At 61.0% G+C, this 57,671-nt stretch carries 44 protein-coding genes and 1 other RNA gene (2 of these 45 only partly in view); 12 read left to right on the forward strand and 33 right to left on the reverse strand.

Features of this window, described 5'->3' with window-relative positions:
- The 3 genes in view from pheS to RLW55_RS02575 are tightly spaced (at most 32 nt apart) and all read left to right on the forward strand, a layout consistent with a single transcriptional unit that may run on beyond the window.
- On the forward strand, window positions 1-865 hold the 3' portion of the coding sequence (gene pheS, locus RLW55_RS02565; protein WP_423415472.1) for a phenylalanine--tRNA ligase subunit alpha. 212 nt of this gene lie to the left of the window's left edge; 865 of the gene's 1,077 nt are visible here — the last part of the coding sequence; its start codon lies off the left edge, out of view; it ends in the stop codon at window positions 863-865.
- A 10-nt stretch (window positions 866-875) separates the two neighbouring features.
- On the forward strand, window positions 876-3,308 hold the full coding sequence (gene pheT, locus RLW55_RS02570; RefSeq protein WP_423415473.1) for a phenylalanine--tRNA ligase subunit beta: 2,433 nt from the start codon (window positions 876-878) through the stop codon (window positions 3,306-3,308).
- 32 nt (window positions 3,309-3,340) lie between these two features.
- On the forward strand, window positions 3,341-4,708 hold the full coding sequence (locus RLW55_RS02575) for an NAD(P)/FAD-dependent oxidoreductase (RefSeq protein WP_414461590.1): 1,368 nt from the start codon (window positions 3,341-3,343) through the stop codon (window positions 4,706-4,708).
- Window positions 4,709-4,839: 131 nt separating this feature from the next.
- Here the strand turns inward: RLW55_RS02575 and RLW55_RS02580 are convergent, their stop codons facing one another.
- The 3 genes from RLW55_RS02580 to RLW55_RS02590 all read right to left on the reverse strand — a co-directional run bounded on the left by RLW55_RS02580 (window position 4,840) and on the right by RLW55_RS02590 (window position 7,850).
- Complete coding sequence (locus RLW55_RS02580; RefSeq protein WP_423415474.1) at window positions 4,840-6,078, reverse strand: lytic murein transglycosylase; 1,239 nt, start codon at window positions 6,076-6,078, stop codon at window positions 4,840-4,842.
- A 100-nt stretch (window positions 6,079-6,178) separates the two neighbouring features.
- Window positions 6,179-7,135, reverse strand: a complete 957-nt coding sequence (gene mbfA / locus RLW55_RS02585) for an iron exporter MbfA (RefSeq protein ID WP_013946000.1) — start codon at window positions 7,133-7,135, stop codon at window positions 6,179-6,181.
- Window positions 7,136-7,310: 175 nt separating this feature from the next.
- Complete coding sequence (locus tag RLW55_RS02590) at window positions 7,311-7,850, reverse strand: hypothetical protein (RefSeq protein WP_013945999.1); 540 nt, start codon at window positions 7,848-7,850, stop codon at window positions 7,311-7,313.
- A gap of 176 nt (window positions 7,851-8,026) precedes the next feature.
- On the opposite strand from RLW55_RS02590, the gene lepA reads away from it, so the two are divergent.
- Window positions 8,027-9,829, forward strand: a complete 1,803-nt coding sequence (lepA, locus tag RLW55_RS02595) for a translation elongation factor 4 (protein WP_013945998.1) — start codon at window positions 8,027-8,029, stop codon at window positions 9,827-9,829.
- A 59-nt stretch (window positions 9,830-9,888) separates the two neighbouring features.
- Here the strand turns inward: lepA and RLW55_RS02600 are convergent, their stop codons facing one another.
- Complete coding sequence (locus RLW55_RS02600) at window positions 9,889-13,875, reverse strand: AsmA family protein (RefSeq protein ID WP_423415475.1); 3,987 nt, start codon at window positions 13,873-13,875, stop codon at window positions 9,889-9,891.
- Window positions 13,876-14,119: 244 nt separating this feature from the next.
- On the opposite strand from RLW55_RS02600, the gene RLW55_RS02605 reads away from it, so the two are divergent.
- Together RLW55_RS02605 and RLW55_RS02610 are read left to right on the forward strand one after the other, a co-directional pair.
- Window positions 14,120-16,570 carry an ATP-dependent helicase gene (locus tag RLW55_RS02605; RefSeq protein ID WP_423415476.1) on the forward strand — a complete coding sequence of 817 codons (2,451 nt, stop codon included), beginning with the start codon at window positions 14,120-14,122 and terminating at the stop codon, window positions 16,568-16,570.
- A 273-nt stretch (window positions 16,571-16,843) separates the two neighbouring features.
- Entirely contained in the window at window positions 16,844-17,044 is a 201-nt protein-coding gene (locus RLW55_RS02610; protein WP_013945995.1) for a hypothetical protein, read from the forward strand.
- Between the two features lie 83 nt (window positions 17,045-17,127).
- On the opposite strand, the gene RLW55_RS02615 is transcribed toward RLW55_RS02610, so the two are convergent.
- Window positions 17,128-18,168 carry a J domain-containing protein gene (locus tag RLW55_RS02615; RefSeq protein ID WP_423415477.1) on the reverse strand — a complete coding sequence of 347 codons (1,041 nt, stop codon included), beginning with the start codon at window positions 18,166-18,168 and terminating at the stop codon, window positions 17,128-17,130.
- A 512-nt stretch (window positions 18,169-18,680) separates the two neighbouring features.
- Between RLW55_RS02615 and RLW55_RS02620 the strand changes: the two genes are divergently transcribed.
- Genes RLW55_RS02620 through RLW55_RS02630 form a run of 3 tightly spaced genes read left to right on the forward strand, consistent with a single transcriptional unit; the run spans window position 18,681 to window position 22,867 of the window.
- Window positions 18,681-20,141, forward strand: a complete 1,461-nt coding sequence (locus RLW55_RS02620; protein WP_423415478.1) for a TMEM143 family protein — start codon at window positions 18,681-18,683, stop codon at window positions 20,139-20,141.
- Between the two features lie 6 nt (window positions 20,142-20,147).
- Entirely contained in the window at window positions 20,148-21,023 is an 876-nt protein-coding gene (locus RLW55_RS02625; RefSeq protein ID WP_423415479.1) for a 50S ribosomal protein L11 methyltransferase, read from the forward strand.
- A 32-nt stretch (window positions 21,024-21,055) separates the two neighbouring features.
- Complete coding sequence (locus RLW55_RS02630; protein ID WP_423415480.1) at window positions 21,056-22,867, forward strand: aminopeptidase P family protein; 1,812 nt, start codon at window positions 21,056-21,058, stop codon at window positions 22,865-22,867.
- A gap of 9 nt (window positions 22,868-22,876) precedes the next feature.
- On the opposite strand, the gene ligA is transcribed toward RLW55_RS02630, so the two are convergent.
- From ligA to mraZ, 19 genes are all read right to left on the reverse strand, one after another.
- Window positions 22,877-25,018, reverse strand: coding sequence for an NAD-dependent DNA ligase LigA (gene ligA / locus RLW55_RS02635; protein WP_423415481.1), 2,142 nt, complete (start codon window positions 25,016-25,018; stop codon window positions 22,877-22,879).
- Window positions 25,019-25,137: 119 nt separating this feature from the next.
- Window positions 25,138-26,040 carry an outer membrane protein assembly factor BamD gene (locus RLW55_RS02640; protein ID WP_409561968.1) on the reverse strand — a complete coding sequence of 301 codons (903 nt, stop codon included), beginning with the start codon at window positions 26,038-26,040 and terminating at the stop codon, window positions 25,138-25,140.
- Window positions 26,041-26,261: 221 nt separating this feature from the next.
- On the reverse strand, window positions 26,262-27,203 hold the full coding sequence (gene lpxC, locus RLW55_RS02645) for a UDP-3-O-acyl-N-acetylglucosamine deacetylase (RefSeq protein ID WP_423415482.1): 942 nt from the start codon (window positions 27,201-27,203) through the stop codon (window positions 26,262-26,264).
- 372 nt (window positions 27,204-27,575) lie between these two features.
- Window positions 27,576-29,144 (reverse strand): cell division protein FtsZ, encoded by a 1,569-nt coding sequence (ftsZ, locus tag RLW55_RS02650; protein WP_414461583.1) that lies wholly within the window; start codon window positions 29,142-29,144, stop codon window positions 27,576-27,578.
- Between the two features lie 96 nt (window positions 29,145-29,240).
- Window positions 29,241-30,497: a cell division protein FtsA gene (gene ftsA, locus RLW55_RS02655; protein ID WP_414461582.1), complete on the reverse strand. Its 1,257-nt coding sequence runs from the start codon at window positions 30,495-30,497 to the stop codon at window positions 29,241-29,243.
- Between the two features lie 9 nt (window positions 30,498-30,506).
- A complete protein-coding gene (locus tag RLW55_RS02660; protein ID WP_423415483.1) occupies window positions 30,507-31,514 on the reverse strand; it encodes a cell division protein FtsQ/DivIB in 1,008 nt (335 codons plus the stop codon).
- The gene (locus RLW55_RS02665; protein WP_423415484.1) at window positions 31,502-32,455 is read right to left on the reverse strand and encodes a D-alanine--D-alanine ligase; all 954 of its coding nucleotides are present in this window, start codon (window positions 32,453-32,455) and stop codon (window positions 31,502-31,504) included. The genes RLW55_RS02660 and RLW55_RS02665 overlap by 13 nt, the downstream gene beginning before the upstream one ends.
- 39 nt (window positions 32,456-32,494) lie before the next feature.
- Entirely contained in the window at window positions 32,495-33,463 is a 969-nt protein-coding gene (gene murB / locus RLW55_RS02670; RefSeq protein ID WP_423415485.1) for a UDP-N-acetylmuramate dehydrogenase, read from the reverse strand.
- Window positions 33,463-34,899 carry a UDP-N-acetylmuramate--L-alanine ligase gene (gene murC / locus RLW55_RS02675; RefSeq protein ID WP_423415486.1) on the reverse strand — a complete coding sequence of 479 codons (1,437 nt, stop codon included), beginning with the start codon at window positions 34,897-34,899 and terminating at the stop codon, window positions 33,463-33,465. Before murC ends, murB begins: the two co-directional genes overlap by 1 nt.
- Before the next feature lie 56 nt (window positions 34,900-34,955).
- A complete protein-coding gene (gene murG, locus RLW55_RS02680) occupies window positions 34,956-36,083 on the reverse strand; it encodes an undecaprenyldiphospho-muramoylpentapeptide beta-N-acetylglucosaminyltransferase (RefSeq protein WP_409561961.1) in 1,128 nt (375 codons plus the stop codon).
- Between the two features lie 10 nt (window positions 36,084-36,093).
- Complete coding sequence (locus RLW55_RS02685; RefSeq protein ID WP_013945979.1) at window positions 36,094-37,275, reverse strand: FtsW/RodA/SpoVE family cell cycle protein; 1,182 nt, start codon at window positions 37,273-37,275, stop codon at window positions 36,094-36,096.
- Entirely contained in the window at window positions 37,272-38,687 is a 1,416-nt protein-coding gene (murD, locus tag RLW55_RS02690; protein WP_423415487.1) for a UDP-N-acetylmuramoyl-L-alanine--D-glutamate ligase, read from the reverse strand. Before murD ends, RLW55_RS02685 begins: the two co-directional genes overlap by 4 nt.
- Before the next feature lie 37 nt (window positions 38,688-38,724).
- Window positions 38,725-39,807, reverse strand: a complete 1,083-nt coding sequence (gene mraY, locus RLW55_RS02695) for a phospho-N-acetylmuramoyl-pentapeptide-transferase (RefSeq protein WP_013945977.1) — start codon at window positions 39,805-39,807, stop codon at window positions 38,725-38,727.
- A gap of 35 nt (window positions 39,808-39,842) precedes the next feature.
- Window positions 39,843-41,267 (reverse strand): UDP-N-acetylmuramoylalanyl-D-glutamyl-2,6-diaminopimelate--D-alanyl-D-alanine ligase, encoded by a 1,425-nt coding sequence (locus RLW55_RS02700; RefSeq protein ID WP_423415488.1) that lies wholly within the window; start codon window positions 41,265-41,267, stop codon window positions 39,843-39,845.
- Window positions 41,267-42,712, reverse strand: a complete 1,446-nt coding sequence (locus tag RLW55_RS02705) for a UDP-N-acetylmuramoyl-L-alanyl-D-glutamate--2,6-diaminopimelate ligase (protein ID WP_423416370.1) — start codon at window positions 42,710-42,712, stop codon at window positions 41,267-41,269. Before RLW55_RS02705 ends, RLW55_RS02700 begins: the two co-directional genes overlap by 1 nt.
- Window positions 42,713-42,806: 94 nt before the next feature.
- The gene (locus RLW55_RS02710) at window positions 42,807-44,435 is read right to left on the reverse strand and encodes a peptidoglycan D,D-transpeptidase FtsI family protein (RefSeq protein WP_414461576.1); all 1,629 of its coding nucleotides are present in this window, start codon (window positions 44,433-44,435) and stop codon (window positions 42,807-42,809) included.
- 38 nt (window positions 44,436-44,473) lie between these two features.
- A complete protein-coding gene (ftsL, locus tag RLW55_RS02715; RefSeq protein WP_013945973.1) occupies window positions 44,474-44,773 on the reverse strand; it encodes a cell division protein FtsL in 300 nt (99 codons plus the stop codon).
- Between the two features lie 40 nt (window positions 44,774-44,813).
- On the reverse strand, window positions 44,814-45,851 hold the full coding sequence (rsmH, locus tag RLW55_RS02720) for a 16S rRNA (cytosine(1402)-N(4))-methyltransferase RsmH (protein WP_414461574.1): 1,038 nt from the start codon (window positions 45,849-45,851) through the stop codon (window positions 44,814-44,816).
- Complete coding sequence (gene mraZ, locus RLW55_RS02725; protein WP_409561956.1) at window positions 45,848-46,339, reverse strand: division/cell wall cluster transcriptional repressor MraZ; 492 nt, start codon at window positions 46,337-46,339, stop codon at window positions 45,848-45,850. The genes rsmH and mraZ overlap by 4 nt, the downstream gene beginning before the upstream one ends.
- A 548-nt stretch (window positions 46,340-46,887) precedes the next feature.
- Here mraZ and RLW55_RS02730 point away from each other — a divergent pair.
- Entirely contained in the window at window positions 46,888-47,727 is an 840-nt protein-coding gene (locus tag RLW55_RS02730; RefSeq protein ID WP_423415489.1) for a DUF2189 domain-containing protein, read from the forward strand.
- Window positions 47,728-47,734: 7 nt separating this feature from the next.
- Here the strand turns inward: RLW55_RS02730 and RLW55_RS02735 are convergent, their stop codons facing one another.
- Both RLW55_RS02735 and RLW55_RS02740 read right to left on the reverse strand, forming a co-directional pair.
- On the reverse strand, window positions 47,735-48,652 hold the full coding sequence (locus tag RLW55_RS02735) for an alpha/beta hydrolase (protein ID WP_423415490.1): 918 nt from the start codon (window positions 48,650-48,652) through the stop codon (window positions 47,735-47,737).
- A gap of 16 nt (window positions 48,653-48,668) precedes the next feature.
- On the reverse strand, window positions 48,669-49,637 hold the full coding sequence (locus RLW55_RS02740; protein ID WP_423415491.1) for a helix-turn-helix domain-containing protein: 969 nt from the start codon (window positions 49,635-49,637) through the stop codon (window positions 48,669-48,671).
- Window positions 49,638-49,660: 23 nt separating this feature from the next.
- Between RLW55_RS02740 and RLW55_RS02745 the strand changes: the two genes are divergently transcribed.
- Window positions 49,661-50,176, forward strand: a complete 516-nt coding sequence (locus RLW55_RS02745) for a hypothetical protein (protein WP_423415492.1) — start codon at window positions 49,661-49,663, stop codon at window positions 50,174-50,176.
- Window positions 50,177-50,199: 23 nt separating this feature from the next.
- On the opposite strand, the gene rnpB is transcribed toward RLW55_RS02745, so the two are convergent.
- Window positions 50,200-50,637: RNase P RNA component class A (gene rnpB, locus RLW55_RS02750), an RNA gene on the reverse strand.
- 216 nt (window positions 50,638-50,853) lie between these two features.
- On the opposite strand from rnpB, the gene RLW55_RS02755 reads away from it, so the two are divergent.
- The gene (locus tag RLW55_RS02755) at window positions 50,854-51,018 is read left to right on the forward strand and encodes a hypothetical protein (RefSeq protein ID WP_423415493.1); all 165 of its coding nucleotides are present in this window, start codon (window positions 50,854-50,856) and stop codon (window positions 51,016-51,018) included.
- Window positions 51,019-51,106: 88 nt separating this feature from the next.
- On the opposite strand, the gene eutB is transcribed toward RLW55_RS02755, so the two are convergent.
- The 6 genes from eutB to RLW55_RS02785 form a co-directional block, all read right to left on the reverse strand.
- Window positions 51,107-53,326 (reverse strand): ethanolamine ammonia-lyase subunit EutB, encoded by a 2,220-nt coding sequence (gene eutB / locus RLW55_RS02760; RefSeq protein WP_423415494.1) that lies wholly within the window; start codon window positions 53,324-53,326, stop codon window positions 51,107-51,109.
- A 242-nt stretch (window positions 53,327-53,568) separates the two neighbouring features.
- Entirely contained in the window at window positions 53,569-53,868 is a 300-nt protein-coding gene (locus RLW55_RS02765) for a hypothetical protein (RefSeq protein WP_423415495.1), read from the reverse strand.
- 141 nt (window positions 53,869-54,009) lie between these two features.
- Window positions 54,010-54,840 carry a pentapeptide repeat-containing protein gene (locus RLW55_RS02770; RefSeq protein ID WP_409561948.1) on the reverse strand — a complete coding sequence of 277 codons (831 nt, stop codon included), beginning with the start codon at window positions 54,838-54,840 and terminating at the stop codon, window positions 54,010-54,012.
- Between the two features lie 127 nt (window positions 54,841-54,967).
- Window positions 54,968-56,617: a phosphoethanolamine transferase gene (locus RLW55_RS02775; protein ID WP_423415496.1), complete on the reverse strand. Its 1,650-nt coding sequence runs from the start codon at window positions 56,615-56,617 to the stop codon at window positions 54,968-54,970.
- A gap of 110 nt (window positions 56,618-56,727) precedes the next feature.
- A complete protein-coding gene (locus tag RLW55_RS02780) occupies window positions 56,728-57,498 on the reverse strand; it encodes an N-acetylmuramoyl-L-alanine amidase (protein WP_423415497.1) in 771 nt (256 codons plus the stop codon).
- On the reverse strand, window positions 57,495-57,671 hold the 3' end of the coding sequence (locus tag RLW55_RS02785; RefSeq protein WP_409561945.1) for a TerB family tellurite resistance protein. The gene runs 552 nt beyond the window's last position; 177 of the gene's 729 nt are visible here — the last part of the coding sequence; its start codon lies off the right edge, out of view; its stop codon occupies window positions 57,495-57,497. The genes RLW55_RS02780 and RLW55_RS02785 overlap by 4 nt, the downstream gene beginning before the upstream one ends.

The following is a 57,671-nucleotide window of genomic DNA, read 5'->3' on the forward strand; positions in this document are numbered from 1 at the left end:
TGCAGAGGCGCTCGATGCCCGCAAATCCGATCTCGAAGCCGCTGCCCTCGACGAACGCCTGAAGACCGAACGCGCCGACATTACGCTGCCGGTCCGCGTCGGCCCCGTTGCCTCCGGCCGCATCCATCCCGTCTCACAGGTGCTCGACGAAGTCGTCGAAATCTTCGCCGACATGGGCTTCTCGGTCGCCGAGGGCCCGGACGTCGAAACCGACGAGATGAATTTCGACAAGCTCAACATCCCGGCCGAGCACCCTGCGCGCCAGGATCACGACACGTTCTATTTCTCACCGAAGGCAGACGGTTCGCGCCTGCTGCTGCGCACGCACACGAGCCCGGTGCAGATCCGCACGATGGTCTCGCAGAAGCCGCCGATCCGCATCATCGCGCCGGGCCGCGTCTATCGTATGGACAGCGACCAGACCCACACGCCGATGTTCCATCAAGTCGAAGGCCTCGTCATCGACGAGACGACCCACATGGGCCATCTGAAGTGGGTGCTGCAGGAGTTCTGCAAAGCCTTCTTCGAAGTTGATGAAGTGAAGATGCGCTTCCGCGCGTCGCACTTCCCCTTCACGGAGCCGTCGATGGAAGTCGATATCGGCGCCGAGGCCATCGGCAAGCCGGGCCAATGGCTGGAAATTCTCGGTTGCGGCATGGTTCATCCGAACGTGCTGCGCAACTGCGGTCTCGATCCGGAAAAGTATCAGGGCTTCGCATTCGGCGTCGGCCTCGACCGGCTGACGATGCTGAAGTACGGCATCCCCGACTTGCGCTCGTTCTTCTCCGGCGACCTCAAGTGGCTCAGCCACTATGGATTCTCGATGCTCGACGTCCCGACCCTCGGCGGCGGGTTGTCGACATAAGGACGCAATAATGAAATTCACGCTCTCCTGGCTCAAAGATCATCTCGACACGGACAAGTCCGTCGATGAGCTGGCAACTGTCCTGTCTGCCATCGGCCTCGAGGTCGAAGGCGTCGAAGATCCGGGCAAGACGCTTGGAGCCTTCAAGGTCGCGCGCATCCTCGAAGCCAAAAAACATCCCAACGCCGACAAGCTGCAGATCGTGCAAGTCGAGATCGCCAAGGGTCAGCCGCTGATGGAAGTCGTCTGCGGCGCCCCGAATGCGCGCGCGGGCATGGTCGCGGTCTTTGCACCGCTCGGCACTTACATTCCCGGCTCAAAGATCACGCTCGAAAAGAAGCCGGTTCGCGGCGTCGTCTCGAACGGCATGATGTGCTCGGCCGCCGAGCTTGAGTTGTCCGAAGAAAGCGACGGCATTCTCGATCTCCCCGCCGAGTGGGCAGATAAGGTCGGCCAAGCCTATATCGACGTCGCCGGTCTCAACGATCCGATCATCGAAGTGAAGCTGACGCCGAACCGCCCCGATTGCACCGGTGTGCGCGGCATCGCCCGCGATCTCGCTGCGGCCGGCATGGGCACGCTGAAGCCCGAGCCGAAACTTGCGCCGCTCAACGAAGCTTTCGACTGCAAAATCCCGATCAAGCTCGAGTTCACAGCCGAGACGGCGAACGCCTGCCCGGTGTTTGCCGCGCGAACGATCCGCAACGTCACGAACGACGCATCTCCCGACTGGATGCAGAACCGGTTGAAGGCCGCTGGCCTGCGCCCCATCAACGCTCTCGTCGACGTTACGAATTACATCTCACTCGATCGCGGCCGCCCGCTGCACGTCTACGACGCGCACAAGATCAAGGGCGCGCTGCACGCTCGTCTCGGCAAGAACGGCGAAAAGTTCCTCGCGCTCGACGGCAAGGAATACACGGTCGACGACACGATGTGCGTCATCGCCGACGACACCGGACCGCTGGGCCTCGGTGGCGTGATGGGCGGCGAAAGCACCGGCTGCACGCCGGAGACCAAAGCCGTCCTGATCGAAAGCGCGTACTTCGATCCCCTGCGCACCGCCGCCACCGGCCGCAAGACCGGACTGGTTACGGACGCACGCTATCGCTTCGAGCGCGGCGTCGATCCGGCATCAGAACGCCCCGGTCTCGATCTCGCGACCGACATGATCCTGAAATTCTGCGGCGGCGAAGCCTCGAAAGCGAAAGTCGCCGGCAAGGAACCCATCGAGGAGCGGGTCATTGCGTTCGACTACGCACGCGTCGAGAAACTGTCCGGCGTGACGCTTTCCGAAGCCGAAATTACGAAAATCCTGAAAGCACTCGGCTTCACCATCACCGGCAATCCTAACGCAGCGAAGGTGACCGTTCCGACGTGGCGGCCGGACGTCCACGGCCCCGCTGACCTCGTCGAAGAAATCGTGCGCATCGCCGGGCTCGACCGCATCCCGGCAACGCCGCTTCCGCGCGCGGACGGCATCGCCCGCGCCGTTCTGACGGATAAGCAGAAGCGCGCCCGCCGCGCCCGCCGTCTTCTTGCGGCCCGCGGCTTCGTCGAAGCCGTGACTTGGAGCTTCATTCCGAAGGGCGAAGCTACGCATTTCGGCGGCGGCGCGGCCGAACTCGACCTCGCCAATCCGATTTCCGTTGAAATGTCCTCGATGCGTCCAGGGCTTTTGCCGGGGCTTCTCGCGTCCGTCACGCGCAATCGCAATCGTGGCGTCGCGGATGTTGCGTTGTTCGAGCTCGGTCAGGCCTATCGCGGTGAGAAGCCCGAAGACCAATACCTGAGTGCCGCTGGCGTCCGCGCCGGAACGGCGCATCTCTCAGGCTCCGGACGCAACTGGGACGGCAACGCCGCACCCGTCGGCGTATTCGACGTCAAAGCCGACGTCTTCGCCGCACTTGCAGCACTTGGAGTCGACCCGACCAAGGCCCAAATAACTCGTGATGCACCGCACTGGTATCACCCCGGCCGTTCCGGCGCACTCAAGCTCGGTCCCAAAACCGTTCTGGCATATTTCGGCGAGGTCCACCCGGCGACGCTGAAAGCCCTCGATGTCGAAGCGCCGGTCTCTGCATTCGAGATCTTTCTCGACGCTCTGCCGCCCGAGAAGAAGAAGTCGCGCGCCAAACCGCCGCTTACGACTTCCGACCTCTTGCCGGTCACGCGTGACCTCGCCTTCATCGTGCCCAAGGATGTACCGGCAGGCGACGTCATAAAGGCGGCCGCGAATTCCGATAAAGCCTTGATCAGGGCGGTGAATGTGTTCGACGTATTCGAAGGCGGCAGTCTCGCTGCCGAGGGCAAGAAGTCGGTTGCGATAGAGGTAACGATCCAACCTGCGACGGAAACCCTCACGGATCAGGCTATTGAAACGATCACGAAAAAAATAGTTACCGATGTTAAAAAGGCGACTGGCGGAGACTTACGCTCCTAAAGCCGCCGTCATGACATGCGCATGAGGCCAAGATGAATTCGCTCCCCCCCGCGACCACCGCTCAAGCCGAAAGCGTGACCGACGAAAAGCACCCCTACCGCATCGTCATCGTTGGAGGCGGCGCCGGCGGGCTTGAACTCGCAACGCAGCTTGGAAACAAGCTCGGAAAATCCGGTAAAGCGGAAGTCACCCTGGTCGACCGTGCTCGCACCCACATCTGGAAGCCGCTTCTCCACGAAATCGCGGCGGGCAGCATGGACACGGGCCGCCACGAGCTGCCTTACCAGGCGCAAGGTCACTGGCACGGTTTTCGTTACCGCTACGGCGAGATGATCGGTCTCGACCGCGCGGGCAAGCGCGTGCACCTCGGCGCGACGTACGACGAGGATGGTCGCGAGATCACGCCGGATCGCTGGTTCCCCTACGACACGCTGGTGATCGCTGTGGGCAGCATCTCGAACGACTTCCGAACGCCGGGCGTCAAAGAAAATGCAATCATGCTCGACACGCCTGAGCAGGCAGAGCGTTTCAACCGCCGCATTCTGAATGCGTGCGTGCGCGCCTATGCGCAGCCTGGCCCCATCAGAGACGGCCAATTGCACGTTGCCATCATCGGCGCCGGCGCGACCGGCACGGAACTGTCGGCGGAGTTGCATCACGCCGCGCGCGGCCTCGTGGAATTCGGTCTCGACAAAATCGATCCCGAGAAAGACTTCAAGATCACGTTGATCGAAGCCGCGCCACGCATTCTGCCCGCGCTGCCTGAGCGTCTCTCCAAAGCGACAACGAACATCTTGCACAGCATCGGCGTCGAAGTTCGCACCGGCAGCGCCGTGACGAACGTCAGCAAGGAAGGCGTGACGCTGGCGAATGGCGATTTCATCCCATCCGAGCTGGTAGTTTGGGCCGCGGGCGTCAAAGGCCCCGAAGTTCTATCGAACCTCGACGGCCTCGAAGTCAGCCGCATGAACACGCTCGTCGTGAAGCCGACGTTGCAGACGACCGTTGACGACAACATTTTCGTCATCGGCGACGCGGCCTATCTGGTGCCCGAAGGCGAGACGGCGCCTATTCCGCCGCGCGCTCAGGCGGCACACCAGGAATCGAGCCACCTCGTCACGCAGATTCAGCGCCGCATGAAAGGTGAGACGAAGCTCGCACCCTTCAAGTATCGCGATTTCGGTTCGCTTGTGTCGCTCGGCAAGTATTCGACCGTCGGCAACCTGATGGGCTTCATCGACGGCAAGTCGCTGCGCATCGAAGGCTGGTTCGCGAAGATCATGTACCGGTCGCTATACAAAATGCATGAGATCGCCTTGCACGGATACGTGAAGGTCTTCCTCGACACCCTGTCACGACTCCTGACGCGTCGCACGGAACCGCAGGTCAAGCTGCACTGATTGTTGGCGCCGCCGACACGCGTTTCGCGAGGCGGTCGGCGGCGCTACCGGCATAATCCACGGTTGTCAGCTTGGAGTCCGCGCGTGCGGCGGCCCCCGCCAAGCGGAGTCGCACGCGCCATCATAAAGCCTTAACTCCGCTCTCTCAGCGCCGTCAGCAGGTCCGCCGTCGGATAGCTGTCCGCCGGCAGCCCGAACTTCATCTGCATCGTTTTCACGGCTGCGCGCGTGTTGGCGCCGAGCTTGCCGTCAACCTCGCCGACGTCCAGGCCACGGCGCTTCAACAGGCTCTGAACCTCTTTGATCTGCTCGTAGCTGAGCGACGCGACGTTGCCGTCGGCCCGCGTCAGGTTCGGAGCACCAGCCATGCGAGCGGCAAGATGCGCCGCCGTCAGGGCATACGTCAGCGACTGGTTCCACTGCGTGTAAACGTCGAAATTCGGGTACGCCAGGAACGCGGGTCCGTGCCGTCCCATCGGCAAGACGAGCGACGCCGGGAGATTGTCGGCGGGCAGCGGCTTGCCGACGCCCTCGACGCCCCATGCCACCCATTGCGAGCGCGGCAGCTTGATCGCCAGATCCGCTTTGTCCCAAGGCAGATCCTTGGTGACGCGAACCTGTTCCAGCCACGGCTCACCACGCTTCCATCCCATCGACTTGAGGAAGTTTGCGGTCGAGCCGATTACGTCGGCGTTGTCGCGAATGAGATCGACGCGGCCATCGCCATCGAAATCGACGCCGTAGTTCAGATAGTGCTGCGGCAGAAATTGCGTCTGACCAAGCTCACCTGCCCACGATCCGATCATCTGATCCGGAGTGAGGTCGCCGCGCTCAACAATTTTCATCGCGGCAATCAACTCGCCCCGAAAGAAATCGCCGCGGCGGCAATCCCAGGCGAGCGTCATCAGCGAACGCAGAATGGACAGCTTGCCCATGCCGCCGCCGAAGTCGCTTTCGAGCGCCCAAAAGCCCGTGATGACCGGACCCGGAACGCCGTACTGCTGCTCCGCGCGATCAAAGATCGCCTTGTAGCGCTTGAGATACGTTTTACCCGTCTGCTCGCGGTTCTTGGTCGCAAGCTTGAAATAGAAGTCGATGAACGTCTGCGAAAAAAAGCCCTGCTTCCGGTCGCGAGCGATCGTACCCTGGTCCGGCGTCAGGCCCCCGATCGTTTCTTCGATCGTCTCCGGCCGAATGCCTTGAGCGATGGCGTCACGCTTGAAATCGGCGAGCCACTGGTTGAATGGCACGGTGTTCTGGCAATTGCGCTTGTTTGCCGGTGGCGTCGGCGTGTTCTCCGCATGGGCACTGGCGGAAAGCCCCGCAAGCATGAAAGAGGCGATCGCTGAAACGATAAAACCTGCGCGCATAGAGGAATGCCTTCGGCCGTTGACGTAGGGCCGGCACATTGCCGACAGTCTGGAGAGCGTCAAGAGACTATGGCCTCAGTGAGGCCTTTAGCGCATTCGTCTACGCACTACCGATCAGAATGCCAACAGCAAAGACGATCAGACCGCCGACAACCACCTCCAGCGCCGCTCGCCAGAACTTCGTTTCCATGTACCGCGAGCGGATTCCCGCAATAATCCAGAGTTCAATGAACACCACACCGATTGCGATCGTGGTAGCCGTCCGAAAATCGGAAATGAGATAGGGCATCGTATGCCCGAGGCCGCCGACCGTCGTCATCGCGCCCGTTACCGAACCGCGGAGCCAAGGGTTGCCGCGGCCCGAAATCTCGCCGTCATCGGACAAAGCTTCGGCAAACGCCATCGAAATGCCGGCGCCGATCGACGCCGCGATGCCGACGAGAAACGTCTGCCAGGTGTTATGGGTCGCAAATGCCGCCGCAAAGATTGGCGCCAGCGTCGAGATGGAGCCGTCAATCAGGCCGTTCAATCCCGGTTGCACGTACTGGAGAACGAAGGACCGTCGCGCGGTCTCGTCTTCGCTCAAACGCGCCTCATTCGTCAGCTCAACATCGGCGAGATGCTGCGCGATGCTTATATGCTGGCTTTCCGTCTCCAGGAGATCGCCGAGCAACTTGCGGATGTCGGCGTCCGTCGCCCGCTTCAACGCCGAGGCATAGAATTCGCGCGTTTCCTCCTCGATCTCCTGTGCCTGCCGGCGAACTTTCCCGATGCCGAGTGGCCGCACCATCCAGATCGGATCATGCCGCACGAGGCCCGAAACGTCGTGGCGGCGGATGAGCGGAATGTGATTGCCGAACTTGCGCTTGAAAATTTCGATCAGGCTGCGCCGGTGGGCGTTTTCCTCTTCGCCAAGCTCCGTGAAAATCTTTGCGCTGGCCGGATACTCGGCGCTGAGACCGGCGGCATAATCGGAATAGATCCGGCTGTGCTCCTCTTCCAGGGAGATCGCGAGGGCAAGAATCTCGCGCTGATCGAGATCGGTGAAACGACGCATGGCGGCCTGATTAAAATTTAGAATTATTCTAATTTAACATCCTGCCAGCCGGTCGTACAAGATCCCTCATGTCGCGGCGATGATGGCACAAGGGAAGTCGTGGCCGGATCAAACGAAAACGCCGGCCCAACGGACCGGCGCTGCCGAAGAAGAAAAGCTCGGAGATATAAATGCCTTAGCGCGAATTCGGCTTATTCATGCCTTTGACGGCGTTCTGCTGCGCTTCCATCCAACTCGACATGGCCTGCTGCCAGCCCTTCTGCCACATTTCGGCAGCCTGCATCCAAAACTGGATGGGGTTCGTGGCGCCAGCCGCGAAATCGGGCATGCCAGGGAAGCTTGCCCCCGCGCCGGGGAACTGCGGCATGCCGGCGCCGAAGCCTGAAACATTCGAGAAGTTGGGGAACTGGCCCGGCGCTCCCAGCGCCTTGACCTGCTTTTCCCAGACATCCATGACCTGATCGACCGCCTGCAATTGCAGCTTGGAAGCGCTCAGCATCTGTTTCCGGCTCAACTCGACGAAATCAGTGGGCCAGCCGAGCGACTTTGCCGCTTCGGCCATCTTGTCGAACACAGCGTTGCTGTTCTTTTCACCCAGTTCGGCGAGTTCGGCCCGCCAATTCGACATGGCGTCGAAAGCCTGTATGACCGCCTTCTTTGTATCCTCGCCGAGTTTCGTGAAAGCCGGGTTGGCTTCGAAGGGTGAGTTCGCCATATCGCTTCTCCAGGGGCTCATGATCGGCACAGAGGGACGGTGAGCAATTTTCGCACACCCCACCCCCGGTTGCCACACCTCTTATAGGCCATGCGGCGATCAAAACGGCTCGGAAGTCGCCCTAAAGCCTTAACGCCCCTTTTGCCGCCCAGTTCCGGGTGCTATGAGCCCGGCCCATGACAGCCATTTCACACATTCGAAATTTTTCGATCATCGCCCACATCGACCACGGCAAATCGACCTTGTCCGACAGGCTGATTCAGCTCTGCGGCAACGTCTCGAACCGTGAGATGAAGGAGCAGATCCTCGACTCAATGGACATCGAGCGCGAGCGTGGCATCACCATCAAGGCGCAGACCGTCCGTCTCGACTACAAGGCCAAAAACGGCGAAATCTACCAGCTCAACCTGATGGATACGCCCGGTCACGTCGACTTCGCCTACGAAGTCTCGCGCTCGCTGGCGGCCTGCGAAGGCGCGATCCTCGTCGTCGACGCGAGCCAAGGCGTCGAGGCCCAGACGCTGGCCAACGTCTACCAAGCGCTCGACAACAACCTCGAAATCCTCCCCGTACTGAACAAGATTGATCTGCCTGCGGCCGATGAGGACCGCGTCAAAAAGCAGATCGAAGACGTCATCGGCATCGACGCCTCCGACGCGATCGGCGTCTCGGCCAAGACGGGCCTCAACGTCGAAGCTGTTCTCGAAGCTATCGTCGAGCGCCTGCCTGCTCCGGAAGGCGACGCTAAGAAGCCGCTGAAGGCCATGCTCGTCGACAGCTGGTACGACGCCTACCTTGGCGTCGTCGTGCTCGCCCGCATCATTGATGGCACCCTAAAAAAGGGCCAGCGCGTCAAACTGCTTTCGACCGGTGCCACCTATCAGCTTGAGCGGGTCGGCATCTTCCGTCCCAAGCAGCAGATGTTGGATCAGCTCGGCCCCGGCGAGATCGGTTTTTTCACGGCCGCGATCAAAGAGGTCGCCGACACCCGCGTCGGCGATACGATCGTAGATGAAAAGAACCCGGCGCCGGAAGCACTTCCGGGCTTCAAACCGGCGCAACCCGTCGTATTCTGCGGGCTCTTTCCGGTTGATGCCGCTGACTTCGAAGACCTGCGCGATGCGATGGCGAAGCTGCGCCTCAACGACGCGAGCTTCTCATTCGAAACGGAAAGCTCCGCCGCCCTCGGGTTCGGCTTCCGCTGCGGCTTCCTCGGTCTTCTCCATCTTGAGATCATCACCGAGCGTCTCGAGCGCGAGTTCAATCTCGATCTGATCACGACGGCCCCGAGCGTCATCTATCACTTGCACATGAACGACGGCACGATGATCGAGATGCACAATCCGGCCGACATGCCGGATGTCGTCAAGATTGATCACATCGAAGAACCGTGGATCGAAGCCACGATTTTGGTGCCGGATGAGTATCTCGGCGCGGTGTTGAAGCTCTGTCAGGATCGCCGCGGCCGCCAGAAGCAGCTCACTTACGCCGGTTCCCGCGCTATGGTCGTCTACGAGCTGCCGCTGAACGAAGTCGTCTTCGACTTCTACGATCGCCTGAAGAGCGTCTCGCGTGGCTATGCCTCATTCGACTATCACATCAAGGACTATGAAGAAGGCGACCTCGTCAAGCTGTCGATCCTCGTCAACAGCGAGCCAGTCGATGCGCTGTCGATCGTCGTCCATCGCTCACGCGCTGAAAGCCGTGGCCGCTCGATGTGCGAAAAGCTGAAAGAACTGATCCCGGCGCACCTCTTCCAGATTCCGATCCAGGCCGCCATCGGCGCCAAGGTCATCGCCCGCGAAACGATCAAAGCACTCCGGAAAGACGTTCTGTCAAAGTGCTACGGCGGCGACATCACGCGTAAGCGCAAGCTGCTCGACAAGCAGAAGGCCGGCAAGAAGAAGATGCGTGAATTCGGCAAGGTCGAAATCCCGCAAGAGGCGTTCATCAACGCCCTCAAGATGGACGACAACTGAGATCAAGCGGCGCGCTGGCAGCGCGAGTTTTTCGTTCGGCTGGCGGCCCGGTCCAGTGCTCAGGGATAACCGCCGAACGACTTCATCATTTCGTCGGCCGACGTGCGCCGCTTGACGGGTTTTGGTGGCAACGTCGTCCGTGTGACGGTCGGCTTCACGGCCGGAACCGGTTTCGGAATGGGCAGTCCGGTCGCCGGATCAATCGCAGCCGGCTGTCCGGTGGCAGTTTGTCCGCCACTCGCCGCGTTGCGGGCCTGACCATTCAAATTCTGCGGCTGGGGCTCCAATGTGGATCGATTGTACGGCTGTTGCCCCGCCCTGGAGGGAGGCGGCGTCGATCCGAAGAAATCATCCGGATCGTTCTCACTGGTGCCCTGAGACGGCGCCGCAGTCCCCGCCGACTCTGGAATGACCGGCGGCAATTGCTGCTGCTGGATCCTTTGCTGAGCCGCAGCGCGATCCGCTGCTTCTTTCCGCTTAACGTCCATTTCCTTCTGCAGCCGCGCGCGTTCTTCGTCCGCGCGCCGCGCCTGCTCGAGCTGCTCCACGTTGCGCTCCATCTGGCGCACCGCGAGTTCACGCTGCAGATCGCTGACATCGGCGCTCACCGATAGCGAGGCAAGCCGGCCGAGTTCCCCGCTGTAGAGCACGATTGCAGCCGGCAGTTCAGATTTCGTCGTGGCCGCGGCCTTGCGTTTTGCCGTCTGCGCCGCGGGTGCGAGCGCCGGCGGCACTACAGATGTCAGTTGGAACGAAGCGCTCATGCCAAGCGTTGCAAGATCAGCCGAGACAGCTCCCTCGGCCGTGCCGACCACGCTGCGCAGATCGATATTGCTGAGCTTCAGCGTTCCATCGGAAATGGAAATCGCAAGCTTGCGGTCTCCCAGCGCCAACTCGGACGATCCAACCTCGCTGACCAGCGCATTCGCAATAGATGACGGGTCATTCTGAACGGTGCCCGAGATCACATCGTCGACGACGTTCGTAACAGCGGTCGGCGACGGCCCTGTCAATCCGGCTCCGGATAGGGTTGCTGTACCCGATCCCGTCATCACGGCGATCAGCCCTGCCGGGCTTTGCGCCCGCGCTTCTGTATGCAGCTCGAAGGCGCCCGAGCCTTTGCCGCCCGAATTGAGCGTCGCCAGCTTCACATCATCAAGCTTCAACTCCGATGCGAATGCGACGCCGTTCGAAACCTTCTCCAAGCTGGCATATCCGGCGAACTGGCCACCGGCCGCCGCCGCTTTAATATCGGTGATCGACAGCTTTCCGGGCGCGAGCGCAACCATCATCGTGCCGTCGCCCGTCGCCAATCCCTCGCTCAACCCCAGCGATTTGAAACCAACCTTCAGCGCTACCATTGTGTTGCCGAGCGCTGCAAAATCAAAAAGCCCTTCCGGCCAGACTTGCGCTACAGCGGCGCCATTGACGGCGTTCGGATTAGGAGCACTTGGCGCTGCTGAGACGGGAACAGTCGAGGGCGCATCCGTCACGGCCGACAACAGGGCCGGAACCATAACGCGATTGGCGAATATATTGCCGTCGATCTTCGTCGCTCCGCTCGCAGTCGCAGCCGTCACCCGCCCCGACAGCAAGGATTCTCCCAGCGAGACGTTCTGCGCCGTGACGATCCACGCGCCCTTGTCGCGATGGAGATCCAACGTACCCTGCAACGGAACAGCCGTCAGACCGCCGGGCAACGATAGTCCGGCAACGGCGAAAGCTTGCGCGCTTTGTGCGGCTTTGACGTTGAGCAGCCCGTTCAAGGCAAGGTCCGATGTGTCCGGCCATTGGGCGCGCCCGCGGAACCGCATATCGAAATCTTGCGACGAAATCTCGATTTGCGACACGGCACCGGAGCCCAGCGTGCCACTGGTCAGCAGCGACGCCAACGCCGGCTTCTGCGATTCGGCTGCGATACCACTACTGTCTCGCCCGAGAGTCGCAAGAAGCCCGGACAGCGTCGGCGCATCGAGCGTCGCCTGCAGCCGGCTCGGCTGGGTGCGCCAATTCGCAATGCCCCCGTCGAACTCGGCCCTACCGTCAAACTTCGAACCGTCGAGCAGGCCATCGAACGTCAAGTCGGCGGTCTTCGGCCCTCGAAGACCCAGACGAACGAGGCCCGCGATCTTGCCGTCTTTCAATCCGCCGAAGCGATCCTCTCCGACCACATCGAGCAGACCGGCCTTGCGAATGAGATCCCGCATCGCATCTGCGGAAGGCCCGACAAGATCATAAGCCAAGGTCCCGACCGGACCGCTGTCCTGCGTTTCGATCCGACCCTCAAGCCCGATTTCGAGGCCGCTGTCTGTCGTCAGTTTCGCGACCGGCAGACTGACCTTCCGTCCCTGGATCGCGAACGACACGTCGACATCCCGGTAGCTATCTTGGCCATCCGTCAGCCGCCCCGCGATTACGCGCAGACGAACATCGCTCGGCAGGTCTTCGTCCGCTTTGCGATCATCCTTTCGAGACGCCAATCCAAGCGATTTGCGAAACTCGGAACGCAGCGCTTGGGAGATCTTCGGAAAGACCACCTGCGTATCCAGATCGGCGGCCTGAAGCGTCAGCTCCGTGCGCTCTCGATCTCCGTGCGTCACCTTGAGTTCGCCCGCGAGCGGCTTACCTGAAATGTCGCCCGACGCGTCTGTCAGGAAAAATCTCTTATCGTCAATTTCGAGCTTACCGGCCGCCGAGTATGCGCCATCGGCGTTAACGTCGATCGGAATGCCGGACTTATCCGCCCACGCCTTGAAACGCCCGAAGCTCGCCCCGCCGATGAACCCTCGGCCTAGGAAGCTCAGTTTGCCGTCCTTGCTCCTCAAATCGCCCGCGAGATCGAGACGCGATCCGCCCGGCAGGCTCACCTTGAAGGTCTTGAGATGCGTGACGCTGCCCTGCCGTTCGGCATCGATTGAAAGGCCGCCGGCATTCTCGCCGCCGATCTTGACCTGTTCGAGATTGATCTTCGCCGATGCCTGGCTGTCTCCCGCGACCGACTGCATCAGCCCAAGCGCGAGTTGCCTCAGCTTCGAAAACCCAGCGCCGCCCTTGCCTGCGCCCGCCAGCCAGTCGATGTCGAGCCATTTCGAATTGAGCGTCACATCAAGCCGCGGCGACGGCGACCAGCTTGCAACGGCCGCCCCCGTAATGGTCTGGGGTTCGGCAGCGTTATCGAGCGTCAACGTCAGGTTTTCGAGCTTGGCCGCCAGTGCATCCGCCGTCACATCGGAGCGAAGATCGATAAGCGGCGGCGGCGCTTTGCCGTTCGGTTCGACCGTTGGGCTTCCCGGCACTTGGACTTTCCCGGTCCATCGCCCCTTGAACGTTGTCTTTTCACTGGCGTTATAGACCCGCCCATCGAGCGTCAGAACGTTTGGCGAATGGTCTGTACGCGCTGAAAGCTTGAGTGCGAACCCGCCGTCACTTGCCGGAACGTCCGTTGCAAATTTGACGTCATGCTCGGCTCCGGCCCATGACGCCGAACCGTTGAACCGGAACGGCCCTCTGATCCCATCTGCCGAAAACACCCCGTCGATACCGTCAACGGCAGCGATCTGCTCCGACGCCGCGTTGTAGATCGACACCGCTCCGTCCGTGATCTGCACCGACCGCAGCGCGACGTCGCGCGGAACGAACGGCAAATCGCCTGCCCGCAATTCGATCTTCGACCAGTTACCGACGCCCTTGTCATCGACGGACAAGCTGAGAACGGGCTTTTCGAGTTCGATCTGGCTGGCTTCTAGTACGCCGCGAAGCATCGCCGCCACCGAAAGCCACATCGTGAAGCTGTCGGCGCGAATGAACGGCTGTCCAGTCTGGCCAGAAACGCTCGCGATACGGACTTTCTCGAATCGGACGTAGGGAACCGGCAGGATCTTTAAGTTGACGTTGCCACCGACGCGCACGTCACGGCTCAGCACCTTCGAGGCTTCTTCCTCGAAAACACCGCGATAGCTGTTCCAGTCGATGAAATTCGGCACGGCGAACAACGCTGCGAAAATAGCAACGAGGAGTCCGCCGAGGAATAATAGCCCGTTGTTCATGAGCGTCTCTTGCAGTCGTGCTCGACACGCAATGCACACCGGCAGACGTGATCGAAGCTACGCCCTTGCCGCGCCCACCTGTATGGCACGTGAGCACAATACTCTGAACTTGAAATTTGGCTCATTTCCAGGCGTTTGACGTTTTTTGGGCCGTATTTTGGTCTGCTGTTGCCGGAACCTCGATCCACCGCGGCGCCGCGCCGCGCCAGTTGTACGATCAGCTTCGGTGGGTTACCTGAGTTCCATGACCTCGATTCAAAAGCCGGACGCTGCCGGCGGCGCAGATTTGCCGCACGATGACGACGATCCGCCGTTCGATTTGCCCGACGCTCCCGCCGCGAAACCGCACGAGAGCGGCAAGAGTGGTATGTCGATTTCGGCGCGCGCCGTTGCGGCGTCTCGCGGCCAGCCTACGTATCTGGACGGCCTCAATCCGGAGCAGCGTGAAGCCGTCGAAACGACCGAAGGCCCGCTCCTCGTTCTGGCCGGCGCCGGAACCGGCAAAACTCGCGTTCTGACGACCCGCATCGCCCATATTCTGGCAACTGGCCGCGCCTATCCCTCTCAGCTTCTCGCCGTAACGTTCACGAACAAGGCCGCCCGCGAAATGCGCGAGCGTATCGGCTCGCTGATCGGCGGCACGCTGGAAGGCATGCAGTGGCTCGGCACGTTCCATTCGATCGGCGTCAAGATTCTGCGCCGTCACGTCGAACTCGTCGATCTGAAACCCGGTTTCACGATCCTTGACGACGACGATCAGGTTCGCCTGCTGAAACAAGTGATTGAGGCAGCAGGTATCGACAAGGACCGCTGGCCTGCACGCCAGCTCGCAAGTCTGATCGACAGCTGGAAAAACCGCGGCCTGACGCCCGACAACGTTCCAGGCGGCGAAGCCTTCTCCTTCGCGGCCGGCAAGGGCGCGCAACTCTACGCCGCCTATCAGGCGCGCCTCAAAGACCTGAACGCCTGCGACTTCGGCGATCTATTGCTCGAATGCATCCGTCTGTTCCGCCAGCACCCCGACGTGCTCGCCGATTACCATCGCCGCTTCCGCTACATCCTCGTTGACGAGTATCAGGACACCAACGTCGCGCAGTACCTGTGGCTCAGGCTTCTCGCGCAAGGGTCGCCGAACATCTGCTGCGTCGGCGACGACGATCAGTCGATTTACGGATGGCGCGGCGCTGAAGTCGACAACATCCTGCGCTTCGAGAAAGATTTCCCTGGCGCGAAAGTCATCCGCCTGGAGCGCAATTACCGCTCGACCGCCAACATTCTCGCCGCCGCTTCCGGCCTGATCGCTAAGAACAAAGACCGCCTCGGCAAGACGCTCTTCACCGACGGCGCTTCAGGCGCGAAGATCAAAGTCGCAAACTTCTGGGACGACGAGGCCGAAGCCCGCGCCATCGGCGACGACATCGAGAACCTGCAGCGCGCCCACGAACCATTGAACGATATGGCCGTGCTCGTCCGCGCCTCGTCTCAGATGCGCGCCATCGAAGACCGCTTCATCACGCTGGGCCTCCCCTATCGCGTCATCGGCGGCCCGCGCTTCTATGAACGCCAGGAAATCAAGGACGCAATCGCCTATCTCGACGTTGTCGCCAATCCAGCGAACGACTTGAAATTCGAGCGCATTGTCAACGTGCCGAAACGCGGCCTCGGCGATACGACGATCAAGCGCATTCACGAGCTGGCTCGCGCCCGCTCCATTCCTCTATATCAAGCCGCGCGCGAGATCATCGAAACCGACGAGCTGACGCCGAAAGCCCGAAAATCTCTATTCGATGTTACGCAATCGTTCGAACGCTGGCGCGCCAATCTGGAGCACATGCGCCACACCGACCTCGCCGAACTCATCCTCGATGAATCGGGCTACACGGCCATGTGGCAGGCGGACAAGAGCCCGCAATCGCAGACGCGGCTTGAAAACTTGAAAGAACTCGTGCGCTTCATGCACGACTTCGACACGCTGCAGGGCTTCCTCGAACATGTGTCGCTCGTCATGGACGCCGACCAGGGCAACGATGGCGACCGTGTCTCCTTGATGACGCTGCATGCCGCCAAAGGCTTGGAGTTCGGCATCGTTTTCCTGCCGGGGTGGGAGGAAGGGCTTTTTCCCCATCAGCGCTCGCTCGACGAAAGCGGGAAAGCCGGCCTCGAAGAGGAACGCAGGCTGGCCTATGTCGGGCTGACGCGCGCCAAGCGCCGCGCCAAGATTTCCTTTGCGCAGAACCGCCGCACGCACGGTCTCTATCAGTCGGCACTGCCATCGCGCTTCGTTGATGAGCTGCCCGAAGCCACCGTCGAGATTGTCGAAAGCGAGATGCCCTACGGCGGCCGGCAGAACCCGTTCGGCTTCGGCGGCTCGTTCGGCACCAGCCGGTTTGACCGCGCGGGCGGCGCCGAACCGTTCAAATCGAGCTACAATACGCCCGGCTGGCAACGCGCCCAGCAGTCCTGGAGCCGGAGTGATCAGAAACAAAAGAAGCGGTCACGCGGCCCGCTGACGCTCGAAGGCGAACTCGTCGCAGCGTCAACCGCCGCCGCCCCCTCGTTCAAGACTGGCACGCGGGTGCGTCACGAAAAATTCGGGCTCGGGACCGTCACCCACGTCGACGGCAACAAACTGACGATCGAGTTCGATGACGGCTCGACCAAACGGGTCGTCGCCAGTTTCGTTGACGTCGCATGACCAAACCGCTATAGTTAATACTCAGGTGGCGCCCAAGTCTCGCCGCCAGTTTCTTCATATTGCCGCAATTCTGAGGCATACGCTCCACTGCTCGTTGAGCTGTGGGGGTTCATCAGCTGCTGTAAATCTTTGCGCCGCCGGTTCATTACCGGCCGACGACGCATGCGTTGCGACCTAAGTTCCTGAAATAAAATGAAAAAAAAGTTGCGGGAGCGTGAAACTCGAGCGGGAATTCTTGGTTTGGGAGGGTAGAGTCCTTGAAAGGAGCTATCCATGAGCACTTACCGCTTTCCTCTGAGAGGTAAGATAGGCGTCGTGCGCGGGAAGGACGGGGAAACCCTGACGCGACGCATTGGTGCCCAGCGCGATTTGAGCCGGGCCAACCGGCGCAATTATGAATTAGCCGATATGCAACAGCCGCTGACCGAGGAGGAAGTCCGTAATCTTCCGGTCGCACATCGTTCTTCATCCTGATGACAGGCAAGAACAGCAAACCAGGACTCGAATGAACGGCATCGCAAATCGCGGTGCCGTTTATTTCTCTACAATCACCGTTATCAAGCCGCAGCCGCCCGCTTCACCTTCAACAAGTCCCACGCCGCATTGACCTGCTTGATCCGCTGCTCGCGATACCGCCGGTCGGCTTCGTTCTTGGCGTGATCCGGATGCCACGACATCCTCAGCGCGTCGACGATCTTCTTGACCGCCGCATCTGGTGCATCCGGGTTGAGACCCAGGATGCGGTAAGCCTCGAACACGGTTGACGGCACATCGGGCTCAGGCGCCGCCGACGCCCGCATCTCGGCCGAAGCCGGCATTGCCCCCTGCGCAATCCGGCTGACACGATCGAGATCCCGCACAATCGTCCGGATCGCGCTATTGACCCGCTCTACGCCAAGCTGCGCCTCACGACGTCCCAGATCCACGAGGCGATCATGCAAGCTATCGAGTTCCGACGTGAGGACGTCACGCAACAAGAGATCAGCTGGAAGCATCGAAACGAGAAACTCGGTTTCGTGCAATCGTGTACGGATCGGCGCCAGCATCTCAGAGCCGTCGTCGTCATCGTCGGCTGCTGACGATCCCGGCCGCCAAGACTCGAACCGCCGCTGAAACAGCGAGAATGGCGCTGCCGCGAACTCCCAGAATCGCGCCCCAGCCGGAACAGCGTTTCCGGCTCCGAATGAAAATTCGAACGCCATCAGCTGCCGCCGCCGCACCAGAACGATGCACGCGAGCAAGAGCGACACCAACAGCGTTGAAATCACGCCCGCTACTTTAAAGGCGTTGCCGGTCGCAGCCGGAGGCGCTGCGACGGGATCGACGACGGTCACCCAAGCCGCGGATTCAGGTTCCACCTTCTGCGCCGGCGCCTCGATCACCGCATCGCGCGATAGCTTCTCTGAGGTGACGCTCGGCAGCATTGTCGTTTTGCCGAACCCGGGAAGAACGAAGCGGCCTTTGAGGCGGCTCACCGGCGCATATCCTGGCGGGAGTTTTTCCGGCAGGACGACGCCCAACGCCTTGGCTGAAGCGGCCACCTTGGCCCAAGCAACGCGTTCCCCGCCACACTCGACGGTGAACTTGTGGACCATCATCGTTTCACAGGTCCAAGCCGCTGAAGATGCACAAGCTGTAAAAGGCTGATCTTCCCGTGGCCCGACAATCCGGTACGTTGTCATTTCGGATGGAGCGAGACGCGGAACGCCTCTATCCATTGTGCAGGAATAAGGTAGAACGAGCTCGTCAGCCGCCGCGGCGGTGCTCGCAAGGGCCGTGCACACAGCAAAGCCCAAGGCTAAAAAACGCAAAGCCCCCATTTCGCGCCCCCGCAAAATCCCCTGTCGTGCCGCCGTTCATGATCCTAGCTAAACAGCGGCAACACTGTGGCGAAAGAGCAAGTTATAAACGCAAATTATACAAGGCATGCGTGCATTTAATGATGTACCATCAACCAAGTAGCGGACAACAAGTCCTTTGATCCTTGCGCCACGGCACGCGTCATTTTTCGGCGAAGAAGTGCTGACACGCTCGAAAATTCTCCGGTGACTCTATATGAGGTCCCGGGGGCAAGAAACTGGATCGCAAAGCAAGTTCGGGGGAGAGCATAATGGCGGCGACGGACTTTGCATCGGGTCGAATGCGCCGGAAGCAAAGCCTGTACGACAGGCTCTCGGATCTGGCCGACCTCGATCCAAAGCCAGCCGCGATGCCCGAGGACGCCGCGCGCGAACCCATCGATATTCTCGCGCCGGACGATAAGCGCAAACGCGAACGTTTCATCCCGGTGACGCGGTTCGCGCTGCTTGACCGCCTGACGCAGACGCACCTCTGGGCGCCCGGCCGGGCCGCCGAGGCACGGCGCTTCTTCCGCTATCTCGATTACTGGCGGCAGCAGCAATATTTCTCGATGCTGCTGGAACTCGAACAGACGTATGAGGCGTTCTCGCCCGATAGCGACCTCCTGATGACCCGCAAGTTCTCCGACGACGATCGCGAGGTCTTGCAGCATCGGGTCTTCGAAGGCGTCGAAAGCCTGCTCGTACGCGCCAACTACGAGCGCATCGATCCCAACGACGTCGAAGTCATCCTCACTCGCGAAAGCCATTACGGCCTCGATCTCTTCGTCGATATGAAAGCTTTCGAGCGGATTGCGATCTACTATCGCGGCGCTTCAAACCGGAAATACGAGAAACGCTCCCTGCGCAAATTCCTGCACAAGGAAGAGTTCGACGTACCGATTTTCCAGCGTCTGTTCCTGATGTTCAAACTGAAGACCACCGAGACACGCGTCGAAGAAGTCATGCGCGAGAAGAAGATATCGCGCGATGCCGCGGAAAAATGGGTCGAACATCGTCGCCAGCATCTGCCGCCCAGCATCAACGACAGAAACATTTATCTAAAGCTCTTCAAGAATATTCCGCGCACTGACGTTGAGATGATCTTCCCGAACACCGAAGTGCGCTTTCGCGCCATGGACAAGCTACGCCTGGGCGTGACGGCCGGCGGCGGGCTCGGCATGGGCGCAGTCGGAGCGGCGGGCAAACTCGCGCTGGTGTTGAGCAATCCGATTGCAGCCATCGGCGCGTTGGCGGGCCTTGGCGGCATCGCCGTCCGCCAAGCGATGGGCTTTCTCAATCAGAAACAGCGCTACATGGTCGTGATGGCGCAGAACCTCTATTTTCACACCATGGCCGACAATCGCGGCGTCATCCTGAAAATCGCAGCGCGCGGCGCCGAGGAAGACGTGAAAGAGGAAATGCTGCTCTACAGCGTCCTCGCCAAGGAGCCCGCGACCCGCGCCGACCTGCCCTCCATCGACCTCGCCATCGAAAACTACCTGACGCGCACGTTCGGTATGAAAATCGACTTCGAGATCGACGATGCTTTGGATCGGTTAATCCGCGATGGAATCGTAACTGAAAAGCCCGACGGCACTTTTGTCACGTTGCCGCCGGCCGAGGCGGCGAAGCACATCGACGACAAATGGGATTTGTTCCTCGATCACCTGCCCGATCCGATTACCTCCGAGGGCTATGAATACGAGGGCAAATCCGTCCCCAACCCTTAGCATCCGATGTCAGTCAGAAAAGTCACAGCTCTTTTCGCCGATCGCACGCTCGCGTACGCGACCGGCAACGCCATGCAAGATCTGCTTGAGCCGCCGCCCGATGCGCTGACCGTCTTCGAAGACGGCCCGGATCGCTGGCGCGTCGAAGCTTATTTCGACGCCGAGTCCGGCGAACGCAACGTTGCCGCTGAACTGGCCGCGTTCGTCGAATGGCCGCTGCCGCCATTCGAAACAGAAGCGGTGCCGGAGTTAAACTGGGTCGCGATTTCGCAAGCTGCCCTGCCACCCGTGCCCGCCGGTCGTTTCACGATCCATGGCAGCCACGATAAGGGCCGTGTCGCGCACGGACCGAACGCCATCCTGATTGACGCGGGCGAAGCCTTCGGAACGGCGCACCATGCGACGACGCTTGGATGCCTTCTCGCCATCGACCGGCTGACGCGCGCGCACGCTTACAAGAACATGCTCGACCTCGGCTGCGGCTCGGGCGTGCTCGCCATCGCTGCCGCCAAGGCCATGCCGCACACACGCATCGTCGCCGCCGACATGGACCCGCAGTCTGTCAAGGTCGCAAGGGAAAACGTCCGCCTCAACGGTGCAGGCAAACGTATCGCGCTGTTCGTCGGTAACGGTCTTGGACATCCGAGAGTTCGCGAGCGCGCACCCTTTGATTTCCTGGTCGCAAATATCCTGGCGGGACCGCTGATTTACCTTTCGTCGTCGATTGCCCGCGCCGTCATTCCAGGAGGAACACTGGTGCTCTCCGGCATTCTCTTGCCGCAAGCGCCCGAGGTCATTGCGACATACCTGGCTCACGGCTTCACCCTTCAGCGCCACGACCGCATCACCGGCTGGTCGACCTTGACCTTCTGGCGGCGTTGAAATCTCACCGCCCGGTGCTTAGAAAATCAGCCATGCTGCAGACATTCCATTCCTTGTCCGAGCCCGAACGCGTTGCGGAACGCGTAAAGGCGCTCCGCGCCTACATGGCGAAGTCGGAAATCGACGCCGTTCTTGTTCCCCGGTCCGATAAGCATCAGGGCGAATATGTTCCGGCCTGCGCCGAGCGCCTGAAATGGCTGACGGGGTTTTCGGGCTCCGCCGGCATCGCCGTTGTCGGCAAGAAAGCCGCCGTGCTGGCGATCGACGGCCGGTATACGGTTCAGGCCGCCGCCGAAACCGACACAAAAGTTTTCGAAGTTTCGCTCTTGTTACGTCCGAAGCTGGCGGACTGGTTGATCGCGAACGTCGCCAAGGGTGGCACGGTCGGATTCGACCCTTGGAACCACACCGCCGGAGAGATCAATCGCCTGACGGCGGCACTCGCGCCGAAAGGCATCAAGCTCAAGGCACTGTCGAAAAATCCGATCGACGTTCTGTGGGGCAAGGACCGCCCTAAGCCGCCGCAAAATCCTGTCATCGCCCAGCCGATTGCCTTTGCAGGCCGAACGGCCGCCGACAAAATCTCCGAATTGCAGACGCGCTTGAAACAAGACGGCCAGAGCGCCGTCATCCTGACGCTGCCGGATTCGATCTGCTGGCTGTTCAACATTCGCGGCAGCGACGTTGCACATAACCCTGTCGTTCTCGCTTTCGCCATCGTTCCCGCGAGTGGCAAAGCCGAACTCTTCATTGCGCCCGATCGCCTCGACAACGAAGCCCGCGCCGACGTCGCACCCGTCGCCAGGCTGCTCCCACCCGCGATGCTGCCGGACCGCGTAAAAGAGCTGAAAGCCAAAGGCAAACGGGTTCGCCTCGATCCCGAAACAGCTGCCTATTGGTTCGAGCAAAAGCTCGGTGCCAAGCTCATCTCGCGCGGCCAGGATCCGTGCATCCTTCCCAAAGCCATCAAGTCCGATGCGGAGGTCGTCGGTGCACGCGCCGCCCATGTCCGCGACGGTCACGCCGTGGTACGTTTCCTCGCCTGGCTCGATGACTGGGCATCCGACGGCACGCTCGACGAAATCACCGCCGTGCAGAAGCTCGAAGAATTCCGCCGCGACACCAACATGCTGCGCGATGTGAGCTTCCCGACGATCTCCGGCTCCGGCCCAAACGGCGCCATCGTGCATTACCGCGTCTCCGACGAAACCAACCGCCGCGTGAAGCCCGGAGAACTGTTCCTGATCGACAGCGGCGGCCAGTATCCTGATGGCACCACCGACATCACCCGCACGATTGCCGTCGGCAAACCGACCAAGGACATGCAGCGGCATTTCACGGCTGTCCTGAAAGGTCATATTGCAGTCGCAACAGCGCGCTTTCCGAAAGGCACTCGCGGCATCGACCTCGACCCGTTCGCACGTCGCGCACTTTGGCAGATCGGCGCTGACTTCGATCACGGCACAGGCCACGGAATCGGCAGCTATCTGTCAGTCCATGAAGGACCGCAGTCGATCTCGCGCGCCGGCATGGCGCCGTTGCACCCCGGCATGCTGATCTCGAACGAACCCGGTTATTACAAGGTCGGCGAATACGGCATCCGCATCGAAAACGTGGTGCTCGTGACGATGCCCGACACCGTCGAGGGCGGCGACCGCGAAACGATGGAGTTCGAAACGTTGACGCTCGCACCCATCGACCGGCGGCTCATCCTTCCCGAGATGTTGGAAAAGAGCGAACTCGACTGGCTCAACGCCTATCACAAGCGCGTCTACGATACGCTTGCGCAGGGCCTCGATCCTTCGACGCGCAATTGGCTGAAGCAGGCGACGGCACCGGTTTAAACGAGCTGCTCACGCCTGCCCGATCAGCGCGAGCCAATCGTCTTCATCGAGCACGGTAACACCCAGCGCCCGTGCATTATCGAGCTTCGAGCCCGCTTCCGCGCCTGCAACGACGTAATCCGTCTTCTTCGAAACGGAACCTGAAACCTTCGCGCCGAGACGCTCCGCCTGTGCTTTCGCTTCATTGCGCGTTAGCTTGGTCAACGTTCCGGTGAAGACGACCGTCTTGCCTGTGACCGGCGACGCTTTCGTTTGCGTACGCACAAAAGGTGTAACGGTCACTTCCTTCAACAGTGCGGCGATCTGTTCCTGGTTGTGGTCCTCACCGAAGAAATCGACCAACGCATCGACCACCGTCTCGCCGATGCCTTCGATATTGTCGATATCCTGATAGGCGTCGCTTCCTTTTCCACCCTCGACCGCCGCATCGACGGCCGAACGCAGCGCTTCAAGCGTGCCGTATGCCTTGGCAAGGTCTTTGGCGGTCGTCTCGCCAATATGCCGGATGCCGAGCGCGAACAGGAAGCGATCAAGCGGCACCTCACGGCGCGCGTCGATGGCGGCAAACAGCTTGCGGACCGACGTTTCCTTGAAACCGCGGACTTTCAACAGCGGTTCGTCCGACGCCTTATCGCGGGCTTCCAGCGTGAAAATATCCGCAGGCGATTTGATCCGCCCCGTATCGAAGAAAAACTCGATCTTCTCCGTGCCCAATCCCTCAATATCGAAGGCATTGCGCGACACGAAATGCTTCAGACGCTCTTTGACTTGCGCCGGACAAATGAGACCGCCCGTGCAACGGCGCACGACGTCCGCCTTGCCCGTTTCCTCGACGGCCTCTCGCACTGCATGACTGCCGCACACCGGGCAAACGGTCGGGAACTTGAATGGATGCGAGTGCGAGGGGCGCTTCGCCAGCACGACTTCGACGACCTGAGGAATGACATCGCCCGCTCGCTGCACGATGACCGTATCGCCTTCGCGAATATCTTTGCGCGCGATCTCATCTTCGTTGTGCAGCGTCGCGTTCGACACGACGACGCCGCCGACCGTCACGGGCTTCAGCTTCGAGACCGGCGTCAGCGCACCCGTGCGCCCCACTTGAATATCAATCTTTTCAAGAACGGTCGTCGCCTGCTCGGCGGCGAACTTGTGCGCAATCGCCCAGCGCGGCGAGCGCGACACAAACCCCAACCGTTCCTGGTAGTCGAGCCGGTTCACCTTGTAGACGACACCGTCGATGTCATAGCCCAGCGACGCGCGCTTCTCTTCGATATTGCGATAGAACGCCAGCAGCTCCTCCGTCGTCGTCGCGATCCGCATCAGTGGATTGACCGGCAATCCCCAATGCGCGAACGCTTTGACGACGCCCGCTTGCGTGTCCGCCGGAAGTTTCGAAACCGCACCCCACGCATACGCGAAAAAACGCAGCGGGCGCTTCGCCGTAATCGACGCATCGAGCTGCCGAAGCGAACCGGCAGCGGCGTTGCGGGGGTTGGCAAAGATCTTATCGCCGCTTTCAGCCTGTGCGGCATTCAACGCTTCGAAATCTTTGTGGCCGAGATAGATCTCGCCGCGAATGTCGATCAGCTCGGGAATGTCCTTGCCCTTGAGCTTATGCGGAATCTCGCGAACTGTCTTGATGTTGGCCGTAACGTTCTCGCCTTCCGCCCCATCGCCGCGCGTGGCGGCCTGCACCAACTCGCCATGCTCATAGCGGATCGAAATCGAAAGCCCGTCGATCTTCGGCTCGGAAGTCACTTCGAGCGTGTCGTCTTCGCCGAGCATGAGAAAACGGCGCACCCGCTCGACGAAATCGACGACGTCCTGATCGTCGAACGCGTTGCCCAGCGACAGCATCGGTACGTCGTGGCGAATCTTGCCGAACGCCGCGACCGGAGCCGCACCGACCTTCACCGTTGGGCTGTCTTCGCGCCGAAGCTCGGGATGGGCTTTCTCAAGATCACCAAGACGGCGACGCAGCGCATCGTATTCGGCGTCGGAAATCTCCGGTGCGTCATGCCGGTAATAAAGCTGATCGTGATGCGCGATTTCGGCTGATAGCCGGGCAATCTCGTCGGCAGGCGTCCCGCTTCCCGCTGACGCCGCTGAGACGGTCTTGCGCTTCTTTCTTGATTTGGCGTCAGACATCGTAATTTTCAAAGCATCGGAAAAAGCACAAGCCCGAAATAAAATCGGGCCCCGCTTTCAGATCTAGCACAATGTGGAGGGTGTGACAGCGACAGGTTCCACCCGCCGGACCGACAAGATCAGCCGCTACCCATGCTGATGCTCGGCATCTTGATCGTCGGGACCGAGAGCTTCGGAACGGAATTCCAGGTCTTGCTCAGCCAGGAATCGCTGTCCTCGCGTGGCGCCAGACCGCCCGATTCCAGTAGAGCGTAGGAATCCTTGTACCACTTGCTGTCGGGATAGTTGTGCCCAAGGATCGCCGCTGCGTTCTGGGCTTCCTTGGTGATGCCGAGCGCCATATAGCATTCGACAAGACGCGCCAGCGCCTCCTCGACATGCGCCGTCGTCTGATAATCGCTGACGACCGTCTTGAAGCGATTGATGGCGCCGACGTAGTTGTGCCGATCAAGATAATACCGCCCGACATTCATCTCTTGAGCGGCGAGATTGTCCAAGCAGATGCGGATTTTGTTGTCGGCGTCCTTAGCGTACTCGCTGTCCGGATAACGCGCCTTCAAGATTTTGAGCTGCTCAAGCGCCTTGCGAGCCGCCGTCTGATCGCGGTCCGCCTTGTTCATCTGATCGAAATAGGCTTCCGCGATAATATGGTGCGCCATCGGCGCTTCTTTCGTGCCCGGATGCATCGCGACGTAACGCTCGGCCGAGGCGATCGCTTCCGGCGCCTTGCCGGCACGATAATACGCATATGCGGCCATCACAATCGATTTGCGCGCTTCCTGCGAATAGGGGTGGTCACGATCGACGGCTTCGAACTTCGTCGCGGCGTCTTCGAAATTGCCTTTCGTCATCATCGCGTCGGCGTCGGCGAACATCTTCGCTGGCGGATCGGGATTGAGCGCAGCCGTATCGAGCTTCGGTCCATTGCTGCAACCGCCGACGGCAAGCATCGAGAACGCGAGCACTAGCAACACCGACACTGTGCTCACGATTTTCAGAAGATGCCGTGCCGATATCATCATACGCCGCGTTGCTTCCAAAAGAGGCCGACGGCTGCGTTGCTGTCGACCACACGTCTCAACGATCGCAAGCGGATAGCACCCCGAGACGCGCCCCGAAAGATGAATCGTCGGCAGCGCGCTGTCTGCTAACAGCCCCGTGTGGCGAGTGTATCGTCAGAATATGGTGCATTCCAGGCCGTCGATTGGGCCAGGAGCACCAGCCGACGGGAATAAGCCGAAGCTTATTCCGCGGCGACAACCGTCTCAGACACGATCTGAACCGGCGAGCGGCTTGCACGGGTGCGCGGTGCCTGTGCGTATTCCCAGTTCGACGCATCGGCGAACAGGGCCTGAAGCACCATCGAGTTGAGCTTGTGGCCACCCTTGTAAGAGCGATACGCGCCAAGGAGCGGCATCCCGGCGAGCGCCAAATCGCCAACCGCGTCGAGCATCTTGTGACGCACGAACTCCTGCGGATAGCGAAGACCGTCGCGGTTCATGACCTTGCCGTCACCGATCGCAACCGTGTTGGTGAGGTCGGCTCCGAGTGCAAGACCTGCCTTCCACAACTTCTCGACGTCGCTCATGAAGCCGAACGTGCGAGCGCGGGAGATCTCGTGGCGGAAAACGCCGGGGCTCATTTCGTACTGCAGCCGCTGGCGACCGATCACCGGCGTTGCAAAATCGATTTCAACGTCCATGCGGAACCCGGCATGCGGCTCAAGTTCGCCCCAGCAGCCGTTTTCTTCTACCCGCACAGGTTTGAGAACTTTGATGTATTTGCGCGGCTCTGAAAGCTCGCGAATGCCGACCCGGTCAATGGCATCGACGAATTCCGCCGAGCTGCCGTCCATGATCGGAACTTCTTTGCTGTCGATCTCGATATAGAGGTTGTCGATCGAGAGACCGCGAAGCGCGGCGAGGAGATGTTCGACTGTGCTGATTGTTGTGCCAGCGCTGTCGCCGATGACGGTACAAAGTGTAAGATTTTTGACGTTCGCTACGTGTGCCGCGATTTCCGAGACGACTCTTCCTCGTTTTGTAACGAGAAAGCGGAGCCCAGTATCAGCCTCTGCTGGATGCAGTGTGAGTGATACCGGAGCTCCGCTGTGCACCCCCGTGCCTGTCAACTGGATCTCGCGGGCAAGCGTGGTTTGCCGCGCACCGATGAATCGATTCGACATACAGCGCCGTCCCTCATTCTCTTGGCGGACCGCTGCTCCCCAGCATATGCGGCCAACCACCCCCTGACCTACCTTGAAGTCCTTCTGATTCTATCAGCTCGTTCCAGCCTTATTTTGGCCGCGTCCGCTCTGATCAAAGGCTCATCACAAGTGGTCGATGCACAAAAGCTAACTGCTTCGCTAAACACCGACAAATCACGCTTTCTTACATTGTGTTACGCTTTAGCAACCATTCTTGACGTTTCCCGAGACCTGATGCAGCCGCATTTTGACCGCGTTCTTCACCCGAAAAATCGCACTCTCTCGCCACCTTTCTATCACGTTCGAAGCCGGAAATGTGGCGGCGAGAAATTCTATTCCGTATACGGCTGATTATCTCCGGCCTAAACCGGCAAAACGTCCCAAAAGGCCCGGTTTTCTTTGCTCTTCTGCATCTCTGCCGTGGGTCCGCGGAGCGCCGTTCTGACGCGCATTCCATTCCTTCTGCGCCTGCGGCGGAAATTCCTCGATGCCAGGCACCCGGCGCGCGCCACGCTGGATCTCCGTCGGGGCCTGCGGCTCGAATCGATGATCGTAATTTTGCGCCGGAGCGTCGGCCGGAAGGGGCGGGGTCCGTAACAATGCGTTACCGGACAGGGGAGGAAAATTTTCCAGCCCGTCCTCGATCATGACATTCCCTGGGGCTACCCAGCTGTCGCGGCCACCACGCGGTTGTTCTCTGTGGATAGGCTCAGAAAAATTCTGTGGTGCCGCAGCCGTCGGCGCCTGCAAAGCTTCAGCAAGACGCCGCTGCAGGTCGCCCGGAGGTGCGGGGAGCACGGCACTGCGTTCCACCTGCTGCTGTGGCGCTGCATGCTGCTGCGACATCTCCGCAGCCTGCTGCTGTGACTGGGGAGCATACGTGCCCTGACCGTGACCCTGCACCTGCTGCGCAGCGTTGAAGGCCGCCTGCTGGGCCATCATGCGTTCGGCCATCCGGTGATCCATACCCGATGCAACAATCGAGACGCGAAGACGATCGCCGAGCTGCTCATCGAATGTCGCACCCACGATGATGTTGGCATCGTGATCGACCTCCTGGCGGATGCGGCTCGCTGCCTCATCAACCTCATAGAGCGTCATGTCGCGGCCGCCGGAGATCGACAGCAGCAATCCCTTGGCGCCGCGCAGCGTCACGTCATCGAGCAGCGGATTGGCAATGGCTTCTTCCGCCGCGAGTATGGCGCGCTGTTCACCGGTCGCTTCGCCCGTGCCCATCATCGCCGTACCCATGCCGCTCATGATCGTGCGGACATCGGCGAAATCGAGATTGATAAGGCCTTCCTTGAGAACAAGCTCGACGATGCAAGCGACGCCCGAATAGAGCACCTGGTCGGCCAGAACGAAGGCTTCCGCAAATGTCGTCCGCTCATTGGCAATCCGGAACAGGTTCTGGTTCGGAATGACGATCAACGTATCGACGAGATGGCGCAGGTTTTCGACACCCGCCTCCGCAATGCGCATGCGCCGCGCGCCTTCGAATTGGAACGGCTTGCAGACGACGCCGACCGTCAGCGCTCCAAGCTCCCGCGCAATCCGCGCGATGACGGATGCCGCGCCCGTGCCAGTGCCGCCGCCCATACCGGCCGCGATGAACACCATGTGCGCGCCTGCAATATGCGTACGAAGCTCTTCGAGCGCTTCTTCCGCCGCAGCTTCGCCGATCTCCGGCTTGGCGCCTGCGCCGAGCCCTTCGGTCAGATTGACGCCGAGCTGAATGCGATGTTCCGCACTCGAAGCATCGAGCGATTGCGCATCCGTGTTCGCAACCACGAACTGCACGCCCTGAAGCCCGGCGGCAATCATGTTGTTGACGGCATTGCAGCCCGCGCCGCCGACGCCGATGACGGTGATCCGAGGCTTGGCGTCGACCAGCTTCGGCAGTTGCAGCTTGATGCTCATAGCGTCCCCGAGAATGATAGTTGGGCGTTCGGCACGACTGTTTCTGCCGCCAACGCCGCCTGCTTCGACGATCTCATTTCTGTCTTCGACACGTCTTTAAAACCCGCCTTTAAGCCACGTTCCGACGCGACCGAGATATCCTTGCGTCACGGTCTTGCGACCGCGCGCCATGTTGAGTTCGCCGTCTCCGCGCGCCGCCACGATCGCAAGACCGGAAAGCGTCGCGAGCTGCGGCCCTGAGAGACTTGCGGCAAGACCGTGCAGATCCATCGGCCGGCCAAGCCGGACCGAACGTCCGAACGTATCCGCGACGAATCCCGGCAATCCGGTGAGTTGGCTGGCCCCGCCCGTCAGTACGATCTTGTCTCCCACGTAGCGGCTCGCGGCGTTCAGCGTTAAGCGCTCGCGCACAAGCCCCAGGATCTGCTGCACGCGCGGCCGGATGATATCCGTGAGCCGCGCTTTCGTTGTTTCGTAGCTGCCGTCATCCTCCTCTCCGGCGATCGGATAGGAGAACGACTCATGCTCGTCTGACTGGGCGTTGAGGAGTGTGCCATAAAGCGTTTTGATTCGCTCGGCTTCTGCAAGTGGCGTCTGCAACGCCTTCGCAATATCGTAGGTAATATGTTGACTGCCGACCGGGATCACGTCGATGCCCGTAAAGCGCCCATCTGCGAAGAGCGTGATCGACGTCGTTCCGGCGCCGAAATCGATGCATGTCACACCGAATTGCCGCTCTTCTAGCGTTGTAGCAGCGAGCGCACTTGCATAAGGCGACGCGACGAGCGCATCGCAACTCGCATAGCACCGGTCGATCAGAACCAGCAGATTGCGCAGCGGCGCTTCATCCGCCGTCACGGCGTGCAGCCCGGCCGAGATTCGTCGCGCCGAAAGACCGAGCGGATCGCGGACACCCTGTGCCCCATCGACCTCATAGCCCAGGTGGTTGAGATGGAGCAGCGTTCGGCCGTTGCGCTCAGCGTAGCTTTCGCCCGCTGACATCAGCCGCGCCAGATCTTCTTCCCGCACGCTGCCGGTTTCGATATCCGCACGCGCCGTGCAATGAACCGATGAAATCCGCCCCGCCGATACAGACAGCGTAAAGCCGCCGACCGACGTTCCGGCCGCGCGCTCTGCTTGGCTGATGACGCCGCGAACGACGCCTTCCGCTTCATCGAGATCCGTCAAAACTCCGGCTTTGACGCCTTTCGAACGCTGCATGCCAAGACCCGCGAGCCGCAACGACGGCATCGCCATTCCGGCCACGTATTCGGCGACGACGACGGCGGCAACAGTCTTGCTAGTGCCGATATCGAGAAGCCCGAAGGTCTTGTAGGTGCGCCGCTCCGCCATGCCAGCCCCCTACTGTTGCGCCGAGGCGACCGCTGTCGTCCCGGAGCCTCTGAGAGATGCCGTCCGCGCAGATGACGTTACCGGCCGCATCGCGATCCGGCCCGGCGTGCGCACGTCGACGATCATCGGCGCGCCGGTCAAGGCTGCCTGGACCGCCGGCGTATTGGCGATTTCCTGCAAACCTTCGATCTCGCGATCGGCGGCGAGGTCGAGCGCCGTGCCGTTCCGCAAGACGATCCGCCACCGCCGCTCGGCAACACGCTCGCCATAGGCGTACTGCCGCTCGATCTTGGGAACGAGATGAACGGCTGAGAGCATCAGCATCGCTTCGCTGTCGGCGCCCTCACCGACCACGCGTGGCAATTTCCATGTGCTGGCGGTCGGCATCGGCCCAAGCGCCCGCCCCGTCGCATCAACGAGATAATTCGTTTCGCCCCGCGTCCACACGAAAGCCGGAGCGCGCTCATGAATGACGATATCGAGCGTCCCGGGATAGATGCGAGTAAGTTGCACGGTATCGACCCACGGAATGCGCTCGATCCGCTTCATGGCGGCGTCAGAATCGAAAGCTGCGAATGTTTTTACGTTGGTGAGGTCCAAGGCGTCGTACACGTCGGAATCGGATGTGAAATGCTGGCCGGAGAGGTTGACCTGATCGATGCCGAAACCCGCCGCGATCATCAGACTGTCAGCTTTGTCGGAGAAATCGAAAGCCACGAGCTTGTCGAGCGGCAGCGTATAGGCCGCCACGCCAGCGACAGCCGCGACCAGTGCGGCAACTGCCGACGGCATCACCCACCGCCGTCCGCGACGCGTGCGTCTCAGGCGACGTTCGCCACGCGGAATTTGAAGTTTGGTCGTCACGCGCTTGGAGATCGTATCCGCAGAGCTGCGCCCGCGGGTCGTCGGCGTCGCCTCGGGCGAGGGCGGCACCCATTGAGCAGCCTCCGGTTCCGGCGTTGGCGCATCATGTGCAGCCCGCCACCAGAACCGATGCTTGCTCTCTACCTGTTGCAACTCGCGTCCTCGACCATCCACCGGACTAGGTCACTGAACGACCACCCGGCATAACCCGCCAGCTCGGGCACCAGGGATGTCCCCGTCATGCCCGGCTGAGTGTTGACTTCGAGGCAGATCAGCTCGCCCGTTCCACCGGCCGTGTCGTCGTAGCGAAAGTCGGCCCGCGATACGCCGCGACAGCCCAAAGCCTGATGCGCCCTTAACGTTAAGGAACGGAGTGTCTGGTAAACATCTGGTAAAAGTTTCGCGGGCAGCTCGTGCTTCGAGCCGCCGGGTGCGTATTTGGCCTCATAATCGTAGAACGCGAGGCCGCGAAGCGGCACAATTTCAATGATATCCGTCACAAAATTGCCAATGACTGCGCAGGTTAACTCGCGCCCCGCCACATAACGCTCAACCATCACGATCTGATCGAGCGGACCACCAGCTGCGATCGAGTTCGGCGGCCGCTCGGCGCCGGGCGGCACGATTACGACGCCGACGCTCGACCCCTCCGTCACCGGCTTTACGACGTAAGGGGGAGCCATGACGTGGCCCTCCAGCGCCTCGCCGCGCGTCACCAGAGTGGCATCAGCAACGAGCACTCCCGCAAGCTTCATGATGTCCTTCGCCCGCTCCTTGTGCATGGCGAGTGCCGACGCCAGAACTCCGGAGTGAGTGTAGGGAATGCCGAGCAGCTCCAGCACGCCCTGCACGCAGCCATCCTCGCCGAACTTGCCGTGCAGCGCGTTGAAGCAAACGTCAGGCTTCAGCTCCTCCAACCGGCTGCCGAGATCGCGGTCGACGTCGATCTCGGTCACCGTGTAGCCGCTCTGCAGCAGCGCCTCCCCAACCGCCGCGCCGGAATTGAGGCTCACCTCGCGCTCAGCCGAAAGGCCACCCTTCAGAACGGCGACGTGATTGCGCGTACGCTTCGGGACCGGGCCGAGTGTGTTCATGTCTGGCTCGCTTGCAGATTGAAAATCATGTGCTGTGAATTAGTTTTGGTCGGCTCGCTCAGCGGCCAGCGCTTCCCCGACCGGACGGCCGGGTTTGGGAATACCGAGACGAATGATCTCCCAGTCGAGCGTGATGCCGGCCGTCTCGCGAACGCGCGCCCTAACCGTCTCACCGAGCGTCTCGACGTCTTCGCCGCTCGCTTGATTGTCATTGATCAGAAAATTGCAGTGCATCTCCGAAACCTTCGCACCACCGACGCGAAGCCCACGGCACCCCGCCTGATCGACAAGTTTCCACGCACTATGACCGGGCGGGTTCTTGAACGTTGAGCCGCCGGTCCGTTCCTTGATCGGCTGGTTCTTCTCTCGATACTCCGCGACCGCATCCATCTCTTTTAGGATTTCAGCCGGATCGCCGGGCTCACCCACATACGTCGCTTCTGTGAAAATCCAGTCTTTCGGAATGCCGCAATGACGATAGGTGAAACCCATGTCGGCGAGCGACAGCACATGAACGGTGCCACTTGGATCAACCGCACGCGCGCCGATCAGACAATCTTTCGTCTCACGCCCGTGCGCACCCGCATTCATACGCAGCGCGCCGCCGATGGATCCCGGAATGCCGCGATAGAACGCGAGCCCGCAAATGCCCGCGTCCGCCGCCGCCCGCGCGACCTTCACGTCGGGAACTGCCGCGCCGACGCGCAGCCGATGCCCGTCTTCGACGGCGATTTCAGAAAATCCGCGCCCGAGCCGGATGACGACACCCGCCACTCCCCCATCGCGGACGAGCAGGTTCGAGCCGAGCCCGATGACCTGCACCGGAACATCGCTCGGCCGATGCTTCAGGAAATACGCAAGGTCAGCTTCGTCGGCAGGCATGAACAGCACCTGCGCCGGACCGCCCACCCGAAACCAAGTGACATCCGCTAAAGACGCATTCGCGCTCAGCCTGCCCTTGAGCTCCGGCATCGCGGCCTTGAGGTCGTCGGTGATGTCCGTGAACATCACCCCGCGCTCCCGGTACGCTTCGGTTCTTCCGCCAGCCACGCCGGCAAAGCATTTGCCCACTCGGTCGAATTACCGGCACCGAGGCAAATGACGAGATCCCCCGGCCGCGCCAGCCGCTTAATGGCTTGCACGATAAGCGCCGGATCGTCGACGGCCTCTGCGGGACGTCCGCCAACCGTTCGGATGCGGTCAGCCAGCGAGCGATTATCGACGCCGTCGATCGGGTTTTCGCCAGCGGTATAGAGCGGCGCCACGATCACACTGTCGGCGTCCTTGAAGCATTGCGCGAACTCGTCCATCAGGTCGCGCACGCGCGTGTAGCGATGCGGTTCGACGACCGCGATCACGCGACCTTTCGTGCCGCCGCGCGCTGCTGCCAGCACCGCCGCGATTTCCGCCGGATGATGGCCGTAGTCGTCGTAAATCGTCACGCCGTTCCATTCGCCGGTGAACTGGAAGCGGCGCTTCACGCCGGAGAAACCGGCCATCGCCGCCTTGATCTTGGCGTCGGACAATCCGGCGTGCGTCGAAACCGCAACTGCTGCAAGCGCATTGAGCGCATTGTGCGCGCCGGGCACCGGCACCGACCAATCCTGCAACACGCGCGCACCGCCTTTGACCCGCGCCGCCAGGCTCGCATCGAAATAGGTCGTGTTGCCGACGATGCGGACGCCCGTCAGCCGAAGATCGGCATCCTCGCTCTGTCCGTACGTCAGCAGTCGGCGGCCATCGGCGCGCAGGTTCAGTCTCTGCACCATCTCCCGCACGACGGGATGATCGATGCAGACAACCGTCAGTCCGAAGAACGGAATGTTGCGCAGAAAGGCTTCGTATTCGCGGTGCATCGCTTCGACCGAGCCGAAGTAATCGAGATGCTCCGGATCGATGTTCGTCACGATGCCGATTTCCGTCGGCAGCCGCGTGAACGTGCCGTCGCTCTCGTCCGCTTCGACGATCATCCACTTACCCTGGCCGAGCCGCGCGTTCGAGCCCCAGGCGTTGATGATACCGCCCGTGATAACGGTCGGCTCTTCACCCGCTTCCGTGAAGATATGGGACAGCAGCGACGTCGTCGTCGTCTTGCCGTGCGTGCCCGTCACCGAGACCGTCGAATAGAGCCGCATCAGCTCGGCGAGAATTTCAGCGCGGCGGATGATCGTCAGGCCCTTCTGACGCGCCGCGACCAATTCCGGATTGAGCGCCTTCACCGCCGTCGAAATTACGACGTACCGCGCGCCGATGAGGTTCACCGGATCATGGCCGACAAAAACGCGAATACCCTTCGAGCGCAGGCGTTTGACGTTGGCGCTTTCTTTCTGATCGGATCCCTGAACGGTGTATCCTTTGGCGACCAGAATTTCGGCAATCGCGCTCATGCCGATACCGCCAATGCCGATGATGTGGAAAGGTCCGATGTCGCGCGGCATTTGCATGGCCGGAAGCTTCCTCGCTGTCTCTATCTCGCGCGGTTCGACGAAATGCAGATCCCTCAATGGTCACGCCCCGTACCTGTTTTACGCCCTTCTGCTAAAGCCAGCGTAAAATCGGCCAAATTCCGGACGGCATCGGGGCGTCCAGCGGTTTTAGCGGCCTTCGCTGCCGCCGCAAGGGCGTCAGGCGCAATCAAGAGCTTTTCCAGTTCGTCAGCGAGGCGTTCCGGCGACAGGTTTCGCTGCTCGATGCACCACGCGCCGCCCGATTCCGCTAAGCGGCGCGCATTGTTGAGCTGATCGTTGTCGAGCGCGTGCGGCAACGGCACCAGGATGGAGGGCCGCCCCATCACCGTCAATTCCGCAACCGTGGAAGCACCCGCCCGCCCGATGACGAGATGCGCGGCCGCCATCCGAGCCGGGAGATCTGCGAAAAACGGCGCAATTTCGGCGCTGATGTTCGCCTCCAAATAGGCATCGTTGACGCGCTCGATATCCTCTTCGCGCGCTTGCTGCACCACGCGCAGCCGCCCCCGGATGTGATCGGGAAGCGCAAAAAGCGCGAGCGGGACAGTATCTGAGAAAAACCGCGCACCCTGGCTGCCGCCGAAAATTAGAAGACGGATCACGCCCTCCCCGGCTGGCGCTTCATAAGGGCGCGTCGCGGCATCCATGACCGCTTGGCGCACTGGATTTCCGGTCAGCACCGCTTTTTCGGCGAGCTTTCCTTCCAGAAACTTCGTGCGCTCGAATGACGTGGCGATTGCCGTGACGCGTTTCGCTAACAGCTTGTTGGCGCGCCCGAGCACGGCATTCTGCTCATGAATAGCAGTCGGAATTCCGCGCAGCCGCGCCGCAACGAGCGGCGGATATGTCGGATAGCCACCGAAGCCAATGATCGCTGCAGGCTTTACGCGGCCGAGGATCGAATACGCCGCCTTCGTGCCGCGCGCCAGCATCAGCGCCGTCTTCGCGATATTGCCAGGAGACCGCGACGCAAGCGTCGCCGACGGCACCTGATAAATATCGCGCGCCGGAAAACCGCCGCCATAACGATCGCCACGCATGTCCGTCATCAGATCGACGACGACGCCGCGGCGCTTCAGCTCTTCGGCCAAGGCGAATGCCGGGAACAAATGCCCGCCCGTTCCCCCTGCGGCAAGCATGATGGATTGCGCGCCCGCCATTACCTCTTGCTCATCGTGTTGGAGTTTGACCCCCGAGTTGTACTTCGTCGATAGCTGGAATCCATCGCGGCTTTTTGAGGCGCTGTGGATCAGGCCGCCACCGCGTCAACGCCAGCAGCATGCCCGCGGTAACTGCCAGCGCCAACATCGACGATCCGCCCGCGGAAATGAACGGCAGTGTCATACCCTTCGGCGGCAGCAGCCCGATATTGACGCCCATGTTGATAAGCGATTGCAGCCCGAAAACGAGCGCCAACCCCTGGATCGCGAGCCGGTCGGCGGTGTTGGGTTCGTTCGCAGCGCGCCGCATGGCCCGCGCGACGATAAAAGCGAAAACACCGAGCAGCGCGATACACGCGATCGCACCGTATTCCTCGCCAATCACTGCGAAAATGTAATCGGTGTGCGCGTCGGGCAGGATCGACTTGATCACGCCCTCGCCCGGCCCACGGCCGAACAAGCCGCCTTCCGTAAACGATTGAATAGCCCGGCCCGCCTGCGAATTCTCCATCGGCGCCGCGCCGAAAAACTTGTCGAAGCGCGATTGCACGTGCGGAAAGTAGATATAGGCCATCCCCATTCCGCAACCGCCAAGAACCACCAGAATGCCCGCACCGATCACCGGCATTCCAGCGAGCAGATACATGAGGCCCGCGGTCGCGCTGATCAGCACGGTCTGGCCGACGTCAGGTTGCGCCACCAGGATCGCCCCGAAGAACGCCCAGAGCGCCAACCCGAACGGGAGCGCCGGCATATCGCTGCGCTTTCCCGCCTCACCGAACAGCCACGCCAGGATGACGATAAACGCCGGCTTCGCAAATTCGGACGGCTGAATCGTATAGCCGCCGAAACTCAGCCACCGCTGCGCGCCGTTGATCTCGGCACCGGAAAAAATCACGACGATCATGCCGCCGATCGCGACGAGAAACAGCCCTGCCGCCAGTCGCCTGACGCCGCCCGGCGTAAAAAACGAAATGACGATCATCAGGATCGTACCGAGCGCCGCGAAGAACACATGCCGCTCGACGAAATAATAGGTCGGCAAACCTTTCTTGATCGCAACCGCAGGCGACGCCGCAACCGACAGCACGACACCAATGGCGATGAGCGACAGCAGCGCGATCAGCAGCCCGCGATCGATCGTGAACGACCACTCCGCAAGCAGACTGCGATCGGCGCGCGAGAGCTTCATGGCCCAGCCCGCAATTCAATGCCGGGAAGAGCTGCGACCAGCCCCCGGAAACAATCGCCGCGGACTTCGAAATTACGGAACTGATCGTAGCTCGCGCACGCAGGCGAAAGCAGCACGACGGGTTCCTGCCCATCGCTCAACTGAGCGTCAGCCGAAGCGGCCCACAGCGCCTCGTTCAGCGTGCCGCTGCGCTCGAACGGAACTTTGCCGTCGAGCGTCACTGCGAAGGCATCGGTGGCCTCGCCGATCAAATATGCTTTCGTGATACCGCCGAAATGCGGCTCCAGGCTCTCGATGCCGCCGGCCTTCGGCTTGCCGCCTGCGATCCAATAGACATCGCGCGGAAACGACTGCAGCGCTTTCTCCGTCGAGTCCGCATTCGTCGCTTTGCTATCGTTGATGAACAGCACCTTGCCGATGCGGCCGATCTCTTCCATCCGGTGCGGCAGACCGGGGAACGACGACAGCGCACCCTGCCAATCGAGATCGGTCGTCCGCCCGAGCGCGCTGAGACACTCCCGAACCGCCGCAACGGCGGCCAACGCGTTCTGACCATTGTGCTTGCCGCGCAGCGTCGGGACACCTTCGAGTGTACCGAGCTTGACGGCGAGGCCTTCGCGATTGCTGCATACGATCGTATCGCCGAGCAGGCTGTAACCCGGTGCGATGGATTTTTCCGCGCTGAAGGCCACAACAGGACCGACGTTGATCCGCCTGCGCAGCATCGCCAGGCCGAAGTCGTCATCGATGCCGACCGCCGCAATGTCCGCGCCGAGCACGAGGCGCTCCTTGATCTCGGCGTAATGCTCGATCGAGCCGTGGCGGTCGAGATGATCGGGCGTGACGTTCAGCATCACGCCGACGGTCGGACCGAGCGTCGGTGTCAGGTCGATCTGGAACGACGACAGCTCGACGACATGAAACCGTCCCGGCTCTGGCGGCTCAAGCGTCAGGATCGGCCTGCCGATATTGCCCCCCATCTGCACGTCGAGCCCCGCGTGCCGCAGAATGTGCGAGATCAGCGCCGTCGTCGTCGATTTGCCATTGGTGCCGGTGACCCCAATGAACGGCGAGCCGGGGGCATGCAGCGCCCGCTCGCGCGCAAAAATCTCGATATCGCCGATGACCGCAACACCGTGCTCGGTCGCGCGTTTCACCGTCCAATGCGGCTCCGGATGGGTCAGCGGCACGCCCGGTGCCAGCACCAGCGCGGCGAAGCCCGACCAATCCACAACAGACAGATCAAAAAGCGGAATGTCCCTGGCGATGGCCGCATCCCGCGCCGCAATACCATCATCCCAAGCGGAGACGATGGCGCCGCCGGCAATCAAAGCCTCGGCAGCCGCAATGCCGGACGCACCAAGTCCAAACACCGCTACGGATTTTCCCTTAAAGGACGTCGCGCGAATCATTGAGGTCAATCTACAGCAAGTCGCGTCGTTTGGCGTCCTAGCGCAGTTTCAGGGACGAAAGCCCGATCAGCGCCAAAATCACCGAAATGATCCAAAACCGGATCACGACCGTCGATTCCTTCCAGCCCTTTTGCTCGTAGTGGTGATGCAATGGCGCCATCTTGAAGACGCGCTTCCCCGTCCACTTGAACGACAGTACCTGGATGATGACGGACAGCGTTTCGAGCACGAACAGGCCGCCGACGACCGCCAGCACGATCTCGTGCTTGATCGCGACCGCAATCGCCCCGAGCGTGCCGCCCAGCGCCAGCGAGCCGGTGTCACCCATGAAGATCATGGCAGGCGGCGCATTGAACCACAGGAAGCCAAGGCCAGCGCCGATCAGCGCCCCGCAGATGACGGACAACTCGCCCGTGCCCGGCACGTGATGAATTTGCAGGTAACCCGCAAACTTCGCGTTGCCCGACAGATACGCGATCATGCCGAACGTCGCCGCCGCGATCATGACCGGTACGATTGCAAGGCCATCGAGCCCGTCCGTCAGGTTGACGGCATTGCCCGCACCCGCGATCACCAATACGGCCATCAGCACGAAAAACGGCCCGAGATCGATGACCAGCTCTTTGAAGAACGGAAACGTCAAATCCGTCGCGAGCCCGGCCGGACTGAGCTTCATCAGCGCAAAGCCCGCCAGCGCGGCCACGAAAAGTTCGAGCAGGAAGCGGATGCGGCCTGAGAAGCCCGCAGTCGACCGCTTCGTCACCTTCAGAAAGTCGTCATAAAAACCGATCGCGCCATACGAAAGCGCAACGCCGAGCACGACCCAGATATAGCCGTTGTCGAGCTGCGCCCAGAGCAGCGTCGAGACCGTGACGCCGGCGAGGATCATCAGCCCGCCCATCGTCGGCGTACCACGCTTCAAAAGATGCGTTGCCGGGCCGTCGTCGCGGATCGGCTGCCCTTTGCCCTGCTTGACGCGCAGGAGATCGATGATCGCCGGTCCGAACATCATCACGAACAACAGCGCTGTAAAGATCGCGCCGCCGGTGCGGAAGGTGATGTAGCGAAAGACGTTCAGCGCGCTGATCTGGTCGCTGAAATTGACGAGCTCGTAGAGCATGCCGCGCGAACTTCCCCCTCAATGATCCCGGCCGGCTAAGCGGCGGGCCCGTCTTTGCCAAACTGTGATTTCAGCGCCGCCACCACAGCGCCGAGCCGCGTCCCGTTCGATGCCTTCACCATCACGACATCGCCCGCCCTCAGACGATCCGCAAGCGCGATTTCGAGCGGCGCCGACGTCAGAGAGTAGCCGCCTTTCTTGGCCGCTGGTAGGGCATCATAAAGGCCTTTCATATGCGGCCCGCATGCGAACACCAAATCGACATCCGCCGCATCGACGGCACTTTTGAGGCCGGAGTGTAGCGCCGGAGCCTCGCTGCCGAGTTCCAGCATGTCGCCGAGCACCGCAATCCGTCGCATAAATCTTTGTCGAGGAACCGCTCCGAGGGTCGCCAGAGCCGCCTGCATCGAGGCCGGATTGGCGTTGTAGCTCTCGTCGATGAGCAGCACTTCTCCATCGCCGACGTAGAGCGTGCTGCGCGCGCCCCGGCCGCTCGGCGGCACAAGATCGGCCAGCGCAGCGAGCGCTGTGGGGACCTCCGCGCCGATGGCAGCAACCGCGGCCGCAACCGCCAGTGCATTCTCCGCGATATGCCGTCCCGGCATCGCCAGATGAACCGGAATGCTCAGGCCCGCAATAGAAACGGTCATATCGCTGCCATCGTCGGACATCCGGAAATCCGACCCGCAAGCGTCGGCATTGCTGTCAAAACCGAACGTCACCGGCTTCGCGCCGAAAGCCTCGGCGATAGCTTTGAGGCGACCCGCAAACGGATTGTCATATTTGATGATCGCCGCCCCGCCATGCGGCAAGCCTTCGAAAATCTCGCCCTTGGCATCCGCGATGGCCGCGACCGACGGAAAATACTCTAGATGCACCGCTTCGACCGTGGTGATGATCGCCGCATGTGGACGCACCATCTTGGTCAGCGGCCGGATCTCGCCCGCGTGATTCATCCCGATCTCAAACACGGCGAACCGCGTATCGGCCGGCATCCGCGCCAACGTCAGCGGCACGCCCCAATGGTTGTTGTAGGATTTCTCCGACGCGTGCGTAGCCCCGAGCCGCGACAGACACGCGCGCAGCATCTCCTTGGTACCGGTCTTGCCTACGCTGCCCGTCACGCCGACGACGCGCGCATCTGTCGACAACCGTTTGCGCGCCGCTAGCCCCAACGCCACCAACCCATCAAGCGGATCGGTTACGCGAAACAAAGCGCCATCCCCCACTTGACGAACATAATCGCGGCTGACCAGGGCCGCAGCAGCCCCGACCTTGAACGCCGCCGAAACGAACTCGTGCCCGTCGCGCTGATCCTTGAGCGCGACGAAAAGATCGCCCGCTTGCAACGTCCGCGTATCGATCGACACGCCCGTGATGGCAACGCCGTCACTGTCGGACGCAACGCCCAATGCAGAAGAAAGTTCGGAGAAAGACCACAGAGCGTTCATTGCGTTCATCAGCTTGCGAGCGCCTTCCGAACTTCGTCGTGATCGGAAAACGGAATGATCCGATCGCCGATGATCTGGCCGGTTTCGTGACCCTTTCCGGCCACAAGCACGACATCGCCCGGAGTCATCATGCGAACCGCCGTCGCGATGGCTTCCGCGCGGTCGCCGATTTCGCGAGCGCCCACCGCACCCGCGAGAATTTCCTTGCGGATTTCAGCCGGTTGCTCGCTGCGTGGATTATCGTCGGTCACAATCGTGATGTCGGCGCGTTCGACCGAAATGCGGCCCATGATCGGCCGCTTGCCCTTGTCCCTGTCGCCGCCGCAGCCGAACACCGAAATCAGGCGCCCCGTTGCAAACGGACGGCAAGCATCAAGTGCCGCCGCCAGCGCCTCAGGCTTGTGCGCATAATCGACGATGGCGAGACCGCCGTTGCGCTCACCGATGATTTCGAGCCGCCCAGGCACGCCCTTCAAACCGCGAAGCGTCTGCAGCACAGCTTCCGTCTCTTCTCCGACGGCTATCGCAAGACCGGCAGCCACCAGCGCATTCTCGACCTGATACGCACCGACCAAAGGCAAATGAACCTCGTAAGATTTACCACCCGCGCTCACGCCGATGATCTGGCGAAATCCATCACGCGATAGCGACGTGCGCTGAAGCGCATCGCCGCCCGTGCCCACCATCATCACGCGCAAGTCCCGCGTCTTCGCCGCCGCCGCGACGTCACGCGAATAAGCCCCGTCCGCATTGATGACAGCAGGCTGCCCCGGTTGCAGAAGCTCCGTGAACAGCCGCAGCTTCGCACGCAAATAATCTTCGACTGTCGGATGATAATCCATGTGATCGCGGCCGAGGTTCGTGAACGCCGCCGCCGAAAGCTCCACGCCGTCGAGCCGATGCTGGTCAAGTCCGTGCGACGACGCCTCGAACGCCAGATGCGTCACACCTTCGTCCGCGAGCGCCGCAAGCGCGGCATGCAGCGTGACGGGATCCGGCGTCGTCAGCGAACCGTAAACGGCGCCGGACGGCTTGACGATGCCGATGGTTCCGACCGATGCCGCCTTGTGACCCAGCGCCGTGAAGATCTGCCGCGTGAAATCGGCGACGGACGTTTTCCCGCTCGTTCCTGTGACAGCGACGGCTGTTTTCGGTTGGCGGCCCGCGAACTTCGCCGCGATCTTGGCCAATGCGGCGCGGGGATTATCGACCTCGATCAGCGCCACGCCTTCGGGAACGCGCACGCCCTTGTTCCTGCCAACGATGACGGCAACTGCGCCCCGCTCGATCGCTTCAGGAACGAAACTAGAGCCATCAACTTTCGTGCCCGGCAGCCCGGCGAAAATCGCTCCCGGACCTACCGCAGCACTCGCGGCCGTGATGCCTGAAACGGAAATGGCGTCCGCACCTGGCGGCGGCGCGATATCCGCCGGAAGCACCTCGCTAAGCCGCATCATCCCCGCCTTATCGTCCCCCGGCCGCACCGCCCCTTGTCTGGAACGTGATAGGAGGCGCCAAGCGAACCGTCAAATCCAGCTGCCGTCGCGATCATCGGCTGGCCGTCTGGGTCTCCGGCGCGACGCCCAGCTGCGCCGCAATGCGGGCGATAAGTTGGCCGGTAATCGGCGCCGCGTTCCATCCCGCGGTACGATAACCGTGTGTTTCTTTACGGCCCTTCGGCTCGAACAGTACGACATACGTCAGGAACTGCGGATCATCTGTCGGAAATGTCGCGAGAAACGACGAAATGACCGAATTCGACGTGTACCCGCCTTTTGCAGCGACGTCGGCTGTACCAGTCTTACCGCCGACCCGATAGCCCGGGACATCGGCCTTCCCGCCCGTACCATCACGATTGACGACGTTGAGACGCATGAGGTGCGCCATTAGCCGCGACGTTGCCGGGCTGACAACGGCCTTGCCGTCTGCCGTCCCCGCATCGAATTTACGCAGGAATGTCGGATGCACGGTCTTGCCGTCGTTCAGAATGGTCGCGGCGGCGGCGACGAACTGAAGCGGCGAAACGGCGATACCGTGCCCGAATGACGTCGTGATCGTCGAAATCCGGTTCCAGCGCTGCGGCAGTTGCGGCGCCGCGAGCGGCCCTTCCTCGGTTTCCATCTGATCCAAAAGACCGAGCTTCTTGAAGAACGCTTCAAGCTTTTCCGGCCCCGCTTCAAGCGCCAGCATGCCGGCGCCGACGTTCGAGGAATGGGTGTAGACCTCGGTCACGGTCAGCGGGCGGCTTGCCGGATGAAGGTCCTTGACGGTGAAGCGTCCCGCTTCGAGCGGCTGGCGCACGTCGAGCAGCGTATCGGGCCGCGCCAGACCTTCGTCGAACGCCATCGCGAGCGTCAGCGTTTTGAATACCGAGCCAAGCTCGTATGTACCCCCCGCCGTGCGGTCGATATGCTTCTGGTCGAGTGCCTCCATCGGCCACGACGGGTCGACACGCGGCAGCGATGCGCTCGCCAGGATTTCGCCGGTCTTGACGTTGAGGACGACACCCGCCGCGCCCGCCGCCTTGTAGTCGCGCACGCCGTCGTCGAGCTCGTCTTCGAGGGCATGCTGCACCCCGATATCGAGCGACAGCCGCACGGGCGGGCGGCTCGATAGCACCGCCGAATGCACCGGATCGACGCCGACTTTCTGGTCGATATAGCGTTCGATGCCCGAGACGCCGCGATTGTCGACGTCGGTATAGCCGAGCACATGGCCGGCCATCATGCCGCCGGGATAGGCGCGTTTCAGCTCATATCGGAAGGCGATACCCGGCAGACCGAGATCATGCACTTTTTGCGCGATGCCCGGCGAGACGCCCCGGCGCACCCAAAGAAAGCGCCGCGATTTATCGGCAAGATCGCGAAAGAGCTGGTCGCCGTCGAGATCGGGTAGCACGGTCCGTAGCTTTTCGACGACTTCGTCGCGATCGATCACGAGCCCAGGGTCGGCAAAGATCGAGGGCGCTTCGAGGTCGGTCGCGAGCAGACGGCCGTTGCGGTCGACGATATCGGGACGGCTGAAGCTCGTTGCCGCGACGGGTTCGGAAATGGCGAGTGTGATGTCGGTATGCCGCGATGCCGCCAACACCAGAAGCTGGCCCGCGACGCCCGCAAAGGCCGCGATCAGCACGCCGTAAACGACGCGTTCCGAACCTCGGCGCGAACCACGCATCATGATCTCTGAACGCCCCCCAGCCACGACCAACCGTCCCTCTATTGTCCGCCGGAAGTGTTCGCTCGTCCGCTGAGTTGGGACACTTGGCCCTCGCCTTCAAACTGTTCGGGCTTCGGCGGGCCTAGTCCGAGTTGCCGTGCAAGCCCATCAATACGGTCGGGGCGCGAGAGCGTGCCGCGTTCCGCCTTGAGCACGGCGATGTCGCTGCGTGCCTGGTCGGCGTAACGTTCCTTCTCCTGAACCTCGGCTTCGAGGCGGCGGGTATCGTAGTTCAAGGCATAAAGAAGCAGCGCACTCGACACTGCAAAAAAGAAAGCTGCAATATTCAAGAGACGCATTTTGAAACAGTTCCCGTTAAGCTTGCAATCAAGCTGCGCATTATCGCCGGTGCTGGGAGAGGCCCGTCGCGCCCGTATCTAAAGGCCATGCCGCTGCGTCTAAGCGGATGGCTGCCCGCAAACGTGCGGACCGGGAACGGGGGTTCACTTCCAATTCACCTTTAGAAGGTGTTAACGGGCGCGAGTTAACAAGTCGGAAACTTGGATCGGCAGATTTTATCAACTCCGGCGGCTGATGCCGCGACGCACCAGCAGTCTTGCCGCTGCGCTCGGTCAGAAACTTTTTGACAATGCGATCTTCCAGGCTGTGAAAGCTGACGACAACGAGCCGTCCGCCGGGCTTCAAAATGCGCTCTGCTGCCGCCAATCCGGTTGTCAGCTCGCCGAGCTCGTCGTTGACGAAAATCCGCAATGCCTGAAACGTCCGCGTCGCCGGATGGCGGCCGTCGACCTTCCGGCCATGAAAAACCCGTGACACCACATCGGCGAGTTCGAGCGTGCGCGAGAACGGCGCGTCAACGCGTCTTTTGACGATTGCCCGCGCAATCGCGCGTGAGCGATGCTCCTCGCCGAACTCGTAGATAACGTTTGCGATGTCTTCCTCATCCGCAGTGTTGAGAAAATCGGCGGCACTCATACCCGATGACGACATGCGCATGTCGAGCGGGCCATCCGACTGGAATGAGAACCCGCGCTCCGCATCGTCGAGCTGCATCGAGGAAACGCCGATATCAAGCACAACACCATCGACCTGCTGTCCCGGCAGCTCGGCGCCGACGGCGTCTTCCATCTGGCTGAAAGGCGTCTCGATGATCTTCAGCCGTCTGCCGAATTGCGCAATAAGCGGCGCCGCACCGCGAATGGCGTTCGGATCGCGATCGAGCGCGAGAACGGAGCAGTCGGCTTTTTCGAGGATGGCGCGCGTATATCCGCCCGCGCCGAACGTGCCGTCAACATAGGTTTCGCCCGCCTTTGGCGCGAGCGTCTCCAGCACTTCCGAGATCAGCACGGGAATGTGGCGCGGATGCTTGTCAGCTGGCCCCAGCGAGGCTCCCTCTGCCCCGCCACCGCGCGTCATTCCCGTGCTCCCTCGTTGCCGTTGTCATCCGACGAACGGCCACCCGCTGCAAAAAGTTTGCGCGTCACTTGGACTTTGCTGCGCGCTTCCTTGCGGCGTTCTTCGAAGGCTTTGGGCTCCCACATCTGGAACTTGTCACCAAGGCCAACAAACGTGACGGCGGTTGCCAGGTTGGCGTGCTCACGAAGGCTTTCAGGAAGGACGATGCGGCCGTCGCCATCGATCGAGAGAACCTGGACGTCGCCGTAGAGTGCGACAGAGAGCTCGTCTCGCTCATCCGAATAGTCCGGCAAGCCCGCGAGAAGCCCGTCGATTTTCTTTGCAAGTCTTTCGCCGCCTGCATCGAGAGCAGAAGCATCGAGCGAGGGGTAGCAGTAGAGGCCGCCGGCGTAACCGTCGCGCTCAAGGACGGCGCGAAACGAGGCTGGAACGGAAACGCGCCCTTTTGAGTCGATCTTGTTTGTGAATGTCGAGACAAAGCGGTCCATCCCCCAGCTACGATTTCCGTCCTCCTACTCACTTACTGGGCCCTGACGACTCCGCTTCGCGGAGCCGGCCGTCAGGGCCGCACCAAAAACTCGGCCGCCGCGGCCGGGACGCTCCGTTTCGGGCGGCCGGCGCGCGGAACGCGTGTCGCCCGAAACAATCAAGAAAGGGGCCGTGGCGGTCGCTCAGATTTGGGCCCTCTAACCAAATCGGCGCCCAGCCACGGTGTCCTGCCCGGTGCGGACGGGCATATATGGGATCGCATGGGAATTGATGGTCGTCAACGGAATATTAAGGATATTTCGTGGTGAGAACTGGAATTGTCACCCGTGATCCACAGCCCGATGCCGACGGGCCTGTCCATCGAACGTCGCGGCCTACTGCAAGCTTCTGAAAACCTGGAAATTTTCCGAAACGCGCAGATGCGGTCACCCAGACCTGATTGGTCGCGACGCACGCGGGAGCGCATGATCCCCGCAGCGCAAAGCGGGGCACACGTCATCTGGTGCCGAGGCGGATGAGACCGTCGGCACCCACAAGGAGGTGCACCATGGCGAATCTCACGCGTCCGACGCCGTCCCATCCTCATTCCGACATCGAACTTCGTTGGCCCGCGTCCGTTCTGTGGCGCGACGGCGATCCGGCAGTCCGCTCGATCACGACGGCAGACGTCTGGCAGTCGCTGCGCGAGGGCATCGATGATTTCCGCGCGATGCCAACTCACGTCGTCTTTGCCTGCATCATCTATCCGGTCGTCGGCATCATCCTCGCGCGACTGATCTTCGGTTATGAGCTGTTGCATCTGATCTACCCGATGGCGGCAGGCTTCGCGCTGCTAGGACCGTTCGTCGCCATCGGCCTTTATGAACTGAGCCGCCGACGCGAGCAGGGCCTCGACGTATCGCCCGCGCGCGCGCTCGATGTGCTGCATCGGCCCGGCATCGACTCTATCTTCACGCTCGGCGCATTCCTTGCGCTGCTGTTCGTCGGCTGGCTCTACGTCGCGAACATGATGTACACGCAGATCATAGGCAGCACGCCGACGTCGCTGTCGGACTTTGTCAATCAGGTCATGACGACCGATAAGGGACGGCAATTGATGTTCGCCGGCAATCTCGTCGGCTTTCTCTTTGCCCTGTTTGTGCTGGCAATCAGCGTCGTGTCGTTCCCGCTGCTCGTCGATCGTGACGTCGGCGTCGGCGCTGCCATCCGAACATCCGTTCGCGCCGCGCTGGAAAACCCCATTCCGGTGGCGCTGTGGGGCCTGATCGTTGCCGTCGGTCTCGTTCTAGGTGCGCTGCCGTTCCTGTTCGGGCTCGCCATCGTGCTCCCGATCCTGGGCCACGCGACTTGGCACCTCTATCGCAAGCTCGTCGTGACCAGTCCGTGATGCACCCTCAGTGCTTGCGCACGAAATCCGCGAGCACAGGAAGAAGCTGAGGATCGAGCGGCAAAAACGAATTGCCGTACGTCGCGAAATTTTGCGCGCGATCCTCAGGCGCTTCCTTCAAGATGTGGTTCATGCCTGGAATGACGACCAGCCGTGCCGACGGCAATGCCGCCGAAAGGTGGTGAGCGTCGTCGAGAAACACCTGCAAATCGGTACTGCCCTGTACGATGAGGACGGGACAAGTGACCGTCGACAATTCGGCGGCCGGATCGATCGGCATCCAAGACATCAGATACTCTTGCACGCGCGGCTGATAGAGCGCCACGAGTTCAGCCGGAACGTTCGGAACGGCAACGCCGTGTTCCAATCGCTCCGTAATCTGCTTTGAAATGCCCTGTAGCTTTGGCGAAACACCTGCGCTCGCGAGTTGCCGCGCCAAAACATCAGCAATCGGCCTCCCTGCGCCCTCAAGCAAGATAAGCCCCGTGACATTCATTTTTTTCGCCGCGAGCGTGCCGACAAGAGCGCCTTCGCTGTGCCCGAGAATGAACAGCTTCGAGACGTCAGGCCGATTGCGCAAAAAATCGAGCCACGTGATTGCGTCATCGACATATGTGCCAAAGCGCAAGTCCTCGACGCGTGGACCGGCGGCATAGCTCTCGCCCACACCGCGCTTGTCGATCCGAAGCGAGCTGATGCCGAGATCGGCGAGGCCCCGTGCCACAAGCTTGAGACTGTCGGTATCCATTCCAGGTGCATTGCCGTCGCGATCCACAGGACCGGAACCGGGCAAGATCAACACCATCGGCCCAGGCTTGCCGCCGGTCGCCGGGATCAGAGAACCGGCAAGGCCCTTGTGGAAAATGTCCTGTTCCGTCCAAGCCATTGCGGGAAATGATATCGCCGTGAATGCGGCAACGGTCATAATCGCGCGCTTCGCCCTAGGTAGCAACGAAAGGCTGACGTGTACGACGAGAGCGATACTCCTTCGGAGAGCGACCATAGCGCGCGCGAAATGCGCGGCTAAAATGGCTGAGATCATTGAACCCATAGGAATATGCGATCTCACCAATCGACAGGTTGTCATAGTAGGCATCGCTCAGCATTTCCCTACAGCCGGCCAAACGCTCGCCGATTATGAACCGCCCCAGCGATGTATTTTCCTCCGCTAGAAGGCGGTTGGCATGTCGAACGCTGATACCTGCCGAACGCGCGGCAAGTGTGGGACAGAAATCAGGATCGCGAATGTGCCTTCGTATCGCCTGCTTCAAGCGTGAACGCATCGCAGCATGGCCGTTCGCAAGCTGAAAAGCATCGCCGCGCTTGCTTCCGAGCGACAATGCCAACAGATCGACGACATGCTCTGCAACGCCTTCTGCAGCGGCTTTATCCAATTCAGAAACTCTTTTCGGCAACATACGCGCCAGCTCCAGGAAGAGACTGGCAACTCCATGTTCTCCGTCCACTGCTCTAGCCACGAACGGCGAAACCGGCCCGAGACGACCGACGATCTCGCTGCGCGGAAATTGCAGGCAAATAAGCCGCGTATCGTCGGACATGCGCAGGACGTAAGGTCGAGAGCTATCGTAAAGGGCAAAATCACCAGCATTTAGCACAGCCTCGTGGCCGTCCTGTATGAGCTGCGTCTTTCCCTTGATTTGGATGGAAACTAAGAGGTCATCTTCACAGCCCTTGGCGATCTGCCGTCGCGAGCGCTGAGCCTCGATGGCATCGCTTTCCGCTTCTACGACGCGAAGCCAACCGAGAGTGTCATAAAGCATCGTGGCCTTGAAGTGATCTCGCACTGTCGAATTGCAATCGAGCTTTACGAAGACATCGCAAACGAGATCGCTCCAATAAGCGAACGCATCTTTTGCAGCCACGCGATCCGTTGAAAAAGATCCCCTCATCCCACCTCCCGACGCTGGCCGCCGTGGCCAAGACTTTTGTCCTGATCAGTCAAGCGACTGCGCTGACGATTGTCTATGTAAATTCGCGAAAACAGTGGGAAATCGGAGCCAAGAAAGCCGTGCCAACACAATTCCTGTTGCTGACTGCAAGCCTATGTCTTGTCGTGGCCCTGCTTCAGGCTTGGCTGCTCGTCGGCGTCTTTTCATCCGACGACAGCCCGATGCTCAAACTTATTCCCGGCCGCCAGGATCTGCTGAAGTCTCATATCGACTATCTGATGATGGCGCAGTTTCAGTTCATCTTTTTCATGCTGTTTCGGACGCTTGAAATCATACCGCCGGCATGGATGACGGCCTTCATTTGCATCGGCTCTTTTTTCAACCCGTTTGCATTCTTCGTTCGGGCGCTCCGGCCGGGCTACCTGAAATCGCCACCGATCGCTTTCACGGCGATGATCACGTTGAGCTGTATTTTGACGACGGTCGGATATGGTGCGGCAGCCTGGTTCGCGGCAAAAGAGGCACTTTCGACTCTCTAATCGCGAGGCATGCAAAGGAATAAAATACCAGCCGGCCTGTAAGCCGGGTTCTGTTTGGAGGATTGCGCCTCCGCGACGACCATTCATCTGGGACGCCTGTCGCCAAGCGCCTCGTGCAATCAACCCGGGCAGGTAGCGTGAGAACGCGCCTTGCGTCTGCGGTTTCCCGCTCCGCGCGCCCACCCCTATTTGATCTTGCTCCCGGTGGGGTTTGCCCTGCCACTTCTGTTGCCAGAAGCGCGGTGCGCTCTTACCGCACCTTTTCACCCTTACCGCCGAGCCCGAAGGCGCGGAGGCGGTATGTTCTCTGTGGCACTTTCCCTGGGGTCGCCCCCGGCGGCCGTTAGCCGCCACCGTGTTCTCTGGGAGCCCGGACTTTCCTCCACCGGACGCTATGCTCGCGAGCCTTTAGAGCCCGTTTCGCCTCAACGATATCCGGCAGCGGCCGCCCGGCCGGCTGGTATGGGGAGATAAGCGATGTGCAAGACCAAAGGTCAAGGGCCGTGTGACGGTTCTGGGGTCGGGAGGCATTCGCGACCCACATCCATGCACCGCCACTTTGAAATTCGGTTAAGAGCCTGCCGTGCCGAGCAAAAATATATGTCACCAATGTAACGGAACCGGAGATTTGCTGGCCCGTTTTTCAGGTCATCTAGCAGGCGAGCGGAACCGGAAAAATGTACGACGAAGAATGGATGACGAGCTTTAGCGCGAAGGCGGCGCCGCGGTTGAAATCCCTCTTCGAGGCAGATCTTCGCGAGCCCTCGCCTCGGCTGGAGGAACTGCTGACAAGGCTACGGGAGACCGAAGCCCAAGCGAGGGCGTTGGCATTGGCCGCCTAGAACCCGCGGGATTATGAGCCACGCGGAATGATTTTACCTATAAACGGCGTGAGGCGTCGGGGCCGGAGTGGACAACACTCCGGCCTTTTTAAAATGCGACGGCCCGCATGTTATGGGAGCGATCGTGAATGGCGCGCTCCAAGCGGTTGCCGGCAGCCTTCGTCGTCAGAATCTGGTTGACGCGTTCGGCGATCTGTACGGCGGCTTCGCTCGGCGGCAAGCCGCCAGCATAGATGTTCGAGATCACCGTGTATTCGTAGCGCACATCCGGGTTGCCGCTGAACTGCGCTGCCGCTTTCTTCGCATCATCGTCGAGACGATACGCGATATAAGCCGACATGCTGCGCGAAGCGAGCGCGTCGCCGCCCGGTCGCTCCCCGATGAGATTGATCACGAGCTTCGGCTGCAACGCATCACCCAGCGCTTCGGCGAGCTTCACGCGGCCATACGGCGCGAGGATTGGCTTGCCGGCTGAAATGCTCTGCTCCTTCAAGCCGTCAAGCAACGCGGGCAGCAGGTCCGGAATGTTGTGATGCACGGCTTCCGCGCTCAATCCGTCCGACACGATGATCTGCACGTCGACGCTTTCCGGCGCCAACTCGGCTAAAATCTCATCCGCCGGTTTTGCACCCCGATCCGGATGACTCAAATGCACTTCCTTGCTCTCAGCCGATGTCTTCACGCGCCGGAAGTCAATGCCGGCAAGGCGTTCCGGCGTGACCTCGGCATAGATCGCTTCGCGCGCAGCCGCGAGATTAGCTTTGATCGCGCGCGATACCTGCTCGCTCGGCCGCGGACCGGCGCTCTCGAAGCCGTAAGCCGCCGGCAGGTTCTTGCGCAGCCGCTCGAACTCTTCCTCCGAGCAAAAGATCTTCGGATTGCCCCAGTTCGGCCCGCGCTCGATCTCGCCGTCTTCGTTACGCACGAAGATGCCGCGCGAAATCGTCCACTCGAGAAACTCGGGCGCAGGCGTCAGGTCGTGCACCTCGCGCATCGTCTGGTCGTCGTGCCCGCACGTATCGAAATAGGCGAGCATGCGATCGATCGAGAGATAGACGTCCATAAAATAGTTGGCGCCCGCAGCCGTCAGCAACTCGGCTGCGATCTGCTGACCTTCCATCGTGATCTCGGAATGCAGCGTATAGCAGGGCGCCATGCCCATCGGCAGGCCGAGCAGCTTGCCCATGAAATGATCCTGCAGGTTCGATACGATCATCTCGAAGTTCGAGCGGTGTGTTTCCGGCCCGATGAAGCCCGTCACGTTGTTGACCATGAACGGATCCCAGCGGCGCGCCAGCCCATAGCAGAGCGCTTCCGTCGTCGTCATGTCGATGTCGTTGTGTTTGCCGTAGGTCAGCTCGCTGCCCTGACCGGTCTCGAAATACATGAATTGATCGGCTTCGCCCGCGAGCGGCCCATGCTTCGCCATCGTCGTATAGGCTTGGTCGAGCACGTCGGCCGTGCAGTCGAACTCTTCGATGAGCGTGCGATCCGTGCCGGCCAGCGACTGGAACATGATCTCGACCGGCGCGCCGCTTTCAAGGCACGCGAGCTGCGTCTTGACGTGGGAGAGCACGCAGATCTGCGTCGGCGCACCCGTTTCGCGGCGCAGCTTATCGAGATGCTTCAGCGCCTTCGTGATATTCTCGACCGTGTCGATTGCCGGATTGAGCCCGAGCAGCGCATCCCCCGAGCCCATCGACAGGCCCGTATAGACCAGCGCCGACATGGCATCGAGATCGTCGGTCGGGTGGTTGGGTTGCAGACGCGACGACAATGTGCCGGGCGCGCCGACGAGCGTCCTCGCCTTGCCGGACCGCTTCAATTTCTTCGCCGCATAGACAAGCTCATGCACGTCCATGAGTTTGGCGATGGCCGCTGCCATGACGCCTGTCAGCGCCCCGCCGATGCGCTTGGCTTCTGCCGACTTCGCGCGCAGCAGTAGGTTCTTGATCTCGCCGAGCGTCTTCGGCGCCAGCTCCGCGAAGGTCGCAAGATCGATATCGTAGTTGATCCGCATAACTGAATCGACCTGGCCTTCGTCGTCGGTCAGCGGCCGGTCGTAAAGGTGTTGCAGCGTGAGACCTGAAAGGATCGTCCGCGCGGCTTCGCGCTCGACGTCGTCCTTCGCTGCCAGTCCGCAATTGCGATCGCCCGCTTTGTCGAAGTCGGCCGCGCCGAGCAGCGCCTTCAGACCGCGAAAGCTATAGGTCTTGTCGAAAAGCGAAAGCTGATAAAGCTCGTCCGGCTGCGGCTCCGGAACGTCGATCTGCCGCCAAGGCTTTAGCTCGATCCTCGGTTCGCCCATGTCACCGCCCTCATTGCTCTCATCTGGCCGGTTCGGAACGCGCGACGCTCTCGCCGCTAAAGGCGTCCTCAACGCATGTACGGCCGACTGAGCACATCATAAACGAAGTTCGTGAGGCGCAAGTCAAGTTCCTATTAGTCAAATCTGGCAACTGCCGGAAAAGACGTCTGGATGCCTATTGGGGCAGCGAAGAACAGGACACACCCTGTCATCCTTGGGAGGAGCCGAGGACGAGAGCGCCACTACTGGCGCAGTGCCGCCGCGCGCCGGGCAACTTCCGTCGGGCTCACCTCACCCGCGTCGACCAGGGCGTTGAAGCAGCGTTCCGATAGCCGCCTGCCGACCGAGCGCATGCACTGGCGAACCTCGGGGCTGTCCGAAGCGAACTGGCTGCAATAGGCATAGTAATCACGCGAGCAGGCCAGCTTGACGTGCAGGCTGACCGCTTCAGCGCCGGTCGCCCAGACAGAAGCAACTGCGAAAAATCCAACCGCAAACGATGCACATGGACGCAAACGGACAACTCCGCTTAGCTTCGACATTTCAGCACCCTGGTGTGGCATGAGGTGTTAACAGCCTGACAATAAACCCTTTAACAAAGGTTAATAGCAGTTTGCGATTTGTTTAAAGATGGTCCGATGTCTAGCAAACGCCAGCCTGACGTCGTGACATCTGAACATCGCTTATCTGACGGCGCGATCAAGATTGACGGCCTGATCGAGACCTTTGGCCTGAGCAATGCCGATCGCCCCAACGAAATTGGCGCCGTCGAGATCGGCGCGCGTAAAGTCGGCACCCGAGATATCCGCACCTGAGAAATCCGCTCGCGACAGGTCCGCTTCGGTGAAGTCCGTGCCTTTGAGATTGGCGCCGTTGAACCGGGCGAACCAAAGTACGGCTCGCGTCATCTTCGCGTCTTCGAGACGCGCCCCAGAGAAATCGCAATACTTGAGAATGTTGCGATACGTCGTGGCAAGCGTTCCCTCACCCGGCCGGCCCTCAAGCGGATAGAAGTTGGCGTGAAAAAGGTTTGCGCCGCGAAAGTCGGCGCCGGACAATTCCGCCTGAACATGAACGTCTGTCAGATTGGCCCCGGTGAAATGGGGCGCATCTTGAGTGTTTGCTGAAAGATCCGTGTAAATTGTCGGCCTGAGAATTGTCGCGCCAGTCAAGTCGGCACCCGAGAGGTCGGCACGGATCAGCACCGACCGGTCCAGACGCGTATGTGACAGATCGGCTCCTTTCAGATTAGCACCGGTGAAATCCGTGCCATAGAAATCCGAATGCGCCAGGTTCGCGCCTTTGAAATTAAGTTCCGACAGATCAAGGTAAACGAGAAACTTACCTGAGAGATCGGGCCGGACGCCCGGCTTGGCTTGAAAAAGCAGAGTCGTGATGGCTCGGGCGTTCATTTCCGGCTTTTCCGGAACCGGACCGATCGGCTGTTCAGCCCACGCCACCATCGGGCCGCAGATCACAGCCAGAAAAGACAACGCGGCAAGAATTCGACCCATGCTCAAATTTTCCAAGCGCAATCCATATACGGATCATGCATGAGTCCGGATGACCCGAGGATATCATTTTCGTCGCGCCTGGGTGGTGAAATCGTCACGTCACAACCTGTCACGCTACGTTATCTCGTTATGGCGTGAGCTGCCCATAAGCTTTTCGCGTGCGGTTGCGGCAGCCCGCGAATAGATCGAGCGCCGGATCATAAACGCGCGTCTTCACGTTCATGATCCCAAGGGCAGAATGAAAAAGATTGTCGTGACTGACTCGCTCGCTCGCGTGCGCCACCATGCAGGACTGATCGATGCCGCGCGATTCACGCAGCGTCGGTGACAGCCACACCACCATCGGCACGTGTATCTGCGCTTCAGGCGCCAGCGCATAAGGCATGCCGTGAAGGTACATACCGTGCTCGCCGAGGCTCTCGCCGTGGTCAGACACATAAAGCATTCCGGCATCGACGCCGCGGTTTTGCGCATCTGCGAGCACGCCGATAAGCCGCGCCAGAACGTGGTCTGTGTAGACGAGCGTATTGTCGTAAGCGTTGACGATCGTCTGCAGCTCGCACCGGCTGAACTGCGCGTCTTTGCAAGCCGGCGTGAACGTCTCGTATTGCGGCGGATAGCGCCGCCAGTACGCAGGACCGTGACTGCCCATCATGTGCAGCACGATGACCTCGTTGTGCTGCATCTTCTCGATGCGTTCCTTGAGACCATCGACGAGAATATCGTCGTAGTTTTCGGTGCTCGGAAAGAACGTCGGAACTTTGTGTCCGGTCAGAGTTTCGGTTTCAATGCGTGCGCAGACGCCCTTACAGCCCGCTTGATTTTCACGCCATAGCACATTCACGCCCGCTCGCTTCAAGACATCCAAAAGGTTCTGGCGCGTCTCCGCCTTTGCATTGGTGAAGCCGTCGTGGCCGTAGCCTGAAAACATGCACGGCACCGACTGGGCGGTATCGGTTCCGCACGAATAAGCATGCGGATAATTGATGAGGTCCGGCACCTTGGAGAGTTCCGGATTGGTTGGCCGCGCGTAACCGTTGAGCGCGAAATGATCTGCACGCGCAGTTTCCCCGACGACGATTACGAACAGCGACTTGCGCGCCGGATTCGACGCTGCCGCCTGATACGCATCTTCGCCGTAAGGTGCGGCCACCTTGACCTGCTTACGCCCTTCCCGCCGCCAATACGTCGTAACCGCCGAGATGTAGTTCAGCGGCGTCAGCGTCATCTTCAGTTCGCGATGCTCGCGGCCGAGCGAAAGAATATTGCCTAGGAACGGCAGAACCACCGCTACGCAGATGACCGAAGCCACCGTCGCGTATTTGAGTTTCGCCAGCGTTTCATCGCGCCACGACCGCTCCATCCACGGCACGAGCCAGAATAGAACGCCGGGCACAATCCCGAGAAATACGACGTACCCGATGAGCTTCCACGTGACGAGATCGCCCGACTCTCCCCTGTCCGTCTCAAGGATATTTCGCACCATATGCGCATCGATGAGGATGCCATACTCGCCCATAAAATACGCAGCCGCCGCAGTCACCGGCAGCAGAACGAGAACGAGCAAACGCAGCAATGGCTTCAGCGAAACGGCAAGCAGCACAAGATACGCGATGACAATAGTCGCGACACCAACCGCGCCGACAAACACCCAATCGCTGAACCGATGCGGCGCGACGAGGTTCAGAAATTTGTGCCAGAACGGCCGGTTCAGAACCAGCGCGACGTAGACGGCAACGATAAGCGCCAGAATTTCCGGCCGCCGAGGCTTAAACACTGTCTGCCCTGCTTCGGTTGTTTGTGCCGAGTTTCGCCGAGCCCCGGCCGGCGAGATGCGCTGCAATTCGTCAGCACACTCCCGGCATCAACATCACCGCTGAAGTTGCGTCAAGCAGCAGCCGGCTTCGACGATGCCGCAACAAGGCGTTCGAGCGTACCTTCGGTCGAACGATCGAGCCGTCCATCCACCCGGCGTGGCCTGAAATGCAATTGAAAAGCCTTGAGAACCTTTTCCGTATCTGCGTCCAGTACGCCACTGGCGTCGAGGCCATATCCGTAGGCGGCAAGATTTTTCTGTGCATTGAGAACACGCGGACCTTCGGCGCCAAGCTCCAGCCCCGGATCGTCGGCCCGAACGGGCAACGGCCGGACCCACAGCCCCAGACCTTCCCGCGCCATCAGAAGCCAGTTGAACTTCTCGCCCGGATCGATCTTCCGCCCTGGCGCCACATCCGAATGCGCCAGAATGTTTTCAGGCCGGATATGATTTCTGGCTACGATATCCTTGGAAAGCGCAATAACGGACCGCATCTGCGCTGCGGGAAAATCGGGATAGCCGTTCTGATGTCCAGGATTGTGGATCTCGATCCCGATCGAGTGCGAATTGATGTCCGTTTCGCCCTTCCAATTGGACACGCCCGCGTGCCACGCCCGGAGTTCTTCCGGCACGAGCTGCGTCACGACACCATGCTCGTCCACGACGTAATGGCAGGACACGCCGCTTTCCGGCCGCGACAGCCAGTCGATCGCTTTCGCAGCCGACCCCATGCCGGTGTAATGCAGAACGAGCAGCGACGGCTTTACGCCGCCGCGTCGCGGCTCCCGATTATGGGCCGTACAAACCGCATGCGTCAGCGGCGTATCCGGCTCGAAGGTCACGGAGTGGGTTCCAGCTCGCGCACCGCCCGCTGACCACGCTCTTCAAGAATGGCTTCGTAAGCCGCCGTGATCGCCGCCAGCCGCCGTTCGGCCCCGGCAAGAAACTCCGGCGGTACGCCCTTCGAAACGAGCGCATCGGGGTGGTGGCCTTTGACCAGTTCGCGATACCGCGC

It is taken from the genome of Hyphomicrobium sp. B1, assembly GCF_049532635.1.
Classification (GTDB): domain Bacteria; phylum Pseudomonadota; class Alphaproteobacteria; order Rhizobiales; family Hyphomicrobiaceae; genus Hyphomicrobium_B.

Bases quoted from the DNA above. Each gene is read 5' to 3' on its own strand.
- pheT (WP_423415473.1), top strand. From the start codon at position 876: ATGAAATTCACGCTCTCCTGGCTCAAAGATCATCTCGACACGGACAAG.
- RLW55_RS02575 (WP_414461590.1), top strand. From the start codon at position 3,341: ATGAATTCGCTCCCCCCCGCGACCACCGCTCAAGCCGAAAGCGTGACC.
- RLW55_RS02580 (WP_423415474.1), bottom strand. From the start codon at position 6,078: ATGCGCGCAGGTTTTATCGTTTCAGCGATCGCCTCTTTCATGCTTGCG.
- mbfA (WP_013946000.1), bottom strand. From the start codon at position 7,135: ATGCGTCGTTTCACCGATCTCGATCAGCGCGAGATTCTTGCCCTCGCG.
- RLW55_RS02590 (WP_013945999.1), bottom strand. From the start codon at position 7,850: ATGGCGAACTCACCCTTCGAAGCCAACCCGGCTTTCACGAAACTCGGC.
- lepA (WP_013945998.1), top strand. From the start codon at position 8,027: ATGACAGCCATTTCACACATTCGAAATTTTTCGATCATCGCCCACATC.
- RLW55_RS02600 (WP_423415475.1), bottom strand. From the start codon at position 13,875: ATGAACAACGGGCTATTATTCCTCGGCGGACTCCTCGTTGCTATTTTC.
- RLW55_RS02605 (WP_423415476.1), top strand. From the start codon at position 14,120: ATGACCTCGATTCAAAAGCCGGACGCTGCCGGCGGCGCAGATTTGCCG.
- RLW55_RS02610 (WP_013945995.1), top strand. From the start codon at position 16,844: ATGAGCACTTACCGCTTTCCTCTGAGAGGTAAGATAGGCGTCGTGCGC.
- RLW55_RS02615 (WP_423415477.1), bottom strand. From the start codon at position 18,168: ATGATGGTCCACAAGTTCACCGTCGAGTGTGGCGGGGAACGCGTTGCT.
- RLW55_RS02620 (WP_423415478.1), top strand. From the start codon at position 18,681: ATGGCGGCGACGGACTTTGCATCGGGTCGAATGCGCCGGAAGCAAAGC.
- RLW55_RS02625 (WP_423415479.1), top strand. From the start codon at position 20,148: ATGTCAGTCAGAAAAGTCACAGCTCTTTTCGCCGATCGCACGCTCGCG.
- RLW55_RS02630 (WP_423415480.1), top strand. From the start codon at position 21,056: ATGCTGCAGACATTCCATTCCTTGTCCGAGCCCGAACGCGTTGCGGAA.
- ligA (WP_423415481.1), bottom strand. From the start codon at position 25,018: ATGTCTGACGCCAAATCAAGAAAGAAGCGCAAGACCGTCTCAGCGGCG.
- RLW55_RS02640 (WP_409561968.1), bottom strand. From the start codon at position 26,040: ATGATGATATCGGCACGGCATCTTCTGAAAATCGTGAGCACAGTGTCG.
- lpxC (WP_423415482.1), bottom strand. From the start codon at position 27,203: ATGTCGAATCGATTCATCGGTGCGCGGCAAACCACGCTTGCCCGCGAG.
- ftsZ (WP_414461583.1), bottom strand. From the start codon at position 29,144: ATGAGCATCAAGCTGCAACTGCCGAAGCTGGTCGACGCCAAGCCTCGG.
- ftsA (WP_414461582.1), bottom strand. From the start codon at position 30,497: ATGGCGGAGCGGCGCACCTACAAGACCTTCGGGCTTCTCGATATCGGC.
- RLW55_RS02665 (WP_423415484.1), bottom strand. From the start codon at position 32,455: ATGAACACACTCGGCCCGGTCCCGAAGCGTACGCGCAATCACGTCGCC.
- murB (WP_423415485.1), bottom strand. From the start codon at position 33,463: ATGTTCACGGACATCACCGACGACCTCAAGGCCGCGATGCCGGAGCTC.
- murC (WP_423415486.1), bottom strand. From the start codon at position 34,899: ATGCAAATGCCGCGCGACATCGGACCTTTCCACATCATCGGCATTGGC.
- murG (WP_409561961.1), bottom strand. From the start codon at position 36,083: ATGGCGGGCGCGCAATCCATCATGCTTGCCGCAGGGGGAACGGGCGGG.
- RLW55_RS02685 (WP_013945979.1), bottom strand. From the start codon at position 37,275: ATGAAGCTCTCGCGCGCCGATCGCAGTCTGCTTGCGGAGTGGTCGTTC.
- murD (WP_423415487.1), bottom strand. From the start codon at position 38,687: ATGATTCGCGCGACGTCCTTTAAGGGAAAATCCGTAGCGGTGTTTGGA.
- mraY (WP_013945977.1), bottom strand. From the start codon at position 39,807: ATGCTCTACGAGCTCGTCAATTTCAGCGACCAGATCAGCGCGCTGAAC.
- RLW55_RS02700 (WP_423415488.1), bottom strand. From the start codon at position 41,267: ATGAACGCAATGAACGCTCTGTGGTCTTTCTCCGAACTTTCTTCTGCA.
- RLW55_RS02705 (WP_423416370.1), bottom strand. From the start codon at position 42,712: ATGCGGCTTAGCGAGGTGCTTCCGGCGGATATCGCGCCGCCGCCAGGT.
- RLW55_RS02710 (WP_414461576.1), bottom strand. From the start codon at position 44,435: ATGATGCGTGGTTCGCGCCGAGGTTCGGAACGCGTCGTTTACGGCGTG.
- ftsL (WP_013945973.1), bottom strand. From the start codon at position 44,773: ATGCGTCTCTTGAATATTGCAGCTTTCTTTTTTGCAGTGTCGAGTGCG.
- rsmH (WP_414461574.1), bottom strand. From the start codon at position 45,851: ATGACGCGCGGTGGCGGGGCAGAGGGAGCCTCGCTGGGGCCAGCTGAC.
- mraZ (WP_409561956.1), bottom strand. From the start codon at position 46,339: ATGGACCGCTTTGTCTCGACATTCACAAACAAGATCGACTCAAAAGGG.
- RLW55_RS02730 (WP_423415489.1), top strand. From the start codon at position 46,888: ATGGCGAATCTCACGCGTCCGACGCCGTCCCATCCTCATTCCGACATC.
- RLW55_RS02735 (WP_423415490.1), bottom strand. From the start codon at position 48,652: ATGACCGTTGCCGCATTCACGGCGATATCATTTCCCGCAATGGCTTGG.
- RLW55_RS02740 (WP_423415491.1), bottom strand. From the start codon at position 49,637: ATGAGGGGATCTTTTTCAACGGATCGCGTGGCTGCAAAAGATGCGTTC.
- RLW55_RS02755 (WP_423415493.1), top strand. From the start codon at position 50,854: ATGTACGACGAAGAATGGATGACGAGCTTTAGCGCGAAGGCGGCGCCG.
- eutB (WP_423415494.1), bottom strand. From the start codon at position 53,326: ATGGGCGAACCGAGGATCGAGCTAAAGCCTTGGCGGCAGATCGACGTT.
- RLW55_RS02765 (WP_423415495.1), bottom strand. From the start codon at position 53,868: ATGTCGAAGCTAAGCGGAGTTGTCCGTTTGCGTCCATGTGCATCGTTT.
- RLW55_RS02770 (WP_409561948.1), bottom strand. From the start codon at position 54,840: ATGGGTCGAATTCTTGCCGCGTTGTCTTTTCTGGCTGTGATCTGCGGC.